The organism is Pseudarthrobacter sp. lyk4-40-TYG-27, from assembly GCF_030209295.1.
Lineage (GTDB): Bacteria > Actinomycetota > Actinomycetes > Actinomycetales > Micrococcaceae > Arthrobacter.
On the sequence record NZ_JARVSH010000002.1, the window covers coordinates 171,873 to 223,278 of the forward strand.

The window sequence follows — 51,406 nt, forward strand, 5'->3', positions numbered from 1 at the left end:
TGGAATGCGCGACGGCGGCGTCAAAGTCTTCGTAGGGCTTGGCGGCAACTTCGTGGGCGCCATTTCAGACACCGAGGCCGCCGAAGCGGCCATGGAGAACACTGAACTTTCCGTCCAAATCTCCACCAAGCTCAACCACTCCCACGCCGTGACCGGGGCCGAGGCCCTGATCCTGCCTACCCTGGGCCGGACCGAGATCGACCGGCAGGACTCCGGCCCACAATTCGTCTCGGTGGAGGACACTGTCTGCGCCGTCCATGCCAGCCATGGCGTCGTGGAGCCGGTGGCCCCCCGGCTGCTCTCCGAAGTTGCCATCGTGTGCCGGCTTGCCGCCGCCACGGTGGGGGACCGGACGTCCGCGGACTGGGCCGGGTTCGAAAAGAACTACGACCTCATCCGGGACCACATCGCCCGCGTGGTGGTTGGCTGTGAGGACTACAACACCAAAGTCAGGCAAAAGGGCGGGTTCGTGCTGCCCAACGGTCCGCGGGATTCCCGTACCTTCAACACCCCAACCGGGAAGGCCATGCTCACCGTCAACGAACTCGAACACGTTGACCGGCCGGCCGGGACGCTCATCCTGCAGACCATGCGCTCGCACGACCAGTTCAACACCACCATCTACGGCAACAACGACCGCTACCGGGGCATCAAGAAAGGCCGCGAGGTAGTGTTCGTCAACCCCGTGGACCTTGCCGAACTGGGCCTCGCCGACGGGCAACACGTGGACATCCACGGCGTCTACAAGGACAACGTGGCACGGGTCCTGCGCAACTACCGGGTGGTGTCCTACCCGTCTGCCAAGGGCTGCGCCGCAGCGTATTACCCCGAGGCCAACGTCCTGGTCCCGTTGGAGAGCGTCGCGGAGGGAAGCCAGACCCCGGCGTCCAAAGCCGTCATCGTCCGCCTTGAGCCTGTGAAAGTCCTTGAAGAGGAGCCCGCCGCCGCAGGCTGACAGGTTGTGGGCCTGTCGAAACCCAGCTGACCGTGCCCCGGCGGCACGCGAACGAGCGACTCCCCGCCGTTTGGACTTTTCCCTGCGTCGCGCGAAGGGGATGTGTCCACATGGCGGGGAGTCTGCAGGCCGTTGCCGGTTACTGTCCCGTGTCCGCCCAGCCGCGGCCGGCGGGCCCGCCGTGCGCGCCGTCGTCGACCAGGCCCAGGGCGACCCGGGCCGCCTTGGCCACGGCAGCCGACGCCGCCTCACGGTTCCCGGCGCTGCCCGTCCCCGCGTCCAGCGCCGCTGCGTACCCCACCAGGAACGTGGTGATGGGCGCGGCCGCATGGATCACGTTGTCGGCGGATTTGCGGGCGAGGTCCAGCAACAGCTCCTGGTCCACGTCGAGGTCCAGGATCTGCAGTGCCTGCGCCAGCCGGTGGGTCCACTGGTCCAGCACCTGGGCTTCGTCGTCGTTGACTGTCATGGTTTCTCCTTTGCTGACACCGGATGTCTCAGGTGTCGATAGTGGACATGTTCGGGTAGCGGGCGCCCGCTGTCGACCCTGCGGGGGCCAATTCGTCCAGCAGCCGCAGCTCATCGGCGCTGAGCTCCACTTCCACCGCGCCCAGGTTCTCGCGCAGCCGGTCGCGCTTCTTGGTGCCTGGGATCGGGACAATATGTTCACCCTGTGCCAGCAGCCAGGCGAGTGCCAGCTGGCCGGGAGTGCACTGCTTGTGGTCGGCCAGTTCCTTCACCCGGTCCACGAGCTCAAGGTTCCGGGTGAAGTTCTCGCCCTGGAACCGTGGCGAATGCCGGCGGAAGTCGTCGTCGGCGAAGTCGTCCACGCTGCGGATCTGACCCGTCAGGAACCCGCGGCCCAGCGGACTGTACGGCACGAACCCGATTCCCAGCTCGTCGAGCACGGGAAACACCTTGGTTTCCGGCTCCCGCTCCCACAGCGAATATTCCGTCTGCAGCGCCGTGATCGGGTGCACCGCATGCGCCCGGCGGATGGTGTCCGCCGACGCCTCGGACAAACCGAGGTGCCGGACCTTTCCGGCCTGGACCAGTTCCGCCATGGCGCCCACCGTGTCCTCGATAGGAACCGTCTTGTCCACCCTGTGCTGGAAGTAGAGGTCGATGTGGTCCACGCCCAGCCGCCGGAGGCTGGCGTCGCAGGCCGACTTGACGTACTCGGGGCGGCCGTTGATGCCCACCCAGGAACCATCCTCGCGGCGTTCGTTGCCGAACTTGGTGGCGAGCACCACGTCATCGCGCCGGCCCGCTATTGCGCGGCCCACCAACTGTTCGTTGGTGAAGGGCCCGTACATGTCCGCCGTGTCCAGCAGCGACCCGCCGGCGTCCAGGAACTCGTGGATCGTGGCAATCGATTCCTGCTCGTCGCCGTCGCCGTAGAACTCGCTCATGCCCATGCAGCCAAGGCCCAGGGCGGAAACAGTCAATTGTCCAATAGTGCGTGTTTTCATGCCGTTCTCCTCAACGGTAGAACTTGCCTTAGGGGCAGCCGGCCCGCCTGTTTGCGCTGAAGCCGGTGGGTGTCGCGTACGCCACTATAGGCGCTTCCCCTTGGGGACGCGTCGATAGACAGTTGCACCGGCAAACAGGGGGCACCTACCCCTAGACCGCTCCCGGGGGCCTGCCTAGACTGGGCGGACCCCACGCCGGGAACCTGCCCCTGATATTCATCAGGAATCGCCAGTGGAGCAGGGCGGGTCCCATGTCCGGGGTTTTTCAACCTACCCAGATCACTGCCGTCCCACCGGACGGACCTGACTACAGGAGCGATAGATGACAGGGAACAAAGCCGTTGCCTACAAGGAAGCCGGCAAGGTCGAAGTAATTGATATTGACTACCCTACGTTCGAACTCAAGGACGGGCCCGGGGTCAACCCCGCCAACGTGGGGCGCCCCGTCCACCACGGGGTCATCCTCAAGACAGTCGCCACCAATATTTGTGGTTCTGACCAGCACATGGTCCGCGGCCGCACCACGGCTCCGCCGAACCTGGTCCTGGGCCACGAGATTACCGGCGAAGTGGTGGAGGTAGGCCGCGACGTCGAATTCATCAAGGTGGGCGATCTCTGCTCGGTGCCGTTCAACATCGCCTGCGGCCGTTGCCGGAACTGCAAGGAGCGCAAGACCGGCATCTGCCTGAACGTGAACCCGGACCGTCCCGGCAGCGCCTACGGTTACGTGGACATGGGCGGCTGGGTAGGGGGCCAGGCGAACTACGTGCTGGTGCCGTACGCCGACTGGAACCTGTTGAAGTTCCCGGACAAGGACAAGGCCATGGAGAAGATCCTGGACCTGGCCATGCTTTCGGATATCTTCCCCACCGGGTTCCACGGCGCGGTCACGGCGGGGGTGGGTGTTGGATCCACGGTGTATGTTGCGGGTGCCGGCCCGGTGGGCCTCGCCGCCGCCACCAGCGCGCACCTGCTGGGTGCCGCCGTCGTCATTGTGGGCGATATGAACGAGGGCAGGCTGTCCCAGGCGCGCAGCTTCGGCTGTGAGACGGTGGACCTGTCCAAGGGTGATCCGAAGGACCAGATCGAGCAGATCCTCGGCATCCCCGAGGTGGACTGCGGTGTGGACGCCGTCGGCTTCGAGGCGAAGGGGCACGGCCATGACGCCAAGGAGGCACCGGCGACGGTCCTGAACTCCCTGATGGAGCTCACGGCGGCCGGCGGGGCCCTGGGCATCCCCGGCCTGTACGTCACCGGCGACCCGGGCGGCATCGACGAGGCCGCCAAGAAGGGTGCCTTGTCGCTGAGCCTGGGCACCGGCTGGGCCAAATCCTTGAGCTTCACCACGGGCCAGTGCCCGGTCATGAAGTACAACCGGCAGTTGATGATGGCCATCCTGAACGACCGGGTGCACATCGCCAAGAACGTCAACGCCAAGGCGATTCCGTTGGAAGACGCGCCCAAGGGCTATGCCGAGTTCGACGCCGGCGCGGCCACCAAGTACGTCCTGAATCCGAACGGCTACCTCAGCTGAGCCGTGGGCGGACGGTGATGCCACGAGGGACTCCTCTCAGGCGGAAATAAGTGCTGCCCGGGCCGGGTTAGGCTTTGCACGGGCAGCACGACCGCAACGAAGGAGTTTCCCTTGAGTGATATCACCGTCCGCCACAACGCCGAGCGCAGCCGTTTCGAGATCCTCGACCGCGGGAACGTGATCGGCAAGGCCGCCTACCAGGATTACGACGGCGGCGCGTCACCACAGCGGATTTTCTACCACACGGTGATCAACGAGGAATACGGCGGGCAGGGCCTGGCCGGGAAGCTCGCCGCGGCTGCCTTGGACGCGACGGTGGAGGCCGGGACGGGCATTGTCCCGGTCTGCCCGTTCATCAAGAAGTTCGTGGTCAAGCACCCGGAGTACTCGGACAGTGTGGTGGCCGTGGCTCCGGCGCACCTGGAATTCCTCGAAACCGCCCTTTCGGCCAGGGCCCGGGCGTAGCCCCGGGCGCCGCAAACGTTGATTGTGGGCCGGCCGGGCGGTCCGGTGGAACACACCGCAAGTCTTCAGGAAGCTCCCAAACTCCGGTGATTTAATCGCATCTGTCAGCGCGGCTCAACGCCGCGCTGACGTTGTTTGTCATTGCCGAGGCGGGACAGGAGCCCTTGTATGTCCGAGCACCCCCAGGTGCCCACACCAGGCCGCGCCGCTCCGCCGCCACCGCCCGCCCAGCCGGCCCCCGGGAGGGGCCGGGGCATCCGTACGCTGGTCATCCTGGCCCTTGCCGTCATACTGGTCATCGCGGGAACCATCGCCCTTGCCGTAGCCCGGTCCGGGCCGCCGACCGGTTCCGTTGCCCCCACCCAGCCTGTGGCGGCGCCGGCACCCGTTGCGGCAGCCCCGGAGTCCCTGCAGGACAGCGTGGACACCATCCTCAGCGAGGCGGACCAGTACCGGATCGGGCTGGCGCTCGCGGACGTGTCCGGCGGCGCGGAACGCACGTTCGGCGATGCGGACGCCTTCACCGCGGCCAGCACGGCGAAGATCCTGACAGCTGCTGCCTACTATCACTTGGTGGAAAAGGGGGAGGCGGCCCTGGATGAGCCCATGGGCGACTACGACGCCGCTTTCCAGCTCAAAGCCATGGTCAACGACAGCAACAACGACTCCTGGCAGCTGCTGATGGACGCCGTCGGGTACCCCCAGTTGATTGCCTACGCGGCCTCCATCGGTGTTACCTACGACCCCGAAAAGAACCTGTTGACCGCGGCGGACATGGCCCTGATCCTGAAAAAGCTGTACGCGGGGGAGCTGCTCAACGCCGACAACACCGCCCAACTGCTCAGCTACATGCAGGACACCAACAACGAAGACCTCATTCCCGCCGGCTCCAGGGCAGGCATCGACGTCCACCACAAATACGGTGAGCTATCCGGCGAACTGCATGACGCCGCACTGCTGAGCTACCGCGGCTCGACCTTCGCCCTGGTGATCTACACGGAAAACCGGGACGGCGTGGCCGATGACGGGCAGGCCGAGGTGATCCGGGACCTGACCCGGGCCGTTGAGGATGCATTGTTCCCGGTTGGGGTGGCGGGCAGGTAGCCAACGCCACGCCCGCGCCGTGGTCCGCCGACTCGCCCTCAGTGAGCGCTTTGGGCCAGACTGTTACCGTGAGCAACAACCCACGGACTGCCTTGGCCGTCGCAGGCCTCAGCCTGGGCACGGCACTGAACCCGCTCAACTCCTCCATGATCGCCGTGGCCCTGGTGGTGCTGCGCGCCGATTTCGGGCTCGACGTTGCGGCCGTCACCTGGGTGGTCACATCCTTCTACCTTACTTCTGCGGCCGGCCAGCCGGTGATGGGCAGGTTGGCGGACCGGTTTGGGCCACGACGGATGTTCATGCTGGGCATGGGGCTGGTGGCCGTTACCTGCGCCCTGGCACCGCTGGCCCCGAACTTTGCCTTGCTCTGCGTGGCCCGGGCGGTCATGGCACTGGGCACGGCCACCGCGTACCCCAGCGCCGTGGTGATGGTGGGGGCGATTGCGCACCGGGCCAAGGTGGACTCGGCCCGGCCGCTGGGCCGGCTCCAAATGGCGAACACGTCGGCAGCTGCCGTGGGGCCCGTCGTCGGCGGTTTGCTCGTGGGCTTCGTGGGCTGGCAGTCGCTGTTCCTGATTAATGTTCCGCTGGCGGTGGCGGCGCTGCTGATCGTGCGGCAGGCCGCACCTGCGGACCAGGTCCGCGAGCGCGGCAGCGTGGCCCAGCTGGTGCGGGACTCGGATGTTCCGGGCATCGCAGGCTTTATCGGTGCCCTGCTGTTGGTCATGATGGCGGCGCTGAATGTGGCGCCTGACTACCGCTGGTGGATGCTGGCCGCCGGCACGGTTGTGGCAGCCCTCTTCGCCTGGCGGGAGCTGCGGTTCGCCAAGCCGTTCCTGGACCTGCGGCTGCTGGGCCGGAACAGGCCCCTCATGCTCGTTTACCTGGCGTTCGCGGTGTTCAGCAGCGTCTACTACTTCGTCTTTTTCGGCCTGCCGCAGCTCTTGCAGGAGGCGGGCGGCTATGATCCCGGCGTCGTGGGCCTCTTGATGCTGCCCCTTGCCGGGATGTCGGTGGTGGCCACCCCGTGGGCGGTCTCCGCGATGGGAAGGTTCGGTGTGCGCCGGGTGCTGCTCGCCGGCGTCGTCCTCCTGACGCTTGTGGCGGCACTGATGTGGCTGCTGACCGGCACACTGGCCATCCCCTTCGTGGCGGTCTTGACCGCGCTGATGGGGATTCCCTACGGAACTGTCAGCATCGCCACCAACCAGGGCATGTTCGTCTCCACCCGGCCGCAGGACCGCGGCGTCGCGGCAGGGATCTACCAGACGTGCCGCTACGTTGGCGCGATCACCGCTACCGTGATGATCGGTGTGTTCGCGTCCGGTGGCGTGCACCAGGACAGCTGGATGCGGATGGTCCTGGCCATGCTGGTGCTCTGCGCCGTGACGCTCGGGATCTCTGTTTTCTGGCGGCAGCGGAAGGCGTAGCCGCCTTACCCGCCGGCACCCGACGGCGGCGTCACCGGGGTGACCCGGACCCGTGCAATCCGCAGCTTGTCCATGCTGAGGACCGTCAGCACGTACCCCGGGACCTGCACCCGGTCACCGGCCTGCGCCAGCCGCCCCAAGCGGGACATCATGAAGCCTGCCACCGTCTCATAGCGTCCCTCGGGCAATTCGATTCCGGAGGCTGACGTGAACTCCTGCAGGATCAGGCCGCCGTCCACCTCGATGGACCCGTTGGCAACGGTGACACGGTCCTCGTGTTCGGCGCCGGTGTCGTACTCGTCATAGATCTCGCCCACGAGTTCTTCCACGAGGTCTTCGAGCGTGACCACACCGTCGGTGCCGCCGTATTCGTCCACCACCAAGACAATGTGCTGGTTGGTCTTGCGCATCCGGGACAGCGACGGAAGGACCCTGTTGGTTCCCGGCATGGCCAGGATGGTCCGGGCAATATCCCTCACCGGCGCCTGGTCCTGCGCCTCGCCCCGGGGCATCAGGTCGCGGATATGGACGAAGCCCAGGACGTCGTCGGGGGTCCGGCCAATCACCGGAAACCGGGAGTAGGGGCCGTCCCTGACCATTTCGCGGGCGGCAGCGACCGTTGTGGTCCCGTTGATGAAGGTCACTTCCGTGCGGGGACGCATGACCTCCTGCAGGGTCCGGTCGCCGGCGCCGAACACATCGGCCAGGATGTGGCGGTTGCTTTCCTCAAGGGCCTCGCTTTCCGCCACCATGTCCCACAGCTCCTCCGACGTGATGCTTGCCCGTTTGGCATGCGGGTCGCCGCCGAACAGCCGTACCACCGCATCGGTGGAGACGGACAGCAGCCAGATGACCGGCCGCATAACCCTGGAAAGGGTGATCAGCGGCGGAGCCAGGATCCTGGTCAGGGCGACGGGGTTTTGCAGGGCCAGCCTCTTGGGTGCCAGCTCGCCCAGGACCAAGGACAGGTAGGCCACCAGCAGCGTCATGCCAACGAACGACGCCGGCCCGGCGGCGGCCCCGAGCCCAAGGGCTTCCAGGAGGGGCACGACGACGGGCGCGATCGCCGAGGCGCCGTACGCTGCCGAGAAGAACCCGGCCAGGGTCACCCCGATTTGGACCGTGGAGAGAAACCGGTTGGGATTCCGCGCCAGGGCGGCGGTCCGGACCCCTGACTCGCCGGACTTTTCGATGCGGCGGATCTGGCCCTCGTGCAGGGACACCAGGGCCATTTCCGCTGCGGCAAAGACTCCGCCCAGCAGAACGAAACTGAGAACCAGAGCGATGTTGACCAGGGTGCCGCTGTCCATGAGTTGACCTTAGACCCGCGGGTGGCCGCGTGGACGCGGAGCTCCAGTGCGGGCTGCCGGGCGGTTGTCGTCGCTAGGTGTACATCAGCGAACCGGGGGTGGTGAGCTTCTCACCGGTTTCCAGCCAGGTCTTCAGGCCGGAGAGGATCATCGGCCAGCCGCCGTAGAGCTGTTCGTTGGCCCCTTCGCGCAGGTCGCTGTGCGTAACGGTGAGGTGGCAGGAGTCGTCGCCTACCGGTTCGATCTCCCAGGTGATTTTAGACGTGCCCTCGGCCTTGACGTCCTCGCCCCAGAGCGCCCGCATGGCCTGGACCAGGCGGCGCGGCGGATCCACCTCCAGGTTCTCGCCCTCGCCCAGGGCCTCCCCGGCCTTGGGGTTGCCCATCACGAACTTGCCACCGGGTGTCCAGTCGGACTCCATGGTGTTTCCGAATTGGTACTTGCTGCGGATGTCACTGTCGGTGATGGCTTCCCAGAGCCGTTCCGGCGTGGTCTTGATGTAAATCTCGAAGATCTTTTCCATGGGAGTTTCCAATCTGGATTTGAGGTCGCTGAGGGCAGCGGCCCATGGTTCTGCGTATTTGCTGACCCAGCGGTCGTGGACCAGGCGGATGGGCACCGGGTTGAGGAAGTGCAGCTTTTCCCGGCCCCGACGGCGGGTGGCCACCAGGCCTGCATCCTCCAGGATGCGCAGATGCTTGGCGATGCCGAAGCGGGTCATGCTGAACCGCGCCTCAAGCGCACTCAGGGTCTGGCCGTCCTCGCGGAACAGCTCATCAAGCAGGTCCCGGCGGGTGGGGTCGGAGAGTGCTTTGAACACGTCGTCCATACCGCCAATGATAGGTGACTAAATAGTCACCTATCAAGGGTTTTACGCAGTTGGCTCGAGCCGGGAGCCGCGTGGCGGGTTCCTCGCCGTCAGCCGCGCGTGCGGAACCCCGGCGGCCGGGTCGCCTAGGGCCCCAGGGGGAGGAAGAGCAAGGTGAGCAGGGCGGGAAGGGTGGCGGCAAGGGTCCCCGGGACGCTCTCCCACCGCTTCGGGTAGTGGCCCTGCAGGTCGGCCAGCAGCATGGTGGGGGCGGTGAGGACCATGTTCAGGCAGCAATACACAACCAACGTGTACCCCACCACGGTTTCGCCGATGTTGACCGCCACCAGCCCGGCCGCCAGGCCCAGCGCGACCACCAGGTTCTTGTACCCGGTGGGGATGGCCCACATCATCACCGCGGGCACGTTCTCCGGCGGCGTGCTGAGGAACTTCTGCGCCCACCTGCTGCGCAAGAGCAGGAAACTCTCCACCGGGAAGACGCCCACGTAGATGGCCACGGCCATCACCGCAAAGACCTGGGACATGATGTTCATGCCGGAAGGGTAGGGCCGCGGCACTGTAGCGCACCATCCCCGGATTGGGGGATTCCACGGGAACCCGGGGAGCCGGATACTGAACCTATGTGGGAGGAACGCGCTGAGCGCGCCCGGCGGGAGATCGCCGCGCTGGCCACAGACGGACTGGACTTGTCCGCCCTCTATGCCGCCGCCCTGGCACTGGTGCGGCAGTCGGTGCCGTTCGACCAGGCCTGCTGGGCCGGCGTGGACCCCGACACGATGGTGATGAATTCGGTCACCAACTGGCGGCCCTGGCCCGTCACCGACGAGTACGCCGTCCGGTTCGCCCAATCCGAGTATCAAGGGAACGAGCCGAATACCTTTGCCCAGTTGATGGGGCGTCCGCGCCCGGTGGCTCGGATTTCGGATGCGCCTGGCCCCGCGGTGGCCGGCAGCATCCGGATCAATGACCTCTTGCGCCCGCTGGGACTGGTGCATGAACTGCGCGGCGCGTTCCGCGTGGACCAGTCGTGCTGGGGAGTGGGCAGCCTGTTCCGTAATGGGGCGGTCGACTTCAGCGACCGGGAGATGGAATTCCTGGCAGCGGTTACTGGCACGCTCGCCGCCGCAACCCGCATCGCCACCCGCGCCCACCACGCGGTCTGGCACCAGCATGGGGGCCCGATCATCGTCCTCGCCGGCGATCGTGGTGAGTTGCGGGCCGCCACCCCGGCCGCCACCACGTGGCTCCAGGCACTCGAAGACGCGGCTCCGGGCCGGTTCAGCATGGTGCTGTACGCCGTGGTGGAACAGGCAAAGGCGTCACGCACCGGGACGGCGCGGACCCGGATGCGGGACCTCGACGCCGGTTGGGTGGTCCTTCAGGCCAGCCGGCTCCTCACCGGGGACGATCCCGGACAGATGGTGGTCACGGTGGAGCCGGCCACCACCGGCCAGTTGCTGACCCTCCTCCTGGCTGCCTACGGCTTCACCCCGAGGGAACAGGAAGTCTGCCTGGAACTCATCGCAGGCAGCCCGGACGCTGATATCTCCCGGCATCTGTTCATCTCGCCGCACACCGTCCACGACCACCTCAAATCCATCTTCGACAAAGTGGGGGTGGGCAGCCGCGGGGAACTGGTCGCCAGGCTGACGGCAACTGGGTAGCCTTGGGCGCATGCAGAAGATATCGGTCGACGCCTTGGCGCGCCAGCAGCTTGAGGCAGCGCTCGCATCCCCCAACGGTCGTGCCGCCGATACCGTTTACGGCGGCCACGAGAAAATCCTCCGGCAATCCGTGATGGCGATGGCGGCCGGAACCCGGTTGAGCGAACACAAGAACCCCGGCGACGCCACGGTGTTCGTGATCCGCGGCTGCATCCGGCTGACCGCGGGTGGAGACTCCTGGCAGGGCAAGGCGGGGGACCTGCTGATCGTCCCGCCCGGCCTGCACAGCCTGACGGCCGAAGAAGACTCCACCTTCCTGTTCACCGTGGCCAAGCACCGCGACTGACCCATCGACTGCTCCGCCGTTGTCGTTCCGGGCGCTGAAAACGACTGGTACGGAGCACTCGAAGCAGGTTTGTCAGGAACGGTCGGTGACGCTTTCCTTCACCGGCCGTGGCTCCAGCCAGATCCGCTCCCGCGGGCCCGGCGGATAGGCGTACCTCTTCCCGGCAAAGGTGATCAGCAACGCGGCAACCACCGGGATCGCCGCCGCGGCGGGGACCAGCAGCGCGCCGCCCACCACCAGGGCGGCCGAACCGTACAGGGCACCAACGGTGATGCCCAGCTGGATGGTCAGCACGGTCAGCCCGTTGGCGGCCTCGCTGTATTCACCGCCGGCCCGGAGGATCGCCGACTGGTTGTAGATGCCGATTGCCCCGAGGCCGGCCCCCCAGACCGTCATCAGCACCAGGGTGACGGGGAGGTTTCCTACCGCCAGGGGGAGTAAAAACATCGACGCGGCGATGGCCGCCGTCGTCACGATCAGGGACCGGCGCGGGCGCGAATCCACGGTCAGCCCGGCAATCCAGATGCCCAGCAGGCCAGAGCCGCCCAGCACGGTCAGGGAGAGGCTGGTGGCGTAGTCCGGCAGGTGCGCCTCGCGGATGAAGGGTGCGATGTAGGTAAAGAGAGCGAAGTGGGCCAACACGAGCAGCGGCCAGGCGACGGCCACGGACTTTACTCCGGGCTGGCCAATAGCCTTCCGAAGCGAGGGCCGGGCCGCGTCGGTAATGCGGCGGACCCGGGGGAGCAGCCAGAACGCGAGGACGGTGAGGACCAGCCCAAAGCCGGCCAGCACCAGGAACGCTGCCCGCCATCCCAGGAACCCGCCTAGGGCGGTGCCCACCGGAGCCCCGATGGCCAACCCCAGGCTGTTGCCGCTGAACACGATGGCCAAGGCCTTGCCCACCTTGTCCGCCGGGACCACCCGGGCCACGAACGGCGCCATGGTGGTCCAGAGCAGTCCGTGCGCCAGTCCACCCACCAACCTGGCGATCATCGCCGAGGTGAAGTCCGGCGCCATCCCCACCATGGCGTTGCTCAGCGCGAACGTCAGGACCAACGCGACGAGCAGCGCATGCCGTGGAATTTTCCCCAGGAGCCGCGCCGCCGGAACCACGGTGACAACAATGACGGCGGCGTACGCGGCGGCGAGGTAGCCGGCCACGGGCTCGGACACGCCGAGGCCGGAGCTGATCTGCGGAAGGAGCCCTGACGGCAGCAGCTCCGTGGTGATGGCAGTGAAGGCTATGGTGGCCAGCACCGCCATGGCGGCATAGGGAAAACGGGCAGGGGACGGCGCGGAAATCGCGGAAGGCATGGGGGTGCGTCCATTCAAGGGGTGGGGTTGGAAAGCGGCTCGCTGGCCGGACAAATTCCTCCCTTAAATTTACAGGATCGAACCCCCTGCTCCGCGCCGGTTACGGCGTGTTCAGGCGTGCGTCCAGCAAGCCGGCCGCGACCGCTGGAGCCAGTCCGGGCGCCAGCGGGAGGCGCGGGACTACGAGGCAGTGCCACAGGTGGTAGATATCCGCCTTGCCGGACCACACCGTCGAGGTGACATTGCCGTTCTCGTCGAGTTCCTGCTTCCAGGAACCGTGCTCGTAGTCGATGAACCAGTCGCGGGCGTGGTCCCAGATCCGCTCATACCAGTCCGCGTACTGTTGCTCGCCCGTGGCAATGTACAGGGCGGCCGCACCGCCGATCGCTTCCGCTGGTACCCACCGGATGCGGGTGGTGACAACGGGTTTGCCTTCCCAGTCGACTGTGTAGACAAAGCCCGGATGGCCGTCCGGTTGCCAGGCGTCACGGATGGCGGCATCGAACAAGCCCCGTGCATCCTCGAGGAGCCACTCCGGGACGTCCAGGCCGCGGGCCTCAAGCCCGGCACGGAGGTGGAGGAGCAGCCGCGCCCACTCCACCCAGTGGCCAGGGGTTCCACCGTAGGCGCGGAACTGGCTGGCGCGGTCATCGGTGTTGTACTCGGGCATGGGGTTCCAGTCCGGGTCGAAGTGCTCGAACACCCGGTAATTGTTGTTGCGCGCAAACCGGTGGATGAGCACCTCGGCGATGTGCAGGGCCCGTTCGAGCCACCTGTTCTCCCCGGTCACATCAGCCACGATGAGGTAGGCCTCCACCGAGTGCATGCTGGCGTTGCCGCCGCGGTATGCCTCGGTTTCCGTGAAGTCCCGGTTCCACGAGTCGAAGCACATGTTGGCCTCGTGGTCCCAGAACTTCGTGTCGGCGACCTGCAGCGCTTCATCCAGCAGCTCCCGCGCTCCGGGTCGACCGGCCGCGACGGCGCTTGCCGCGGCCAGGAGCACGAAGGAGTGCTGGTAGCCGGACTTGGTGTCGTCCACCGGACCGTCCTGGTCCACCTCCGCGTACCAACCGCCAAACTCGTCGTCGTGGAGGACGCCGTTGAGGGCGGCAATTCCGTGGTCCACGAGCGTGGCCGCTCCCGGCCGTCCCATCAGGGCGGCGACGGCGAAACTGTGCGTCATCCGCGCGGTGATCCACAGGTGGGTTGGCTTGTCGGCGAATACCTTGCCGTAGTTGTCGAGCCAGCCGAATCCGGTGGCGACCTTGGAGGCCTCGGCGAAACGGACCAACCGGTCGGTTTCCGCCTCAAGCCATCGTGCGTGGGCGGCGCTGTTCAGCCACGTCATGTCATGTCCTCTCAGTTCTCTCAGTTGCGTGGTAGGTAGAAAATATTGCGTCAGCCGGCGGCTTCAAGAACGCCGCGGACAATCGTGGCAGCCGCTCCCAGATAGGCCAGGACCACCAGGAGTTTCTGTGCTGCCCGGGCCGGAACAAATTTCGAGGCGACGTCGCCGAGCACCAGCCCGGCCAGGCAGGAGACGGCAACGGCACCCCACATGCCCAATGGCATCACGGGGAAGGTCGCGGGGGCAGTGATGGCCTTGGAGATGAGTGAGAACGTACCGATCGTGAAGAAGTACGGCTGCATGGTGGCAGCGAACGACTTATGCTGCCAATTGGTGGCGATCGAGTACATGCTGACGGCGGGCCCGCCCACCCCGGCGGCAGTGTTCATGAATCCGCTGAGGCCGCCGGCGGCCAGCAGGTAGCGCCGGCGCGACGGCAGCGTGGCGGACTTCAGTGCCAGCAGAACAGTCAGCCCGGCCGCGAGGAGCACCCCGATGGAGATCTCCAGCACCGGCGCTGGAATCAGGCGGATCAGGAAGGCCGCCGGAATGATGCCGAGCAGGGCAGAGGCAGCAAGAAACACGTAGCGCTTCCAGTCGATGTCGCGCAGCACCCGGAAGATAATGGCTCCTGCCGTCACCGCACCGCACACATTCACCAGCACCACGCCTTCCACCGGGCCCAGGAGCAGGACCAGGAACGGGGCCGCCACCAGCGCGAAGCCCATCCCGGTGATCCGCTGCATCCCGGCACCCATGACGACGGCCCCGAGGACCAGCCCGGTGGTCAGCATTTACGGTCTCCAGGCCACGTACTGGACCTCTTCGAACTCTTCGAGGCCCAAGCTCGATCCTTCCCGTCCCAGCCCTGACTGTTTGGCGCCGCCCATCGGGGCGAAGGCAACGGACGGCAGGGGGTCGTTCACGCCGACGATGCCGGCCTCAAGCTGCTCCGGGATCTCCCAGCCGCGCTTCGGGCTGCCGCTCCACACGTAAGCGGCCAGGCCCATCTCGGTGGCGTTCGCCTTCCGGATGGCGTCCTCCTCCGAGGAGAAGGTGACGACGCCGGCGGCCGGGCCGAACACCTCTTCGGTCACCAACAGTGCGTCGTCCGGAACATCGGCAAGCAGGGTGGGCGCCATGAACGCACCCCCGCCAGGGACCGCCGTGCGCTGGGTGACGCGGCGGGCGCCCCGGCCCAGGGCGTCGTCCACCAGCGCCTGTACGGCGGACACCCTGTCGGCATCGATGACCGGGCCCAGGTCCGGGACCTGCGCGCCGCCGTCGGGAACGCCATGACCGATGGTCATCGCGTCAAAGCGGGCGCCCAGCTTCCTTGCGAACTCGTCGGCGACGCTGTCCTGGACCAGGAACCTGTTGGCGGCCACGCAGGACTGGCCGGTGTTGCGGAGCCTGCCCAGGACGGCGCCGTCAACGGCCGCGTCAAGGTCCGCGTCCTCGAAGACGATGAACGGTGCGTTGCCGCCGAGTTCCAGCAGGGGCCGGACCACGCGCTCGGAGGCCGACGCCATGACCTGCCGGCCCACGCCCGTGGAACCGGTGAAACTTACGGCACGGACCGCCGGGTGGGCCATCAGCGCCGCGGTGATTTCGCGGGAAGGGCCATGGACCAGATTCACCACGCCGGCGGGAAAACCGGCGTCATTCAGGACTTCGAACAGGCCGGTCGCAGCCAACGGGGCCTTCTCGGACACCCTGCCCACCACGGTGCACCCGGCGGCGAGCATCGCGGCGAGCTTGCGGGCCTGGATGGAGACGGGGAAGTTCCACGGGGTGAGGCTGAGGGCCACACCGACGGGCTTGCGGTTGCTGAGGTGGCGGCGCCCCCGGAGTTCAGGTGGGCTGATGGTGCCGGTGGCGCGGCGGACCTCCTCGGCGAACCAGCGGAAGTACTCCACCGAGAAGTCCACCTCGCCCTGCGCTTCGGGAAGCCTCTTGCCTGCCTCGAGTGCCAGCGTGTGCGCGATTTCGTCGCGGCGTTCCGCCAACAGCCCCGCCGCGTTGCGGAGCAGGTCTGCCCGGTGGCGGGCGGTGGTGCGGGACCAGCTGCCGAAGGCCTCGGCGGCGGCGTCGGCGGCCTTGGTGGCGTCCCCGGCCGAGCCCCAGGCGACCTCGCCCACGGTGCTGCCGTTGCCCGGATCAGTCACGTCCCTTGCGGTTCCGGCAGTGTGCCAGGTGCCGTTGACAAGGTGCCGGGCTGATGTGAGGTTCATGGAAGGAGCCTTTCGTTGGGCCGTGAGGGCACCGCCGGTGCCGCGCGTCGTCGTTGTACTCATCCCTTGCTTGCCCCTGCCGTGATGCCGGCAACGAAGTAGCGCTGCAGGAAGACGTAGGCCACCACCACCGGCAGGGAAGCCAGGATCACGCCGGCGAACAGCAGCGGGTAATTGGTCTGGAACTCACCTTGGAAGCTGAGCAATGCCAGTGGCAGGGTCCGGTTGCCGGGGGACTGGATGAACAACAGCGGGTAGAGGAGCTCGTTCCAGTGGATGACGAACAGGAAGATGGCGGCCGCGGCGATCGACGGTGCGGAGAGCGGCAGGGCGATGGATGCGTAGGTCTTCCACGGCCCGCTGCCGTCGATGGAGGAAGCTTCATAGAGTTCCTTGGGCAAGGTCCGCATAAACCCGCCCAGGATGAAGACGGCAATGGGCAACGTGGACACGACGTTGGCCAGGATCAGGCCGGCCAGGTTGTCCAGCAAGCCCAGCCTGCCAAAGAGGACGTAGAGCGGCACCATGTTGGCCTGTGCCGGGATGGCCATGCCCAGGACCAGGAATCCGAAGATGGCCCAGGACATGAACCCCTTCAACCGGGACACTGCGTAGCCGGCCAGGCTGGCCACGAACAAGGTCAACGGCACCGAAACGCCGGTAACGATCACGCTGTTCATGAAGGACGAACCCAGGTTCTGGCCGCCCACCACCTCGACGAAGTTATCCGGGGCGAGTGAATGCGGAAGGCTGAACGGGCCGGCGAACAGTTCCTGGGTGGACTTGAAACTGCCGAACGCCACCACTGTCAGCGGAATGATGATGATGACCGCGTAGATGGCCAGGATGGCGCGGCGGCTTAGTGTTGCGAGCATGCTGCTAGTCCCCCTTCGGGGTGAGCCGGAGCAACCGGCGCTGCAGCCAGGTGACCAGGGCGATCATCGCCATGAAGATAATCGACTGGGCGGCGGCGTAGCCGAACTCCGAGTTGGCAAAGGTGCTGTATATGCGGGTGGAAAGGATATCCAGGGCTGCCTTGGGCGGGTTGCCGGCGATGCCAAGAATCAGGTCGAAGGCCTTGAAGGACTGCACGGTGGTGTAAGCCACCACGATGGAGGTGGCCGGGGCCACGAACGGCCAGGTGATGGATTTGAACTGCTGCCATTTGCTGGCGCCGTCCATCTCCGCCGCTTCGTAGAGTTCCTTGGGGATGGCCTGCAGCCCGGCGATGTAGACCACCATCATCTGGCCCGAATGGAACCAGACCTGGGTGACGGCCACCCAGTACAAAGCCTGGGCGTCGTTGCCGAGGTAGGCTCCACCCTCCACCCCGACGGTTCGGAGGACGGAGTTGGCCAGGCCGAAGTTGGGGTCGTAGATGAACTTCCAGATGAAGGCCACCGAGACGGAGGACAGGATGGTGGGGAAGAAGAACAGTGCCCGCAGCAGGATGCTGCCCCGCGAGTTCTTGGTCAGCAGCAGGGCCAGGACCAGCGAGAACGCTGTCTGGGCGATCACCACCAGCAGCACGAACTTCAGGTTGTTCGTCAGCGCGTTCGTAAACAGCGAGTCCTTGGTGAACGCCCGGACGAAGTTGTCCACGCCCACATAATTGAACGCCGCGGAGAATCCGTTCCAGTCCGTGATGGCGTACTGGAACGCCTGCAGCGTCGGCATCACCAGGAAGAAAGCGACGACGGCGACTGCGGGCAGCGGGAAAAGGTACAGGGCCGGATTCACCCGTGTGGGAGAGCGGCGGCGCACCTTGGCAGGGTTGTCGGGGGTGTGGTTGTCCGGGGCCTTCCGCCGGGCAGCCGTTCCCGGATGGATGCTCATAGCCGTTCGTCAACAATCTTCTGGGCGGCAGCGGCTGCCTGCTCCGGGCTGGTGCCGGAAATGACGGCCGTGGCGCTGGCCTCCACCGCGTTGCGGACATCGAGGTTATTGAACTGGAAGCGGGCGGCGAGTGCCGTCTTCTTCTGCAGCCAGGGACTGAGGCGCTTCAGGTCCGGGTTGGTGTACTCCACCTTGTCCACGGAGACGTGCTGGGCAGTCTGGTTGGCGTAGTATCCGGCGTTCTCGGGCTCGGAGAGGAAATCGATCCATGCCGCCGCGGCCGCCTGGTTCTTGCTGGCGGAGTTGACGCCCAGGATGAAGGTGGCGTTGTAGGCGCCCTCGTATTTGCCGTTGCCGTCGGAGGTGGTGTTGGGGAACACCAGGTCGATCGGGAACTTGGCACCGAGTCCGCGGACCGCGGCGAGGTGGTAGGAGCCGGTGGCGAGCATGGCGGCCTTGCCCTGGGAGAACAGGTTCTGGGCCGGTTCAACGGCGGTGCCGGTGGCGTTGGGCTGCACGAAGGGCTTCAGGTCCTTGTACTGGCCCAGCATCTTGAGGAACCAGTCGTCCGTGCACTTGAGCTTGCCCTGCTCGATCTGGGCGCACATGTCGTCCACGGGGGCGTTGTTGGCGATCATGCAGTTGAACAGCTGGCCGCCGTTTCCGACGTCGCCGCCCGGCCAGGAGATGGGAATGACCCCGGAGGCGGCGAGTTTTTCGCACATGCCCAGGAAGGCGTCCCAGTTCTTGGGCGAGGTTTCTGCACCGGCCTTGTCGAAGAGGTCCAGGTTGGCCATGGGCATGGGGAAGACCACCTGGTAGGGCAGGCCGAGCTGGTTGTCGCCGCTCTGCCCGGCGGACAGGAGTCCCTTTTGGTAGTTGCCTACGGCTTTGCTGCCCTTGAGGTCGGTGTACACCCCGGCCTCGGTGAAGTTCTTAAACTGGGAGCCGCGGAAGGTGGCGAACGCGTCGCCGATGGAGCCGCCGCGAAGCTTCTGCAGTGCCTGGGCGTTGTAGTCGTTGGAGGTCGAGATGTCCTGGGCAATTTCCACGCCGTCGTGTTGTGCCACGAAGCGCTTGATGAGTTCGTCGAATACGGCCTTGTCCTCGCCGCGCCAGTGGGCGAAGGACACCTTGCCGGTGACGGCTCCGGTGGCGGGTGCCGACGGACCGGTTGCCCCTCCCGGCTTTGTGGAACCGCCGGGCCCGGCGCACGCTGCCGCGGCGGCGCCGAAGCCCAGGGCCCCGAGAAGGGCGACTGCCTGCCGGCGTGAAATCTGACTCACAATAATCTCCTCGTTGAGTGTTTGCTGTGCCTTGTTTGCTTGCTGCTGAGAGGGGCCGGGCCCCGTGACGGTGCTTGTGGTGCGGGAGAACTGCCTAGGCGTTGGTCCTCTGGGCGGACACGACGTCGTCCACCACGGCGCAAAGGCGCTGCAGCCTGCGGACGGCGTCGGTGGAGAGGGATTCGACGACGTCGGGAGCGCCGATGCAGGAAGCCCAGACTGCGCGTCCGGAGAGGAAGCCGCTGGCACCTTCGAGGCAGGCCCACCGGACGGCGTCCGGGAAGACGTCTTCGGGAACACCGGAGGAGAGGACCACCCACGGGCCGTCGATGGCTTTGGTGAGCTCGGCGCAGGCATCGCGGACGTCAGCTTCCGAAGCCTGGCCGTGGAACGGGACCTCGGCCTTGTACAAGTCGGCACCCAGGCTGCCCAGTTCCTTGGCAGCGGCCAGGATGCCCGCGTTCCAGTCAAAGTCGCCGCCGGCCAGGGGCTTGCGGGAGACGGGTTCGATGATGCTGATCAGCCCCGCGGACCGGCAGCTGTCCACGAACTCGCGGACCATGGCCACGCGGCCCTCGGCGGGTTCGTCCGGGCGGTAGAGCACCAGCAGCTTCAGGGCCTTGACGCCGAGGGCGGCGTATTTGTGCGGATCCACCAGGCGGTCGATGGTCACTTCGCCCACCAGTTCGCCGTGGGCGGGTTCAAAGTGGTCGGCGGAGGCGATCAGCCCGCAGCCGGGGTCCACCACGCCTGCCTCGATGGCCTGGTCCAGGGCGAACTGGCGGTCGATGAGGACGCCGGAGGCATAAGGGGTCAGGATGCGGGCCGCCTCGAGCTTGAAGTCCCGGAGGTCCTGGTCCGTGACGGGCTGGTCGGTGTGCTCTGCGAACATGTTGCGCATGGCTTCGCGCTGGTCAACGGCGAGCATCGCAAAGGCGCCTGAGGGCCGTTGGAGCGGGGAGAGGTCTGCATGGTTCATGGGCTGGCTACTTTCAGCTGGGCGGGTTGGGTCAGGAATGGTGGTTGGAGGCGAATTCGGTGGTGATGGCCTGGCGGGGGATGGCAGAGCGGCCGTCCAGCCCGGCACAGGATGCTGCGGCGGTGCGGCCGGCGAATGCGGCGGCGTCCACCAACGGCAGGCCTGCGGCAACGGCTGCGAGGAGCGCGCCGTGGTAGACATCGCCGGCGCCGAGGGTGGAAACGATGTCCGCCGGCGTGGCCGGTACGTGGACGGGATCCCCTCCGTGTTCCAGGACCCAGGCGCCGTCTGAGCCGGCGGTGGCCACGACGGCCGCGGCGCCGTCGTCGAGCGCTTTGCGCAGGAGGGCTCCGGGGGAGTGCCCGGCGCCGTACTCTGCCTGGAGCCTTTCCACGGTAGGTACGTAGAGTGCGATGCCGCGGGGGCTAAAGGATGGGATGGGATTGCCGGCGTCCACGCTGATGTTCAGCGATCCGGAGCGGGCACCTGCGACGGCATTCCATCCCAAGTGGTCGGCATGGACCCAGGCGGCGGATGCCAGCAGGTCGAAGAAGCGGCTGCCCGCAGGGAACCTGACCGGCGGCACGGGCCTGGTGACGATGGCCCGGCTCTCGGTTGCCTTGCTGACGATGATCACGCTGGCGCCGGTCTTGACGCCGCGATCGCGGATCACGGCGGAGGTGTCCACGCCTTCGGCTTTCAGCCCGGAAATGATGCGGTCGCCTTCTTCGTCGGTGCCGAGGACGCCGGCGAAGGCGGTATCCGCCCCCGCCCGTGCTGCTGCGACGGCTGCCGTGGCTGCAGGGCCGCCGCCCGCCGTCGCGAAATCCGTGGCCACGGTCCGGCTGTCCGCAGCGGGGTAATCCTGCACCAGGGCAATGGAGTCAAGAGTGGCGCAGCCTACGAAGAGCAGGGGTCCAGTTGACGGTTGGGGCACGTTCCACCTCGTTGTAGTTCCGGCTGGTATTGAAGAAATATACACACGCTATGTTGGAAAAACAACACTTTCTGTATAGTTGTGTTTGGGATGCAACGCCGCACCCCCCACTCAACGTAGAGAAACGGAGCAGCTCATGTCATTGCCTACTGCGGAATCTGTCCGGACCATCCGGTACGGACTCATCGGGGCAGGCCACATGGCCCGCGAACATGTCAGGAACCTCGCCTTGATCCCCGGGAGCCGGATCACCGCAGTGTCAGACCCCACGCCGTCATCCCTCGACGAGACTGCCAAGGAAATCGGCTACGACGTGCAACTCTTCACCTCCCACCAGGAACTGCTGGCCTCGGGAATGGTTGACGCGCTGGTGATTGCCAGCCCCAACGACACCCACTTGGGCATCCTGAAGGACATCTTCGCCAGCGGCACCAACCTCCCGGTCCTGGTCGAAAAGCCCGTATGCACCAGCGCAGAACAGGCGGACCAGCTCGAAGTCCTCGCCGCGGGCTACCCGGCACCGGTGTGGGTTGCCATGGAGTACCGGTACATGCCGCCGGTCCAGGAGGTTATCCAGGCGGCACACACCGGAAAGCTTGGGAACATCTACATGCTTTCCATCGTGGAACACCGCTTCCCGTTCCTGCACAAGGTGGATTCCTGGAACCGCTTCGCCGAGCGGACGGGCGGCACCCTGGTGGAGAAGTGCTGCCACTTCTTCGACCTGATGCGCCTGATCCTCCAGGACGAGCCCGTCCGGATTTACGCCAGCGGCGGCCACGACGTCAACCATATGGACGAGGTGTACGACGGCAAGGTCCCGGACATGGTGGACAACGCCTACGTCATCGTCGATTTCAAGGGAGGCCGGCGGGCCATGCTGGAGCTGTCCATGTTCGCCGAAGGGTCAAAGTTCCAGGAGCGGATCTCCATCGTGGGCGACGCCGCCAAGATCGAAACCCTCATCCCGGTGGCGGCCAACCACTGGATCCCCGGCGACGAAGCCGAGGCGACCGTGGAATTCAGCCCCCGGTCCCCGCTGGGCCCCCTGAAGCATGACGTGCCGGTGGATGAGGCGGTCCTCGCCGCCGGCGCCCACCACGGCTCCACGTACTACGAGCACCTTCAATACCGGAAGGCAATCCTGGGCGAAGGCCCCGTAGAGGTGACTGTTGCCGACGGCCTGCAGTCCGTGCGGATGGGCCTGGCAGCGGAACGTTCTATTACGGAAGGACGCCCCGTGGAGCTCGCGAATGCGGCTTCCGGGGTACGTTCATAAGAAGATTTGTGTTGGAAGTCCAACACGCCGCCAGGCTCTGCCCGGCGCATTGGGGAGGGATAAGCAGCTTATGAGCACAGCACATGGAGAGGCGCCGCTGACGCCGCGCCAGCGCACCATCCTCGATGAGTTGGGACGGAAAGGCTTCATTTCCACGAACGACCTCGCGGGGACGTTCGCAGTCTCCGACATGACCGTGCGGCGGGACACCCGGGTGCTGGCCAAGCGGGGCCTGGCCCGGGTGGTCCACGGCGGGGTCAGTGCCGTGGACGGGCACGGCCAGAACGCCGACTTCGCCGCCCGGGTCCGGGAGGACGCAGACGCCAAGCTCCGGGTCGCACGGGCCTGTGTGTCGATGATCAGCGAACGGGACGCCATCATCCTTGACGCCGGTACCACCACGTACCAGATCGCCCAGGAACTGCCCACGTCCTTCAGGGGGACCATCATCACCCACTCGGCCCCGGCCATCCAGCGCTGCCTGCAGCTGACCGAGGCGCGCACCATCTGCCTCGGCGGGGAACTGTTGCTGGACAGCCAGGCGTTCAACGGTCCCATGACCGTGAGCGCGGCTGCAGGTTTGCGCGCCAAGACGGCGTTCATCGGGGTGACCGGTATCCACGATGAGGCCTTCTACATCGAACGCGACGTGGAGCGCGCCACTAAGATCGCCCTTATGAATTCGGCGGAACAGGTAGTGGTGGTGGCAACGCACCAGAAGATGCTCAGGTATGCGCTGGCGCGGCTGGCAGCATTTGATGCGGTGGACATCCTGGTGACGGATGCCCCGCCGCCGCAGGAAATCGAGGATGCCCTGGGCGCCGCCAACGTCAAGCTGATGGTCGCCGCATGAGCGCCCGCCTGCGCGTCTGCCTGCCCGCCCAAGACCTGCTGGACGCACTCGCCCCGGTGGACGGCGTCGAGTTTGTGCTCTGGGACCTCGCGGGCCCCGCCCCCGAGGGCCGGCTGGACCTCCTGGTGCCGCCCTACATGGGCAAGCCGTCCGCGCTCGCCGCGCTGGCAGGCGTGGACGTAGGCCTGGTGCAGAGCCAGTCCATCGGGTACGACGGCGTAGCGGGCATCCTGCCCGGCGGTGTCACCTTTGCCAACGCGGCCGGAGTCCATGAGACCTCGACGGCGGAGCTCGCCGTGGGCATGATGATCGCGTCCCAGCGAGGCATCCCGGACTTTGTCCGGAACCAGGACAACAGCACATGGGACAACAGCCAGCGCCCCAGCCTGGCGGACCGGCGCGTCCTGCTGGTGGGTTACGGGGGAGTCGGCAAGGCCATCGAGGCCCGGCTCCTCCCGTTCGAAGCCGAGGTCACCCGGATGGCCAGCCGTTCACGCGAGGACGGTGGCGGAACCATCCACGGGATCGACTCTCTCTACGAACAGCTGCCGCTGCACGAGATCGTAGTGGTCAGTGTTCCCCTCAACGGGCAAACAGAGCACCTTGTGGACGCCAAGTTCCTCGCCGCCATGCCGGACGGCGCCCTGCTGGTGAACGTGGCCCGCGGCCCTGTGGCCAACACCGACGCGCTGCTGGCCGAGACTGCAACCGGCAGGCTCCGCGCCGCCCTGGACGTCACGGATCCGGAACCGCTGCCCGCCGGCCACCCGCTGTGGACCACCCCCGGAGTGCTCATCACTCCGCACGTGGGCGGCGCCAGCTCGGCCATGTTCCCCCGCATGGTTCGCCTGGTCAGGAAGCAGATCGGACTGCTGCTCGAGGGCCGCGAACCCGTCAACGTGGTCCTCCCTTAACGCCGGCGGCCTGCGGCCCTATGCTTGGCCCATGTCTACTTTCGAAGTCCGCCGCAGCGCGGTCATCCCTGCCTCTGCCGAGGAGATCTTTCCGCTGGTGAACAACTTCCACGAATGGACCGCCTGGTCCCCCTGGGAGGCGGTCGATCCGGGCATGAGCCGCCGCTACTTCGGCAGCGAATCAGGGGCCGGCGCAGGCTATGAGTGGAACGGGAACCGCAAGGCCGGCAGCGGAACCATGGAGATCGTGGAGTCGGTGCCTCCGAGCCGCATAGGGATCCGGCTGCAATTCACCAAGCCGTTCAAGGCCCTGAACCCCACGACGTTCACGTTCAGCCCGGCTCCTGGCGGCACCGAGGTGACGTGGCTGATGACCGGGGAGAACAAAGGGCTCGGTAAGGTCTTTGCCCTGTTCATGAACATGGACAAGCTGGTGGGCGGCGACTTTGAGCGCGGCCTCGCGGCGCTCGCAGCCACGGTCGCCGCCCGGAAGGGCTGATCGCTCCATGGGCGTCGTGGATGATGCCCTGGCCGCGACGGATGAACCGGGCCGCGGCTGCCTCCGGCATGTGGTGGAGATTGCCCGGTCCGTGGCCCCGGACGCCACCGAGGGCTTGAGCTACGGGATGCCGGCCCTCAAGGTCGACGGCAAGCCGCTGGTGGCTGCCGTGGCCGCGGCCAAGCACCTTTCGATCTTTCCATTCTCCTCGGCCGTGGTGGAGGCGGTGGCCGGACGCCTGGAGGGCTACTCGCTGTCCAAGGGAACCATCCGCTTCAGCGCAGCCAGGCCGGTGCCGGACGACGTCGTAGCGGACATCGTCAGGCTGCGGCTGGCGGAAATCCGGAAGTGAAACCCTGCAGTTAAGGACGTCGGTTGGTTCCGCAACGGGAGGGTCTCTGCGAAAATTATCCAGTGACTTTACTTAAGCGGACAACCTCTTTGCCGGCTGATGGACCTCCGCGGTTTGTTGATCCCCGCCGTACGGGAGCCCTGCTTGGCCTTGGGGGTGCATGCCTCTTCGTGTTCTCCTACACGCCCGGGTTTGCGGACCTATTGTCCGGCGCCGCGCGCGTCCTGGTCCTCGGGGCTGTGGGCGCCAGCCTGTGGTTCCTCTTCGCCAGGCCACGTTTCCTGGGACCCTTCGTGCCACCCCGCGGCAGACACATCGCGGTCTATGTCCTGTGCGTGGTGGTTGAATTCGCGCTGATAGCGGCCGGTAGTTCATTGCTTGACGCCCGAGGCGCGCTGGCGCTGCGTCCGGCGCTGATCGCACTGGTGGTCGGCCTCCATTTCCTGCCGTTCGCGTGGGCCTTCAAGGAGCCCATGTTCTACCTTCTGGGCGGACTGCTCGCAGCGATTGGCGGTATAGGCCTGCTGAGCGGGACGGAACCGGGCGCGGCGTCGGCGGCGGCGACCGCCGGAGTGGCCATGGCGCTGGTCCTGCTTGCCTACAGCCTCGGAGCCTTCTCCAAGCTTCGGCGGGCAGGAACGCCTGCGAAGCGGTGAGGAACGCTGTGGCAGGACCAAAGGACCTGCCGGCCCGTCCACAGCGGCGCCTATCCTGAACCCATGCCTGGCACCTTCGCGTCCCTGGTGGACACCTTCAAGAACATGGGCGTGGCCCGCGCCTACGGCACGACGGTCACCCTCGGCGGGGAGGAGATCGTGCCCGTGGCGCTGGTCTCCTTCGGCTTCGGTGGAGGCATGGAATCGGAGAAAGGTGCATCAGGTGGAGGCGGCGGCGGGTTCGTCCTGCCCTTGGGGGTGTACCGGACAGTCAATGGCAGGGCGGCGTTCCGCCCCAACACCATCGCCGTCCTGGCATGCCTGGTTCCCCTGGTGGCCGTGGCAGGCAGGGCGGCCCGCAGGGCCATCTCGGCGGCCCGGAAATAGCTGCACTGCCGCTGCCCCACCCGCAATAAAACCCCTATTCCATGCGGGGACGAACAGTTCCATAATGGCCTCGTAGACTTCGGGAACCCCGTGCCGATGGCTTCTGCCACCGCGGATCAGGGAGCTCCAGGTGGCCGCCCCGGCATTCGGCGGGAAGGACGGCCACGAGGCCCGGCGGGGGACGGCCGGGCCGATTCGGGGGAGAGCATCGCCATCAGGAAAAGTGGCAAGGAGAGTTGTTGTCATGCTCAAAGATCTGGAAGTCATGGCTGTATTGCCGGCAAAGGACATTGACCGGGCACGGGAGTTCTACCGGGACAAGCTGGGTTTGGAGCCCGAGCGGACCATGAGTGACGGCGGGCTCGTGTACCGGTGCGGGAAGGGTACCGCGTTCCTGATTTACCAAACGGACAACGCAGGCTCGGCCAAGAACACGCAGATAGGGTGGGGAACCGATGACGTACGGCGCGACGTCGAGGAACTGCGCGGCCGGGGCGTCGTTTTCGAGGAGTACGACATGCCCGGACTGAAGACAGAGAACGGCATCGCCTCGATGGAGGGAATGGGCGACGCCGCCTGGTTCCTGGACAGTGAGGGCAACATTCTGAACATTTCATCGCTGCCCCGTTGAACGCCGTGGCCCGCTGTCGCAGGCCCGGCACATTAAGGACGACGCCGGCACCCGCCGCCGGAAGCACCTGCACCCGGGTGCCCCGGCAGGGGCAGGGCCGGCGCCGCCGCAGATTGAGGTTGTGGGAAGGGGCGCGATGAGCGTCGAGGAGGTGGCACCGAAGACCGCTGGCGTCTCGGTGGAGTTGCTGGCTGCGGTCGACCTTGCCGGCGAGATCGACGGGATGGAAGGGCGCCAGTTGCGGATGCGGATGGTGACCATCGAGCCCGGTGGAGTGTTCGGCCCCCTCCATGACCATGCAGGCCGGCCTGGCACTGTCTATGTCCTCTCGGGGATCATCACCGACCACCGGGACGGGGTTGCCACGGAGTACGGGCCGGGCGTGGGCTGGCCGGAGGACCGGAACACCCTGCACTGGCTGGAGAACCGGGGAGTGGTGCCGGCGGTCGAAATCTCGGTGGATATCATCGGCGCGCCCATGCCGTAAAGCTTGTCCGGGCTTTGCCGCAGGTGCCGGGATCGGCCGTACCCGCCCACCCGACTCTCAGACGGCCGGTTCCCGCCTGCCCAGCGCCATCCGGAGCGCGCCGCGGAAAGTAATCCGGTTCCGCCTGCTCACCGCCACCACCGCCGCGATTCCGGCCAGGAGCACCACGATGCCGCCGGAGGCGACCGACCAGCGTGCACCGTACTGGCTGCCTATCCACCCCACCAGGGGCGAACCCAGCGCGGTGCCGCCTTGCAGCACTGCCAGGTACAGCGCCAGGACGCGGCCACGGAACGGGGCTTCCACGGAGAGCTGGATGCTGGTGTTGCAGCTGTTCAGGAAAGTGATGGACGCCAGGCCCACCGGAACCAGGATGGCTGCGTACGTCCAGAACGATGGCGCCAGGCTGCCGAGGATCGTGAAGAAGCCCAGCCCCAACGCGCCGCCCAGGAGGAAGCGCAGCCGGGGGCCGGACCGGCGCGCGGCCAGGAGGGCGCCGGCGAGCGTACCTACCGCCATGATCGAGCCGAGGAGCCCGAATTCACTGGGCCCCATGCTGAACTCGGTGGTGGCCATCAGCGAGTTGATGACCGGGAAGTTCATGCCGAACGCGCCCAGGATACCCACCAGGACCATGATCAACATCAGATCCGGACGGCGGCGCACATACCGGACGCCCTCCACCACCTGGTGCTTGTTGCGTTGGCCTGCCACGGGGGCCGGCTGGGTGATGCGGATCCGGAACAGCGAGACCAGGACGGCGGCGAAGCTGGCAGCGTTGAGCAGGAACACCGGGCCGGTGCCCACCCACGCGATGAGGACGCCGGCGATTGCGGGGCCGGTAAGCCGGGCGGTATTGAAGGACGCCGAGTTCAAGGCCACTGCATTGGAGATGTTGTCCTGGCCAACCAGTTCGGACACGAAGGCCTGGCGGGCGGGGGCATCCACGGCGCTGGCAACTCCCAGGCAGAACGCAGCCACGTAGGCGTGCCACAACTGGGCGGTGCCGGTGACCACGAGCAGGCCGATGGCCAAGCCGGTGAAGCCCATGGCCAGCTGCGTCCACATCAGGATGATGCGCTTGCGGTACCGGTCCGCCAGCACTCCGCCGTACGGGCCGAACAGCAGCATGGGCAGGAACTGCAGGCCGGTGGTGAGGCCCACCGCGGCACCGGAGTGGTCCGTAAGGACGGTCAGGACCAGCCAGTCCTGTGCCACCCGCTGCATCCAGGTGCCGATGTTGGACACGATCGCGCCGCCGGCCCAGATGCGGTAGTTGGGGTTTTCGAGGGCCCGGAACATGGCACTCATTTGGCGCTCATTTCCTGCATGATGCGGGCCGCGCGGCTCAGTGTGAGCCGGTCGTCCTCGCTGAGCCCTGCCACGCGCCGGGCCAGCCAGGCGGTCCGCTGCCGGCGTGCTTCCTCGAGGACCGTCCTGCCGGAGTCGGTGATGTCCACGCGAACCTGGCGGCCGTCGTCGGGATGGGCGGACCGGGTGACGAATCCTTGGTCGGCGAGGGCGTTGACGATCCTGGTCATGGACGGGGCCTGGACGTGTTCGCTCTCTGCCAGTGCGCGCAGCGTGCTGGGACCGCTGCCGTTGAGCAGGGCCAGGACGGTGTACTGGCCAGGGGTGATGATGTCGCCGGTTGCTTCGACGCGGAGCCGGCGGGACGTGCGCATCACGGCGGTGCGCAGGTCGATGGCGAGGGTGTCCGGGGCGGTGGGGTCTGCTGTGGCCTGGGGCTTGGTGTGGGCGGGTGACATGTAAGCGGGTGCGCCTCCTGCTGCGGTTATTTAGCACTGCTAATTAGTTCTGCTAACTATTATGCCGCTCATGGTTGCCCATGGCAACGGTCCAGTGTGTGGTTTTGCTGACAGGCTCGGGCAGAATGGGAGCCGTGACCGGGCGCAGAACCGACAAGAACCGCAAGCCCGCGCGGCCGTGGAAGATAAGGCTGAACCTGGCGGTCACCGTCCTGGTCCTTTGCCTGGGGCCCATCATGATCGGTGCGGGCAGCTTCATGATCAACGCGGACGAAGAACTCGCGCGCACTGGAGCGCGGGCAACCGGAACGATCGTCCACTTTGACGATGTCACCAAGGCATCCCAGCGCAGGATCCGGGTTGACTTCACGACGCCGGACGGATCGGCCCACCGGACGTTCGCGGCCGTGGACCACGACCAGCACCCTGTGGTGGGAACCGATGTTCCTGTGATCTATGCCGAAGATGATCCTGGCCGGGCGATCGTTCCGGGCTATGAAAGTGGCGGAGAGTGGTTCCGTGGTGCCGGCGTGGTCCTGACAGCGCTCTTCGGTGGAATTGGAACCCTGGCCGTCGTCCTGATGGGAGTGGGGGCCCTGCGCGGCTTCCTTCGGAGGCGCGCCACACGGCGCGTGGGGTGAGCCGGGGCGCAGGTCTGGCCGCCCAGGCGCCACGGGCGTAGGCTCTGACGCACCATGACTGAACAGCAGCCCTATGAACTGATCCGCCGGTATCCACATTTCGAGCTCCGTTGGTATCCGGCTTACGTCGTGGCTGAGGTCAAGGTCAGGGCGGACTTCGACCGGGCCGGAAACGCGGCGTTCCGTTACCTGTTCAATTACATCAGCGGCAACAACTCCGCCCGCCGCAAGCTGGCCATGACTGCGCCCGTCATCCAGGAGCCTGGTTCCCCGCAAAAGCTGGCCATGACGGCTCCCGTGCTGCAGCAGGGGCCGTTGCCGGGAGCCCGTGGGCCGGCGGAGTTCGTGGTGGGATTCGTGCTCCCGGCCGGCGTCACGGCCGACACGGCCCCGGCTCCCGCCGACCCCAGGGTGACGGTGCGCGCCGTTCCGGCCTCCCTTTCCGCTGCCCTCAGCTTCACGGGCGGCGGCTCCGCTTCTTCCTTCGAGCGGCATACCGCGGGGCTCCAAGCGGCACTGAAAGTTGCCGGGCTGACGCCGGTCGGCGCTCCGCGATACGCGCGCTTCGACCCGCCCTTCAAGCCCTGGTTCCTGCGACGCAATGAAGTGCTGCAGGACATCAAAGAGCCAGGATAGCGGGCGCCGGACCACTGCCTGCCGCTGGCGGAGGAGGGCGTCCGCGCCCACCGGGGGTGGCCGGCCTGGATCGTGCGGTCCCAGGCTGGCTGTTGATACTGGCATTGGCGCTGCGAAACCTGCCACGCCGGTCGTACAAGCAGCTCCGATAGTTTCTTCCAACCCTGGAAAATACGGAACCTGGCCTGCGCCTGGACCGACGTTTTCCGGACGGGGGCCTCCTGCATGCATCCATGTTAGCGTTCGCATCCGCGGCAATGCGGAGAAATGAGTGCGCTCCTACTTTCACGTACCTGTTGTTATTGCTGAAAGTTTACGATAGTTTCTCTGTGTGATGCAGGTCGCACTGGTGGGGAGCCCGCGGCCAACATGCCAACCAAAGGACAATGATGACCAGCGAGCAACGCACCCATACCCCCGAACACCGGCTTAAGCGCCTGCATGACCGGCTTGGCGGCATCGCCTACGGAGGGGATTACAACCCCGAGCAGTGGCCGCGCGAGGTGTGGGACGAGGACGTCCGCCTCATGAAGGAAGCAGGGGTCAACCTGGTTACCCTGGCCGTTTTCTCCTGGAGCAGGCTCGAAACGGCAGACGGCATCTACGACTTCAGCTGGCTGGACGAGATCATGGACCTGCTGCACGCCAACGGCATCGGCGTGGACCTGGCCACTCCGGACGCTGTCCCGCCGGCCTGGCTGATCGCCCGGCACCCAGACATCCTTCCGGTCCTGGCTGATGGCAGCACCTTCGGCTTCGGCTCCCGCCAGCACTTCGACGTCTCCCACCCCGCCTACCGGGCAAAGTCCCTGGCGATGGCGGAAAAGATGGGGGAGCGGTACGCCGCCCACCCCGCCCTGTGCATGTGGCACGTCAACAACGAGTACGGCCCCGTCTCCTACGGCCCGCACGCCGACCGCGCCTTCCGGGAATGGCTCCAAGACAAGTACGGCAGCCTGGAGGAATTGAACCGGGCCTGGAGCACCGACGTGTGGGGCCAGGTCTACTCCGACTGGGCCCAGGTCAATGCACCTGCCCAGCCCCGCACCTGGTCCAACCCGTCCCGCCGGCTCGATTACCACCGGTTCACCTCGGACAGCATGCTGGCGCACTACAAGGCCGAACGGGACATCCTGCGCCGCCATACGCCGGAACTGCCCGTTGTTACCAACTTCATGCGCTTCTACAAGAACAACGACTACTGGGCCTGGGCCGCCGAGGAAGATGCCGCCGCACTGGACATCTATCCGGACCCTCGCGAATCCGACGCGCACGTTGCCGCCGCCCTCAACTTCGACCTCATGCGCTCACTGCGGAAGGGCCAGCCCTGGCTGGTCATGGAACAAGCCACCGCAGCCGTCAGCCAATGGTCCGTCAACGTCTCCAAACTGCCCGGCAAAATGCGTTTAGGCTCCTACCAGGCGATCGCCCAGGGAGCCGATTCCATCCTCTTCTTCCAGTGGCGCCAGGCCAGGGGAGGCACCGAACGCTTCCACTCCGGCATGGTCAACCATGCCGGCCCCAACACGCGGGTGTTCCGGGAGGTCTGCGAACTGGGCCGGGAGCTCAAGCACCTCTCCGGAATCACCGGCACCCGCTCCACCGCCAAGGTGGCGCTGGTCTTTGACTGGGACTGCTGGTGGGCCCTGGAACTGGGCAACTCGCCCCGCTCGGACCTGAGCTACGCGCAGGAAGTCCTCCGCCTTTACCGGCCCTTCTTTGACGCCAACATCACCGTGGACTTCGTGGACACCACCAGCGACCTTCACCAGTACAGCCTGGTGGTCCTTCCCGCCACCTACCTGCTTACCGACGACGCCGCACAGCGCTACGAGGACTACGTCGCCGGCGGCGGCCGGCTGGTGGCCAGCTACCTCTCCGGCATTGTGGACCAGGACAACACGATCCGGCTCGGCGGCTACCCTGGCGCCCTCCGCAACGTCCTGGGCGCGTGGAGCGAGGAGATGCACCCGCTGGCCGGGGAGGGCGAGGCCGTCAAGCTTTCAACGGCCGACGGCGGCACGGCCTCAGCGGATTACTGGACCGAACACCTGCACGCCACCTCGGCGGAGGTGCTGGCCCGCTACGCCTCGGGCAGGCTGGCCGGGTCGCCGGCCGTCACCCGCAACAGTTTCGGCTGCGGCACCGCCGTCTACCTCTCGGCGAGGGTGGACGGCACCTACCTGGAGGAACTGCTCGACGCCGAACGGACCGCTGCGGGGATCCGCCCCGAACTGGACGCGCCGCTGGGAGTGCAGGTCCGCCGTCGTGCCGGCAACGGACGCAGCTACCTGCTGGTCCTCAACCACAACGACGCACCGGCCCGGGTGGATGTTGGGGCGGGCGGCACGGACGTGCTCACCGGCACCCGAATCACGGGTGCAGTGGAACTGGCCGCCAACGGGGTCCTGGTCCTGGAAGAGGCAGCTGGCGAACACGCCCGCACATACGCAGAAGCCGGCCGGTAGGAGGCAACATGGCCACGCAATTGGAAGTACCTCCCGGAGCGGTCACCACACAGCCGCCCGGCCGCAAGGACAAACCACGGAACAAGCCCGGCGGCTGGAAGCTCGCCATCAAGCGCGACTGGCGGCTCTACACGCTGGTGCTGCTGCCGCTGGCCTACTTCGCCATCTTCCGCTACCTGCCCATGGCCGGCAACGTCATCGCGTTCCGGCAATTCCAGCCCGGCGGCAGCATCTTCGGCGAGAAATGGGTGGGACTGAAGTACGTCACCCTGTTCATCAACGATCCCAGTTTCTGGCAGGCCTTCCAGAACACCATCATCCTGGGCGTGCTGACACTCCTGTTCTGCTTCCCAATGCCCATCATCTTCGCGCTGATGCTGAACGAGCTGCGCTCGCAGAAGTTCAAGAAATTCGTCCAGACGGTGGCGTACCTGCCGCACTTCATGTCAGTGGTGATCATCGCCGGCATGATCCTGCAGAACTTCTCCATGACCGGTACGGTGAACCAGATCGCCAGCACGGTCTTCGGAAGCACGGTGAACTTCACCCAGGACGCCGCCTGGTTCCGGCCCATGTACATCAGCTCCGAGGTGTGGCAGACCATGGGCTGGGGCGCCATCCTGTACCTGGCCGCCCTCACCAGGGTCGACGAGTCGCTGTATGAGGCCGCCCGGATCGACGGCGCCAACCGGTGGCAACAGACCTGGCATGTGACCCTCCCGGCCATCCGGCCCACCATCATCACGCTGCTGATCCTGAACATCGGCACGTTCATGGCCGTGGGCTTCGAGAAGATCCTGCTGATTTACAACCCGCTCAACTACCAGACCTCGGACGTCATCTCCACCTACCTGTACCGGGTGGGCCTGGAATCGTCCAACTTCAGCTACGCGGCCGCGATCGGCATGTTCGAATCCGTCATCGGCCTCACGCTGATCCTCTCCGCGAACGCCATCTCCAAACGGCTCGCCGGAACGAGCCTGTGGTGAAAGGGGCCACCGTGAAAGAGACAACCGTGAAGGAAACCGCAGTGCAAAAGCCCACGGCGGACACCGGTGTGCTGGTCAAGGACATGAAGGTCTCCCGCAGCATGCGGGTGTTCCGCGTGGCCAACCTGGTGTTCCTGCTGGTGGTGGTCTTCCTGACCATGTACCCGTTCCTGAACATCCTGGCGCAGAGCTTCTCCAGCGAAGGGTTCATCAACGCCGGGCAGGTCAACCTTTTCCCGCTGGGGTTCAACACCCAGACCTACCAGCTGATCCTGGCGGATTCGGTGTTTTGGCGGAATTACGGCAACACCGTCCTGTACACGGTGGTGGCCACCGCAATCTCGATGGTCCTGACCACCAGTTTCGCGTACGCCATCGCTAAGAAGGACCTCAAGGGACGCAGCGTGTTCATCGGCATCGCCGTGTTCACCATGTTCTTCAACGGCGGCCTGATCCCCAACTACGTGCTCATCACCTCGCTGGGCATGCGGGACACCCTGTGGGCGGTGGTGCTGCCCAACGCCATCAGCGTCTTCAACCTGCTGATCATGAAGTCGTTCTTCGAGAACATGCCGCGGGAACTGGAGGAGGCGGCCGCCATCGACGGGCTCACCCAGTACGGGGTCCTGTTCAAGGTGGTGCTGCCGCTGAGCAAGGCCATCGTGGCCACCATGGTCCTGTTCTACGCCGTGGCCAACTGGAACTCCTGGTTCCAGGCGTTCCTCTACCTGGACAACCCGGATCTGTTCCCGGTGACCATCTACCTCCGCAACATGATTGCCGGCGTCACCACCGCGGGTTCGGCCGGCGGCACGGCAGAGAACGTGGGCCAGATCGCCGCCAACATCCAGTCGGTGACCATCGTGCTCACCATCATCCCCATCCTGTGCGTCTACCCGTTCGTCCAGAAGTACTTCTTTTCGGGCGTCATGCTCGGCTCCGTCAAGGAATAACCCGTTATGAAAGGAAAACCCATGATCCGCAGACGAGACTTCCTCGGCCTGTCCGCGCTCGCAGCCTTCGGCCTGGTGATGGCCGGGTGCGACTCAGATTCCGGCAGCAAGGTGGACACCTCAAAGGCCCGCAACGGTGCGATGGACAGCTTCGGGGTGGGGGACACGTTCAAGGCGACGACGCCGCTGAGCTTCACGTTCCTCTTCAGCGACCAGCCCACTTACCCGTACAAGAAGGACTGGCTGCTGTTCACCAAGATGGCCAGCGACAACAACGTCACGCTGCAGCCCACCATCGTCCCCAGCAGCGACTACGAGCAGAAGCGCAGCCTCCTGATCAGCTCCGGGAGTGCCCCCGAGATCATCGCCAAGACCTACCCCGGCCAGGAGAGCGCGTATGTGTCCTCCGGTGCGGTCCTCCCGGTCAGCGACTACGTGGACCTCATGCCCCACTACCAGGACAAAATCAAGAAATGGAAGCTGGAACCTGAAATCGCAGGACTCACCCAGGAGGACGGGAAGTACTACGTCCTGCCTGGCCTGCACGAGGAGCTCTGGCCGGACTACACGCTGGCGTTCCGCACCGACGTGCTGGAGAAGGAAGGCATTGCCGAGCCCAAGAGCTGGGACGAGTTCCGCGAGGTGCTCCGCAAGCTCAAGAAGTCCCATCCCGACGTCGTGCCCTTCTCCGACCGGTTCAATGGCAACAGCGTGCTGAACATTGCCGGCACCGCGTTCGGAACCGTGGCAGGCTGGGGCCTGGTGGACGGCTTGACGTTCGACGACGGCAAGAAGCAATTCGCCTTCGGCTCGGCCAGCAGCCAGTTCAAGGACCTGGTTACCTACTTCAACTCGCTGGTGTCCGAGGGCCTGATGGACCCGGAAAGCTTCACCCAGACCGACGATTCCGCCATCCAGAAGTTCACGTCCGGCAAGTCGTTCGTGATCAGCGCCAACTCGCAGAACATCATCACCTACCGCACGTCCATGGAGCAGTCACTGGGCAAGGGCAACTTCGCGGTCCGCAAGATCACCGTCCCCGGCGGCCCGGCCGGTGACCTGATCGGTGGTTCGCGGCTGGAGAACGGCATCATGCTGAACTCATCGGTGAAGGACAAAGACAGCTTCGTGGCGCTGATGCAGTACATCGACTGGCTGTTCTACAGCGACGCCGGCCAGGAATTCTCCAAGTGGGGCGTCCAGGGCACCACCTACACCAAGGAAGGCAGCAAGCGCGTCCTGGCCAAGGACATCAACTTCCAGGGCCTGAACCCGGCAGGCACCAAGGACCTGCGCGTGGACTACGGCTTCTCCGGTGGCAATTTCTCCTATGGCGGCACCACGGACTTGCTGCAGTCCACCTTCAACGACGAGGAGCTGGCGTTCCAAAAGGCCATGAAGAGCAAGACGCCCAAGCCAGTGGCGCCGCCCGTGCCGTTCAGCGACACGGACCGCGAACAGGCCACGCTGGTGCTCACGCCGCTCAAGGACCACGTCAAGCAGAACACCCTGAAGTTCATTACCGGCCAGCGGCCCCTCTCCGAGTTCGACGCCTACGTCAAGGAGCTGGACAGCAAGGGCATGGGCAAGTATGTAGATTTGGCCAACAAGGCGTACAAGGCCTACGCGGACAAGAAGTAGGCGGACGACGGCGGCAGCCTGCCTGCCGCGGCAACCGAAAGGCAGTTGGTGGTTCAGAAGAAAGCGGAGTACGGTGCCGGCCCCCTCTTCAGGGCGGCCGGCACCGTGGCGGGCGTGATGACGGGCTCGGCCCTGCTGGTGCTGGCCAACGTACTGCTGCCGGCGGCACTGGTGGCGGCCCCGTTCGCAGGGGCCTGGCTGGTCCTGCCGGCGCTCATTCCGGCCGGTCCGGCGCTGGTGGCGTGCATCTATGCGTTCAACCGGATGCTCACGGGGCATGAGGGACAGGTGTACCAGGACTTCATCCGCGGCTACCGGATGAATGCCGGCCAGGCCCTGCAGGTGTGGCTGCCGTACCTGCTGGTCCTGGCCGTCATCGCGGTGAACCTCGCCGGACTGCCGTCGCTCGGACCCGCAGCACCGGCGCTCCGGCCGGCGTTGCTGGTCCTCGCGCTGCTCGTGGCCACAGCGGGCTTGAACGCGCTGCTGCTGTTGTCCCGGTTCTCGTTCCGGACCCGGGACGTGTACCGGCTCTCCCTGTACAGCTTCAGCGCCCGGAAGCGGGTCTCCTTGGGCAACGCCGGCATCCTGTTCGTCACCGCCACCCTCCTGCTGATGACCACCACCTACCTGCTGCCGCTGCTCGCCGGGACCGTGGTGTTCCTGGTGTGCCTGAACTCCCGCCCGCTGCTGGCGCTGGTTGAGGAGGAATTCACTCTCGCCTGACCTCGTCAGTTTGTGCGGGACGCGGCTGACCCAATGGCTTTGGCGAGGTCGCGGGGACGGCTCCACATGGGCCAGTGCCCCGTTGGGAGGTCGATGACGTCGAGGTGTTCGACGCGCGCGACTTCTGCAAACATGGCATGCCCGGCGCGGGCGAGCTCCAGCACCTGCGCGCTCGGGATCGAACAGCACACCAGGGTGGTCCGGACCTTGTGGCGGGCATCGTTCCTGAGCTCGACGGCCTGACGAAGCACAGGCCCGGGTTCAGGGACGGCCCGGGCCCGAAAACGCTCGAGGACGTCCGGGCTCAGGCCCTCGAGGCTCGCCTGCTGTCCGAGGACATCGAAGGGCGGCAGCGGAAGCTCCGCCAACTCTTCCGGGATGCCCGCGCCGAAGGCGCTTCCAGGTGCCACAGGGCCGGAGTCGACCCACACCACTCGATGGACAAGTTCGGGGTGTCGGTCAAGGACGAGGCTGACGGGGGCGTTTGCCCCGCTGTGGGCGACGAGGATGGCGGGCTGGTCCGCAGAGGCCCCGAGCCGGCTGATGACGTCCAGGACCGCTGCGGCCTGGTCGTCGAGGGTTTTTGCCGCACGGCCGGGATCGTCCACGTCGAGGCCGGGCAGCGTCATCGCGACTGCGCGGGAGTGGTCGGTTGCCAGGTGTTCCAGCACTTCGTCCCACGCCCAGGCGCCCAGCCAGTGGCCGGCGATGAGAACGATGGGACGGCTTGAAGTAGTTGTCATGCCAATACCCTCGCAGGCGTACCGGACAAGGGTGTGTCACTATTTATGTCATGAATTTGCCAGGGGCTGAACGGTGAAGCGGGTCGAACGGCTCCATGCCCTCTCCGAGATGTTGCGCCGCAGCGGCAGGCGGGGGCTTTCCGCCGAACGGCTGGCTGCAGCGTTTGAGGTATCCGTTCGCACCATCAAGCGGGACCTCGATGCGTTGGAGAACAGCGGGGCGCCAGTATGGTCCCGGCCGGGTCCGGGCGGTGGCTACGGTTTGGCTGGAGGTGCGTCCCTGCCACCCGTCAGCCTGTCACCGGCCCAGGCCGTGGCGCTCATGGCAGCGGTGTCCGCCGCGCCTGATGCCCCCTACGCCGATCTGGCAGCAGCAGGTGTCCGAAAGATCATGGATGTCCTCGATCCCAAAACCCGGGCACAAGCGGACGAGCTGGCCCACCGCGTCTGGGTCAACGCGCTTCCCGCCTCGTCCCGCGCCATCAAATCCGCACTGGAGGAGGCGATGGCCGAGCAGCGCGTGATCCGCCTCCGCTACACGGCGGGGGACGGGACCGCCACCACCCGCGACGTCGAGCCGGTGCTGTTCGCCGCCACCAACGGCCAGTGGTACCTGGTTGGGTGGTGCCGGCTGCGCGACGCAATGCGGTGGTTCACCGTCTCGCGCATCGAGCGGGCCGTCGTCACCAAGACGGCCTGCAGCGGCCATGGCATCCATGAGGTTGGGGAACCCCCGGCTAACGCCAGGCCGGTGCACGGCCGGGGATGACATGTCCGGTCGGCACGGCTAAAGCGGGGTTACCGTTACCGGTGTCAGCATCTCCCGGTCAAAGCCCACCTCGCGGCGGCCGCCGTGCAGGATGAGTTCGTGGGTGTGGAGGTCCCGGCTGCTGGAGGTCGAAACATGCAGCTTCACCAGGCCGGGGGTCACCACCCTCTTCAGGTCGACCCCGGTAAAGGAGGTCCGGTCCGCGTGCACCGTGAACTCCACCCGGGCCGCGGCGCCGGCCGCAAGGTCAACCCGGGCGTAGCCAATCAGTTCACGGACAGGCCGCACCACTTCGCCCACCGGGTCCTCGAGGTACAGCTGCACCACTTCCGCCCCGTCAACCGGGCCGGTATTGGCCACCGAGCATCCCACGGTGACGGAGCCCGCCGTCGTCATCGTGGGCCCGCTGGCCGTGTGGCAGGAAAAGTCGAAGGTCGTGTAGGACAGGCCGTGCCCGAAACCGAACAGCGGTGAGGGGTCCAGTGCGCTGACGCCGGACGGCCCGGCCAGGCGGCTGTGCAGGTAGGTGCCCGGTTGTCCGCCGGAGGTCCGCGGCACGGAAACCGGCAGCTTGCCGGACGGAGTCACGGCTCCGGTCAGGACGTCCCACAGCGCCTCGGCGCCCTCCTCGCCCGGGAAGAACCCCTGCACGATCGCTCCGGCCCTGGCCGCGAAGTCGCCCAGCGCGTAAGGCCGGCCGCTGAGGACCACCACGACGGTGCGGGTGCCGGCGGCCTCGGCAGCCGTGAGGACCTGGTCCAGCATGCGGTGCTGGTCACCGGGGAGCCGCAGGTCGGCAGCGTCGTTGCCTTCGCCGGAGGTGCCCCGGCCAAAGAGGCCCGCATTGTCACCCACTACGATCACGCAGGTGTCTACCGCTGAGGCAATCCGGCAGGCTTCCAGGACCTGCGTGTCGCTGATGGCCTCGCACGTTCCGGTGGCGGCGGTCCGGATCCGGCCAAACCGCTCGGCGGCTGCACCGGCCACAGTCGGAACCCGGATGCCCATGGGCACCTCGGGATGCGATGCGCCGACGTGGGCGTCAAAGGAATAGCAGCCCAGCATGGCGAACGGGTCCTGCGCCAGCGGCCCCACGACGCCCACCGACGCCAAAGCCGCCGCCGGCAGCGGCAGGCTTGGCCCGTCGTCGTGCGCCCTGTTGGTCAGCAGCACCAGGGACTGCGTGGCGATCTCCCGGGCCAGCGCCCGGTGGGCCGCAGGGTCAAGGTCGATGGCGCCGGCAGCCAGGGCCGGGGGAGCTGGGTCGAAGTCCGGCGAGAGCAGCCCGGCTTCCTGCTTTTGCCGGAGCACCCGCAGGAGTGCGGTGTCCACCAGGGATTCGGGGACCTCCCCGGAGCGCACGCGCTCAAGCAGGGGCAGGCCGTAGCAGTTCACCGTTGGCAGTTCCACGTCCACGCCCGCTGCCAACGCCAGGGCTGCAGCCTCTCCGGAATCGGCGGCGATGCCATGCGTGGCGTTGAGGAAGGCGATGCCGAAGTAGTCCGCCACCACGGTCCCGGCGAAGCCCCACTCGTCCCGGAGCAGGGAGGTCAGCAGGGCACGGTTTGCCGCGGCGGGAATACCGTCGGTGTCCGTGTAGGCGTGCATCACGGAACGGGCGCCGCCGTCCTTGATGGCCAGTTCGAACGGCGGCAGCATGACGTCCGCGAGTTCCCGGGGGCCCATGGAGACGGGCGCGTGGTTCCGTCCGGCGCGTGAGGCGGAGTAGCCCACGAAGTGCTTGAGGGTGGCAATGATCCCTTCGGCTTCCAGCCCTTTGACGTAGGAGCTTGCCACGGTGCCCACGAGGTAGGGGTCCTCGCCAATGGTTTCTTCCACCCTGCCCCAGCGGAGGTCCCGCACCACATCCAGTACCGGCGCGAGGCCCTGGTGGACGCCCAGTTGCCGCATCTGGCCGCCGATCAAGCCGGCCATCCGGCGCACCAGCGCCGGGTTGAAGGTGGCGCCCCAGGCCAGCGGTACAGGGAAGGCGGTCGCTTTCCAGGCGGCCAGCCCGGCCAGGCATTCCTCGTGCACCTGCGCGGGGATCCGGAACCGTGAGGCGGCCATGATCTGCTCCTGCGCAGCGGCCAGCCGGCGCGCCCCCTCAAGTGGTTCCAGCGGAACCGTGCCGTACATCCGGGTGATCTGGCCGAGGCCCGCAGAAATCACGTCGTCCCAGGAACGGGCGTCGCCTGCCATTTCGTTCTGCAACGGGGCAACAGAGTCGCCTTCAGTGGAAGCATTTACCCACACGCCCACCAGCTGGGCCAGTTTTTCCTCAAGGGTCATCTGCCGCACCAGCTCCTCGAGGGACAGGTGTCCGACGGCGGAAGGCGGCTCGACGCCCGCCGCGGGTGAGGGGAGGGCTTGCTTTTCGGCGGCACCGCTGGTCACGGACGTCTCCTAGGATCGGACGATGTTTCTAAGAAAGTATCAGAAACTTATGTTTAGTTTCTAGATCGAAACCCCTTGACTCTGGAATCAAAATCTTCCTACGGTTGAAAACAAAGCCTTGGACACGTAGCTGCAGCGAGCATCCGAAACTTCGAAGAGAGCATAGAAAGTTTCTTGAGGAGCATCGGCGATGCAGGGTCACCCGGCCGGTGCAATGCCGGGTGGTCCGGCATCATCACGGCAACCGCTTCGGGGCACGCTTCTGGGCAACGACTTCACTGCAACGACTTCACTGCAACGACGGAGAGAACATGCGCACGTACAAAGTGGCCATTGTGGGCACCGGCGGGATCGCCGCGGTCCACGCGGACAACCTGGCACGGACAGGCGGGCGCGCCGAGCTCGTCGCAGCCTGCGACGTGGACCAGGGCCGGCTGGACTCCTTTGCGGAGAAGCATGGCATTCCCGGCACATACCTCACGGTGGCCGAACTGCTCGCGGGGGCCCAGCCGGACATCGTGCACCTGTGCACCCCGCCCATGCTGCACATCGACCAAGCCATCGAATGCCTTGAAGCCGGGGTGCATGTGCTCTCGGAGAAGCCCCCGGCACTGAGCCTGGCGGACTTCGACCGGCTGGAGAAAGCCCAGGCCAAAGGCGGCGCCCAGTTCTCCTGCGTGTTCCAGCACCGGTTTGGGGATGCCGCCGCGGCCGCCCGGGAACTGATCGGGGGCGCCGGGTTCGGCCGCCCGCTGGTGGCCCGCTGCGATACCCTCTGGTACCGGCCGGACAGCTACTGGGACCTGCCCTGGCGCGGCACGTGGAACGCCGAGGGTGGCGGCCCCACCATGGGCCACGGCATCCACCAATTCGATCTCCTCCTGCACCTGCTGGGACCGTGGGAGGAAGTCACCGCGATAGCAGGCCGGCAGGCACGTGCCACGTCCACCGAAGACCTGTCCGCCGCGCTGGTCCGGTTCCGCAACGGCGCCGTGGCCACCATCGTCAACTCGTTGCTCTCGCCCCGGGAGACCTCGGACATCCGGATCGACTGCGAGTTCGCCACCGTGGAACTGAGCCACCTTTACGGCTACGCCACGGACAACTGGACCGTTACCGGCGCACCAGGCCACGAAGACGGGGTCCGCACCGAGTGGCGCAGCCGGCCGCTGGAACGCGGCAGCGGACACTCCGCCCAGTTCCTGGCCATGTACCAAGCGCTCGACGCCGGGCTTCCGCTGCCCGCCGGCGCAGACTCCGCCCGGCAGACCCTTGAGCTCGCTGCCGCGATCTACGCCTCCGCCTTTACCGGCAGGGCCGTCCGCCGCGGCGAGATCGTCCCCGGCCACCCCTTCTACGGCGGGATGGACGGAGACGGGCTGGGCACCGCCGCCCTAGATGCCACGGCCCTCAACGAAACAGCTTTCGACGCCGCCCGCGCCTGACACCCCACACCCCACACCCCAAGGAGCCTCCCGCCATGACCACCGCCCCTGCAGCCGTCCACACAGCCCGGCTGGATGTCACCGACGACGGAGCAGCCCTCACGTTTACCGCCGACGGCAAGCCCATCGCCACCTATACCTACCGGCCCACCGACCCCCAATACGAGAGCCCCCGCCCGTTCTTCCATCCGCTGACCACCCTGGGCGGAGACGACGTGACCATTTCCCGGCCCTGGGACCACGTCTGGCACAAGGGGCTCTCCTGGGCGCTCCCGAACGTGGGCAGCCACAACTTCTGGGGCGGCGCCACCTACACGCGCGCCACCGAGTACGCCAACCTGGACAACAACGGCGCCATGACCCACGCCGCCTTCACCGGGATCGAGCACTCCGGCGCAGGGATCACCGCATCGGAATCCCTCACCTGGACCTCGCAGGACGGTGGCCCGGTCATTGCGGAGGACCGCCGGTTCAGCGTCCAGTTGCTGGCGGACGGCGGTGCCGGCGACGAAACCGGAGGTGCCTACGCCATCCTCTTCGAAACCCGGATGGACAACATCTCCGGGGCAGAGATCAGGATCGGCAGCCCCACCACGGAAGGCCGCCACAACGCTGGCTACGGCGGTCTCTTCTGGCGCGGCCCACGGTCCTTTACCGGCGGCGAATTCCGCAACCAGGAGGGCGCCGGTACCGACGAATTCATGGGCACCCGATCGCCGTGGATCGCCTTTACCGGCAAGCACGACGTCAGTTGCCGGTCCTCCACCGTTGCCTTCGTGGAAGACGGTTCGAACCCCGGCGCACCGAACCAGTGGTTCGCGCGGTCCTCCATGTTCGCCTGCCTGGGTTCAGCACCCTTCTTCAGCGCCGAGGTCCCGCTCCGGGCAGGTGAGCCGCTGACGTACCGCTATGCGGTGGTGATCGCCGACGGCGGCGTGGACCAGGGCCGGGCCGCGGCGCTGGCGGCGGCCGCGCAAACCGCCCTTGGCAATTGGGCCTGAGTATGGGCTCAACGTTCCCGGGTGCTACCGGCCTGTCCGAGATCAGCATTTACGACTGGCCGGGGGCGGATGGCGCCGCCGGCGGATCGCCGCACGTGCACACCGCCTCCACCGAGGCGTATGTGGTGCTGGCGGGAGCGGGCCGGCTGGAGACCCTTGATTCACGAGGGTTCACCACCACTGCGCTGGAGCCCGGCGTGGTTCTCTGGTTCACCCCCGGTACAGTCCACCGCGCCATCAACGATTCGGGGGACCTGAAGATCCTGGTGGTCATGCAAAACGCAGGGCTGCCCGAACACGGGGACGCCGTGATGACCTTCCCGCCGGAGCACCTCACCGGCCCGGCAGCGTACCGCCGCGCCGCGGTCCTGGAGCAGACTGATGCCGACACGGGACTGGCCGCAGCCGAGGAAGCCGCGCGCCGTCGTCGTGACCTGGCGCTGGAAGGCTACCTGGCGCTCAAGGACGCTGTCCTCGAATCCGGGCCGGCGGCGTTGGCGGGATTCCACGCCGCGGCCGCCCGGCTGGCGTCCGCCAGGGCCGGAGCCTGGGCCGGGCTTCTGGCAGCCGGCGCAGCCCGGCAGGCCGAGGTCACCCGGCGGCAACTGGTTTCTCTGGACACGGCGGAAAGTATCTATCTGGCGAACGCGCGAACTACGATGGGAAAACGGGAAAACCGCAGGATTTACGGCATGTGCGGCCGGATTCAGGCGTGGGAACTTTCCGATAACTAGCCCCGGGCGCGTGACCCGGGTGAAAGGGTGGTTTCCGTGGTGAGCAAACAGGACACCGGGCGCGCGACAATCAGCGAGATTGCCCGCGAGGCCGGCGTATCCGTTCCCACCGTGTCCAAGGTGCTGAACGGGCATGCGCACGTCGCCGCGGAGACCCGGGCGCGGGTGGAGGAAATCATCGCCCGCCGCGATTACGCGCGCCGCCCGGCCAAGCGCCGGCAGAAGGCCGGCCTTGTGGACCTCGTGTTTCCCGGCCTGGGCTCGGAATGGGCCTTGGAGATCATCGAGGGCGTGGAGCGGGTGGCGCAGGACGCCGGATACGGAACCGTGGTGAGCAGCCTGAGCCTGGACGGGTCCCGAATCCGGCCCTGGTTGGCAAACCTCGCGGAGCGTAAATCCGACGGCCTGCTGATGGCCGTGTACCAGCTGGACGCCAAACAGATCCAGCGGGTGAAATCGCTGGGGATCCCGGTGGTCCTGATCGACCCCGTGGGCCAGCCCGGACCGGACCTGATGACGGTGGGCGCGGCCAACTGGGAGGGCGGCTACTCGGCCACGGAACACCTGCTCAAGCTGGGGCACAAACGGATCGCCATGATTGGCGGACGCGAAGACCTGCAATGCAGCAGCGCCCGCGAGGACGGCTACATCTCCGCGCTGCGCCGGGCCGGCATTGCGCTGGACCCGGCCCTGATGGTGCCGGGCAACTTTTCCATCGAGGCCGGCGAGGCGGCCACGCGCAAGCTACTGGAACTGCCGGACAGGCCGACGGCGATCTTCACCGGCAACGACGACCAGGCACTGGGCGCCTACCGTGCGGCGCGCTCTGCCGGGCTGCGCATCCCGGAAGACCTGTCCATCATTGGTTTCGACGACATCCCCGCCGCCGAATGGGTTGAGCCGGGCCTCACCACCATCCGGCAGCCGGTGGTGCAGATGGCGGAAACCGCCATGCGTGCCCTGCTGCGGCACCTGGACGGCGACGAGGAACTGCCGCAACGGATCGAGCTGGGCACCGAACTGGTGGTCCGCGGATCCACGGCGGCCCCGCCAACACATTGATCCGGTGCCGCCCTTATTAGGCTGGAGCGATGGATTATGTACTTCGACGGGCCACTCCGGAGGATGCCGAGGCCATCGTGTTGATGCATACGGCCGCGCACGAAGAAAGCTACGGACACCTGCTTTCGCCCGGATTCTTTGCTGAGCGGCGGCGCTCAATCCCGGAACGCGTGGCCCGGCGTCGGCCGTATCTTGAGGCTCCCCACCCGCGGATCGTCGCCGAGGACGCCAACGGCGAGATTGTAGGCCTTGCCGACGCCGGCCCGCCGCGCCAGGAAGACAGCCCGTTCGCGCTGGAGCTGTACTCGATTTTCGTACTGAAGCGCGCACAGGGGAGCGGGCTGGGGAAGGCCCTGCTGGAGGCCGCCCTGGGCGGTTCGCCCGCCTACTTGTGGGTTCTTGAGGAGAACGTCAAGGCGCAGTCCTTCTACCGCCGCCAAGGCTTTAGGTTCGACGGCGGTCGCGGCAACCTGCCGCCGGAGTGGGAAAGCGTGCCGGAACTGCGGATGGTCCGGGACCGGCCCGCGGGCTAGCCGGCTTTGTGGGCGTCGCGGACGGCGGGCGGGGTTTGTCCCTGCATGACCCAGCGGTTGCCGTCTGGGTCGCTGAAGTAGGCGAACAGGACGCCGCCCAGGTCCTGGATTTCGCTGATCTCGGCCCCGCGCTGCACTAGTTCATCGCGGACGGCCGGGAGGTCCGGAACCACCAGTTGAAGACCTTCCAGGCTGCCCGGAGCCATGGCGGTCATGCCGGTTCCGATCACTACCGAGGCGGCAGAACCTGGCGGCGTCAGCTGGACAACGCGCATGCCGGGGATGTGCTCCACGTCATGGTCCAGCACAAAGCCCAGCTGTTCGGTGTAAAAAGCTTTTGATTTCTCGACATCGGAAACCGGGACCTGGACCACTTCGAGGCGCATCTGCATGCGGGCAACTCTACCTTTGCCCATGCCAGCGGGGGAACGGTCGTCCGGCGCAGGTCCATTCGCCCTCCGGCCGTATTGTGACGCGCGGGAAGCCCGCTTCCTCAAGGTTCCCTCAAGACTGGCTGAATGTTGGCCGAGTATTCACGGCGGCGGCAAATCCGCACGTCATGGGGCCGTAGGCTCAGCGGCATCGAGCTTTGCAGGGCTTAGCAGAAGGCCCGGCAGAAAAGGGGTGCCGACTTGCTCGGCGTCCTCATCATTGGGGAAGAATGTCCGACTACGAGACCCTCTTGGGGGCTGCTCAATCGGCGCCGGCGCCGAAGCCGCCGCGGAATCCACGCGCTTCGACGTTTGCCATCGGAGCAATTACCGCCATCTTCACGCTGTTGGGCGCACTCAGCGGCGGTGTTGGAGGCGCCCTGATTTTCCTCGGCATCTCCGGTGCGCTGACTGGTCTTTATGTCGTGCTCACTGGAAGGCGCTCCTGGGCCTGGCTGCCGGCGAAACGCAAGGCCGGCGCCGTCGCCATAGCCGCGTCCTTCGCCCTTCTCATCGGTGGTGCCGTAGCGCTGCCCCGTGTCGCAGGCGCGGACCTTGAGGCCGCCTCCGCGGAAAGCAGGGCTACGGCGAGGGCAGCGACAGCGAGCGTCACTGCGCCGGCCGTGGCGGCGCCGTCGTCCATGCCCACTCCTACGCCCACGACTGGGGACACCGGCGAGCCGCTGGACCCGGACACCCCCAACGCCGTAGCGGCGGGCGTCTCCGCGGCAGCGCCCAACCCGCAGCCCGCCTACGAAACCAAGGCGATCGACCTGCTTGCAACGCTTGCCATCAAGGGCCGCGCGCCGAAGACGGGCTATGACCGGGCGCAATTCGGGCAGGCATGGGCGGACGTGGACCGGAACGGTTGCGATACGCGCAATGACATCCTCCAGCGGGACCTCACCGGCATCACGTTCACGAACAATGTGCCCTGCAAGGTGCAGTCCGGCACCCTCGCCGATCCGTATACCGGCACCACCATCGGTTTCGTACGCGGATCCGCGACGAGCACCGCCGTGCAGATCGACCACGTGGTGGCGTTGAGCGACGCCTGGCAGAAGGGGGCCCAGCAGTTGACCGCCGGGCAGCGGACGGCATTCGCGAATGACCCGCTGAACCTGCAGGCGACTGACGGGCCTGCCAACCAGCAAAAGGGCGACGGTGACGCCGCCACCTGGCTGCCGCCCAACAAGGGGTACCGGTGCGAGTACGTCGCCCGGCAAATTTCCGTGAAGGCCACGTACGGGTTGTGGGTGACCCAGGCGGAGCACGACGCGATGGCACGGATCCTGGGCGACTGCACCGGGCAGCTGGCACCGACCAACCAGCAGGCGCCGCCGCCCGTCGCTGCCGAGCCGGCACCTTCCGCCGTTGCGCCTGCTCCTGCAGCTCCCGTGCCGGCTCCGGTTGCGCCGGCGCTGGCTCCGGTTGCCCCCGCTCCTGCTCCGGTTGCCCCTGCTCCTGCTCCTGCTGCGCCCGCCCCCGCGGCGGCTGTGTACTACGCCAACTGCACTGCGGCGAGGGCCGCAGGAGCGGCGCCGATCTACGCGGGCCAGGCCGGATACCGGCCGGCGCTGGACCGCGACTCCGACGGCGTCGCCTGCGAGTAGGGCTCTTGCCCGGGATTCGCCGGGCTCTCTTTCCACCATCACCATCACGCATTCCTAGGGGAATCATGAAAGAAAACATCGGGCCTGCCGCCGGCAGGTTGAAGAAGACGCTGGCCTTGGCTGTGTTGACCGGACTTATGTTGACCGGCTGCGGCGGCGGCAAGCAGGCTGCGGTGGAGCCGGCCTCCGCGGCATCGGCGACTGCCACGGTGGAAGCCTCCGTCACCGTCCCGGGAGTTGTAGGGCTGACCCTGGACACGGCGACGGACCAACTGGAGAAGCTTGGCTTCAAGGTTGACGCGGTTGACTCTGTTGACGGCAAATCGATCATCGTGAAGAAGAACTGGCAGGTGCTGACCCAGGACCCTTCCAACGGAGCCCAGGCAGCAAAGGGCTCCACGGTGCACCTTGGCGTTAAGTCCCTGGAAAAGATCGCCGCTGAAAAGGCTGCGGCCGAGAAGGCTGCAGCTGACAAGGCAGCTGCAGACGCGGCCGCGAAGGCCGCCGCCGCGAAGGCCGCTGCCGACAAAGTCGCGGCGGACAAAGCGGCATCGGACAAGGCTGCGGCTGATCAAGCTGCTGCTGCCAAAGCGGCAGCAGACCAAGCTGCCGCCGCCGCGGCTCAGCAGGGGGCGCAGGCGCCTGCTCCCGCGGCCGTTCCTGCTGCGCCGGCGCCGGCGGCATACTTCGCAAACTGCACAGCCGCTAAAGCGGCCGGGGCGGCCCCGCTGTACAGGGGGCAGCCAGGTTACCGGTCGGCTCTGGACCGCGACGGTGACGGAGTTGCCTGCGAGCGTTAGAACCGCGAGCCGTGGAAGCCTTCCTTCTCGCGAAGGTTTCCACGGCATTCCTGTATTCGGTCAGAGTCGGATCACCGGCCACGCCGGATACCCCAAGCCTCGGATGCCTTTGAGTCCCTGCGTTTAGGTTGCGCGACCGGGCACCCACGTCCATCCGGATTAGGACCCGTGCGCTGCCTTGGCGGCGGGCGGGCGCCGGGAAACGAGCACTGGACCCTTGGCATGGTGGAGGACGGCATGGGCCGTCGAACCGATGCTTCCCTTGATCAGTCCGTGGCCTTTCGTCCCGACGACGGTGAGGCGTGCGCCTTGGGCTGCGTGCAGGATGGCGCGGGGTACAGAGGTGTCGGTCAGGAGCTGCTGTTCGACCATAAGCCCGGGCGCCAACTCCTGCGCCTTGGCAACAGCCGAGTCCAGCAGAGCCTCGGCCGCGGCACCGGGGTCAACAGGGTCCCGGACAAGCCGGTAGCCGGCCGGAACCGTCCGGACGTGGATGATGACCAGCCGGGCTCCCGACGAGGCGGCCGCGGTGCAAGCATCCTCAAGTGCCGCGGAGGACTCCGGGTCCTCAACGGCGACCACCACGGGGCCGTCAGGGTCTTCGCCGGGCTTGATCACAGCCACGGGACACGATGCGGTGGCTGCCATCTCAAGGCTGACGGAGCCGATGAGCAGGCCCATGAATCCGCCGAGTCCGCGACTCCCGAGGACCAGCATGTCCTGGCCAGCGGAGAGCCTGGGCAGATTGACGTTGGGGCTCCCGGACAACAGACTGGTCCGGACTTCCACATCCGGGGCGGACTGGCGCGCGTGGGCGGCGCCCTCCTGCAGTGTTTTTTCCGCCGCGTGCTGGAGCCCGCTGTCCTTGATGCCGGGGACTGGCCCCAGGTTCTTCGTCAGCAGTGGCCACAAGGTGCAATGCACCAGATGGAGGGGAACCTTGCGCCGGGACGCCTCCCTCGCAGCCCACCGGACAGCCAGTGCAGCCGGCTCCGAACCGTCATAGCCCACGACAATGGTTTTGGATTCCACAATGCCCCATCCTCGGTCCCGGCAACCACGGCGTCGTGGAATGCCCGGGTCTATTTTCTATTGCCGAGCCTGTGGCGGGCCAGGGGCCAATGTCCCTCGACGGACAGCATTGTTTGCGCTGACAGCCCTGCACCCGACCCCCAACTGCCGGCGGCGAAGTGCGGGGAAAAGCTTTTGATGCGTACCGCCGGCGTACGTTAGAATTGACGAATCAAGGGGAGTACTCCCGTCTGTGGTTGGCCCGTCAATACGGATGCAGCGAAGCATCCCGGGCCGTCAGCTCCGGATCAGTCCGGGCGGAGGAGACCTTGGCGTAATAGTCAACGCCGAACCCTTGGAGTACCCAAATGCAGGTAACACCACTGATCTGGATCATCACCCTTGCTGTGACAGTCCTCTTCTTCGTTTACGAGTTTTTCGCGCACGTGCGCAAACCCCATGAGCCTTCCATCGGTGAATCAGCGCGTTGGTCGGCCTTCTACATTGGGCTGGCCCTCCTGTTCGGAGTTGGCATCGGCCTGGTGTCCGGCTGGTCCTACGGCGGCGAGTATTTCGCCGGGTACCTCACCGAGAAGGCACTCTCGATCGACAACTTGTTCGTCTTCCTGATCGTGATGAGCGGGTTCGCTGTCCCGAAGAAGTACCAGCAGAAAGTGCTGATGATCGGCATCGTCATCGCGCTGATTCTTCGGGGCGGTTTCATCGCCATCGGCGCCGGCCTGATCGAGAACTTCTCCTGGATTTTCTACATCTTCGGTGCGCTGCTGCTCTTCCTCGCCTACAAGCAGGCTTTCGGCAGCCACGATTCCAACCCTGCTGACGGCAAGTTCATGCAACTGGTGCGCCGCGTCCTGCCGGTTGCCGACGAATACCACGGCGACAAGCTCACAGTGAAGCAAGGCGGCAAACGCTTCTATACCCCCATGATGCTGACCATCATTGCGATTGGCTTTGTGGACCTGATCTTTGCCGTTGACTCCATTCCGGCCATCTATGGGCTTACCAACGAGGCGTACATCGTTTTCACCGCCAACGCCTTCGCCCTCATGGGCCTGCGCCAGCTGTTCTTCCTGATCGGGGGACTGCTGGAACGCCTCGTCTACCTGGCCCAGGGCCTCGCCGTCATTCTCGCCTTCATCGGCGTGAAGCTTGTCTTCCACGCACTACACGTGAACGAACTGGCCTTCATCAACGGCGGCCAGCCGCTCCTGTGGGTCCCCGAGATCCCCATCTGGTTCTCGCTGCTGTTCATCGCTGCCACCATCGCCGTTGCCACGGTTGCCAGCCTCCTGAAGACCCGTGCCGACAACGGCGGGAGCGGCCGCCATTCTGTGGACGGCGGACCGGCTGCGGCATCCGCGGATGACCGGGAGGCGGATGGGCAGCCCGACGAAGACCCACGCCACACGGCTGGCGCACCCAAGTCATCACTGTGACTCAACGCATAAGACGGAGATCCGGCCGCTAAGACGGCCCTCAACTGCCGGAAACCGCGGAAATCCGCGGTTTCCGGCAGTGTGCGGAGCCCCCTGTTCCTGGATTTGCGGTGGGGTTGGTGGGCGTGTATTGTTTTCTGAGTCGCCGCCGCTGATGCGGAAAGATAGCGGCGAAAACCCCCTTCTGAACGGCCTGGAAAATGGTTCGCTTTGTGGCGAGCCTGGTGGGTTGGGGTGGTCTTCTTCCTGGTGTGGGTCCTGAGTGATGGATTTGTGTTGGGGTGGGGGATCGGGTAAGTTTGGAAAGTTGCTCCGGAGCGATCTGCGACTGGTTTTTGGTTGTGGTGGTGCCGGGTGTGTCTGTTGTTTGAGAACTCAATAGTGTGCCAAGTTTGTTGATACCAATTGTTTTATGGATTGGTTGAATTGATTGGATCCGCCACCCCGTGGTGTGGTCTGGTTTTTACAGCTGGTTTCAAATTTTGT

Annotated in this window: 52 protein-coding genes (1 of these 52 running past the window's edge); 32 read left to right on the forward strand and 20 right to left on the reverse strand. The window is 66.3% G+C overall.

Translation table 11 applies throughout. The annotated features are described in order from the left end of the window. On the forward strand, positions 1–955 hold the 3' end of the coding sequence (locus QRM96_RS04215; RefSeq protein ID WP_285318516.1) for an FdhF/YdeP family oxidoreductase. The gene continues 1,373 nt to the left of window position 1, outside the view; 955 of the gene's 2,328 nt are visible here — the last part of the coding sequence; its start codon lies off the left edge, out of view; its stop codon occupies positions 953–955. Positions 956–1,094: 139 nt separating this feature from the next. Here QRM96_RS04215 and QRM96_RS04220 read toward each other — a convergent pair whose 3' ends face one another. Both QRM96_RS04220 and QRM96_RS04225 read right to left on the reverse strand, forming a co-directional pair. Continuing rightward, a complete protein-coding gene (locus QRM96_RS04220; RefSeq protein WP_109863799.1) occupies positions 1,095–1,424 on the reverse strand; it encodes a DUF6457 domain-containing protein in 330 nt (109 codons plus the stop codon). Positions 1,425–1,452: 28 nt separating this feature from the next. Further along, a complete protein-coding gene (locus QRM96_RS04225; RefSeq protein ID WP_285318517.1) occupies positions 1,453–2,427 on the reverse strand; it encodes an aldo/keto reductase in 975 nt (324 codons plus the stop codon). Positions 2,428–2,749: 322 nt separating this feature from the next. Here QRM96_RS04225 and fdhA point away from each other — a divergent pair, with 322 nt between their 5' ends. The 4 genes from fdhA (at position 2,750) to QRM96_RS04245 (ending at position 6,960) form a co-directional block, all read left to right on the forward strand. Continuing rightward, positions 2,750–3,961: a formaldehyde dehydrogenase, glutathione-independent gene (gene fdhA, locus QRM96_RS04230; protein WP_018762250.1), complete on the forward strand. Its 1,212-nt coding sequence runs from the start codon at positions 2,750–2,752 to the stop codon at positions 3,959–3,961. A gap of 111 nt (positions 3,962–4,072) precedes the next feature. Then, a complete protein-coding gene (locus tag QRM96_RS04235) occupies positions 4,073–4,426 on the forward strand; it encodes a GNAT family N-acetyltransferase (RefSeq protein ID WP_285318520.1) in 354 nt (117 codons plus the stop codon). 168 nt (positions 4,427–4,594) lie between these two features. Then, positions 4,595–5,530 (forward strand): serine hydrolase, encoded by a 936-nt coding sequence (locus QRM96_RS04240; protein WP_018762252.1) that lies wholly within the window; start codon positions 4,595–4,597, stop codon positions 5,528–5,530. Positions 5,531–5,598: 68 nt separating this feature from the next. Beyond that, on the forward strand, positions 5,599–6,960 hold the full coding sequence (locus tag QRM96_RS04245; protein ID WP_285318522.1) for an MFS transporter: 1,362 nt from the start codon (positions 5,599–5,601) through the stop codon (positions 6,958–6,960). A 5-nt stretch (positions 6,961–6,965) separates the two neighbouring features. Here QRM96_RS04245 and QRM96_RS04250 read toward each other — a convergent pair whose 3' ends face one another. From QRM96_RS04250 to QRM96_RS04260, 3 genes are all read right to left on the reverse strand, one after another. Further along, entirely contained in the window at positions 6,966–8,270 is a 1,305-nt protein-coding gene (locus QRM96_RS04250) for a hemolysin family protein (protein ID WP_133832466.1), read from the reverse strand. Positions 8,271–8,343: 73 nt separating this feature from the next. Then, complete coding sequence (locus QRM96_RS04255; RefSeq protein WP_285318524.1) at positions 8,344–9,099, reverse strand: ArsR/SmtB family transcription factor; 756 nt, start codon at positions 9,097–9,099, stop codon at positions 8,344–8,346. Positions 9,100–9,224: 125 nt separating this feature from the next. Continuing rightward, positions 9,225–9,632 carry a DUF1304 family protein gene (locus tag QRM96_RS04260; protein WP_026264716.1) on the reverse strand — a complete coding sequence of 136 codons (408 nt, stop codon included), beginning with the start codon at positions 9,630–9,632 and terminating at the stop codon, positions 9,225–9,227. A gap of 87 nt (positions 9,633–9,719) precedes the next feature. Between QRM96_RS04260 and QRM96_RS04265 the strand changes: the two genes are divergently transcribed. Together QRM96_RS04265 and QRM96_RS04270 are read left to right on the forward strand one after the other, a co-directional pair. Next, entirely contained in the window at positions 9,720–10,763 is a 1,044-nt protein-coding gene (locus QRM96_RS04265) for a helix-turn-helix transcriptional regulator (protein ID WP_285318525.1), read from the forward strand. A 10-nt stretch (positions 10,764–10,773) separates the two neighbouring features. Beyond that, the gene (locus QRM96_RS04270; protein ID WP_018762258.1) at positions 10,774–11,109 is read left to right on the forward strand and encodes a cupin domain-containing protein; all 336 of its coding nucleotides are present in this window, start codon (positions 10,774–10,776) and stop codon (positions 11,107–11,109) included. Between the two features lie 72 nt (positions 11,110–11,181). Here QRM96_RS04270 and QRM96_RS04275 read toward each other — a convergent pair whose 3' ends face one another. From QRM96_RS04275 to QRM96_RS04315, 9 genes are all read right to left on the reverse strand, one after another. After that, on the reverse strand, positions 11,182–12,423 hold the full coding sequence (locus tag QRM96_RS04275; protein WP_018762259.1) for an MFS transporter: 1,242 nt from the start codon (positions 12,421–12,423) through the stop codon (positions 11,182–11,184). A 100-nt stretch (positions 12,424–12,523) separates the two neighbouring features. Then, the gene (locus QRM96_RS04280; protein WP_018762260.1) at positions 12,524–13,771 is read right to left on the reverse strand and encodes an AGE family epimerase/isomerase; all 1,248 of its coding nucleotides are present in this window, start codon (positions 13,769–13,771) and stop codon (positions 12,524–12,526) included. 50 nt (positions 13,772–13,821) lie between these two features. Continuing rightward, positions 13,822–14,565: a sulfite exporter TauE/SafE family protein gene (locus tag QRM96_RS04285; RefSeq protein ID WP_018762261.1), complete on the reverse strand. Its 744-nt coding sequence runs from the start codon at positions 14,563–14,565 to the stop codon at positions 13,822–13,824. Continuing rightward, entirely contained in the window at positions 14,566–16,005 is a 1,440-nt protein-coding gene (locus QRM96_RS04290; protein ID WP_018762262.1) for an NAD-dependent succinate-semialdehyde dehydrogenase, read from the reverse strand. A gap of 59 nt (positions 16,006–16,064) precedes the next feature. Beyond that, positions 16,065–16,880 carry a carbohydrate ABC transporter permease gene (locus QRM96_RS04295; RefSeq protein ID WP_018762263.1) on the reverse strand — a complete coding sequence of 272 codons (816 nt, stop codon included), beginning with the start codon at positions 16,878–16,880 and terminating at the stop codon, positions 16,065–16,067. Between the two features lie 4 nt (positions 16,881–16,884). Next, positions 16,885–17,841, reverse strand: coding sequence for a carbohydrate ABC transporter permease (locus QRM96_RS04300; protein ID WP_285318528.1), 957 nt, complete (start codon positions 17,839–17,841; stop codon positions 16,885–16,887). Further along, positions 17,838–19,127, reverse strand: coding sequence for an ABC transporter substrate-binding protein (locus tag QRM96_RS04305; protein ID WP_018762265.1), 1,290 nt, complete (start codon positions 19,125–19,127; stop codon positions 17,838–17,840). The genes QRM96_RS04300 and QRM96_RS04305 overlap by 4 nt, the downstream gene beginning before the upstream one ends. A 94-nt stretch (positions 19,128–19,221) precedes the next feature. Then, entirely contained in the window at positions 19,222–20,106 is an 885-nt protein-coding gene (locus tag QRM96_RS04310) for an aldolase (RefSeq protein ID WP_285318529.1), read from the reverse strand. A 31-nt stretch (positions 20,107–20,137) separates the two neighbouring features. Beyond that, positions 20,138–21,043: a PfkB family carbohydrate kinase gene (locus tag QRM96_RS04315; RefSeq protein WP_285318531.1), complete on the reverse strand. Its 906-nt coding sequence runs from the start codon at positions 21,041–21,043 to the stop codon at positions 20,138–20,140. 136 nt (positions 21,044–21,179) lie between these two features. On the opposite strand from QRM96_RS04315, the gene QRM96_RS04320 reads away from it, so the two are divergent. The 9 genes from QRM96_RS04320 to QRM96_RS04360 all read left to right on the forward strand — a co-directional run bounded on the left by QRM96_RS04320 (position 21,180) and on the right by QRM96_RS04360 (position 27,101). Next, entirely contained in the window at positions 21,180–22,322 is a 1,143-nt protein-coding gene (locus tag QRM96_RS04320; RefSeq protein WP_285318533.1) for a Gfo/Idh/MocA family protein, read from the forward strand. A gap of 70 nt (positions 22,323–22,392) precedes the next feature. Further along, complete coding sequence (locus tag QRM96_RS04325) at positions 22,393–23,175, forward strand: DeoR/GlpR family DNA-binding transcription regulator (RefSeq protein ID WP_109863974.1); 783 nt, start codon at positions 22,393–22,395, stop codon at positions 23,173–23,175. After that, positions 23,172–24,089 (forward strand): 2-hydroxyacid dehydrogenase, encoded by a 918-nt coding sequence (locus QRM96_RS04330; RefSeq protein ID WP_285318534.1) that lies wholly within the window; start codon positions 23,172–23,174, stop codon positions 24,087–24,089. Before QRM96_RS04325 ends, QRM96_RS04330 begins: the two co-directional genes overlap by 4 nt. Positions 24,090–24,120: 31 nt before the next feature. Then, positions 24,121–24,588, forward strand: a complete 468-nt coding sequence (locus QRM96_RS04335; protein WP_285318536.1) for an SRPBCC family protein — start codon at positions 24,121–24,123, stop codon at positions 24,586–24,588. 7 nt (positions 24,589–24,595) lie between these two features. Beyond that, entirely contained in the window at positions 24,596–24,940 is a 345-nt protein-coding gene (locus tag QRM96_RS04340) for an iron chaperone (RefSeq protein ID WP_285318538.1), read from the forward strand. 62 nt (positions 24,941–25,002) lie between these two features. Beyond that, positions 25,003–25,596 carry a DUF7010 family protein gene (locus tag QRM96_RS04345; RefSeq protein WP_285318540.1) on the forward strand — a complete coding sequence of 198 codons (594 nt, stop codon included), beginning with the start codon at positions 25,003–25,005 and terminating at the stop codon, positions 25,594–25,596. A 63-nt stretch (positions 25,597–25,659) separates the two neighbouring features. Beyond that, positions 25,660–25,983, forward strand: coding sequence for a hypothetical protein (locus QRM96_RS04350; RefSeq protein WP_285318542.1), 324 nt, complete (start codon positions 25,660–25,662; stop codon positions 25,981–25,983). Positions 25,984–26,227: 244 nt separating this feature from the next. Next, positions 26,228–26,614 (forward strand): VOC family protein, encoded by a 387-nt coding sequence (locus tag QRM96_RS04355; RefSeq protein WP_018762275.1) that lies wholly within the window; start codon positions 26,228–26,230, stop codon positions 26,612–26,614. Between the two features lie 136 nt (positions 26,615–26,750). Next, complete coding sequence (locus tag QRM96_RS04360) at positions 26,751–27,101, forward strand: cupin domain-containing protein (protein WP_285318545.1); 351 nt, start codon at positions 26,751–26,753, stop codon at positions 27,099–27,101. 57 nt (positions 27,102–27,158) lie between these two features. On the opposite strand, the gene QRM96_RS04365 is transcribed toward QRM96_RS04360, so the two are convergent. Together QRM96_RS04365 and QRM96_RS04370 are read right to left on the reverse strand one after the other, a co-directional pair. Then, positions 27,159–28,412 (reverse strand): MFS transporter, encoded by a 1,254-nt coding sequence (locus QRM96_RS04365; RefSeq protein ID WP_109863977.1) that lies wholly within the window; start codon positions 28,410–28,412, stop codon positions 27,159–27,161. Further along, positions 28,409–28,870: a MarR family winged helix-turn-helix transcriptional regulator gene (locus tag QRM96_RS04370; protein ID WP_285318548.1), complete on the reverse strand. Its 462-nt coding sequence runs from the start codon at positions 28,868–28,870 to the stop codon at positions 28,409–28,411. Before QRM96_RS04370 ends, QRM96_RS04365 begins: the two co-directional genes overlap by 4 nt. A gap of 125 nt (positions 28,871–28,995) precedes the next feature. Between QRM96_RS04370 and QRM96_RS04375 the strand changes: the two genes are divergently transcribed. From QRM96_RS04375 to QRM96_RS04405, 7 genes are all read left to right on the forward strand, one after another. Beyond that, positions 28,996–29,511 (forward strand): DUF3592 domain-containing protein, encoded by a 516-nt coding sequence (locus tag QRM96_RS04375; protein ID WP_155845149.1) that lies wholly within the window; start codon positions 28,996–28,998, stop codon positions 29,509–29,511. 54 nt (positions 29,512–29,565) lie between these two features. Beyond that, entirely contained in the window at positions 29,566–30,147 is a 582-nt protein-coding gene (locus tag QRM96_RS04380) for an SOUL family heme-binding protein (RefSeq protein ID WP_018762280.1), read from the forward strand. A gap of 389 nt (positions 30,148–30,536) precedes the next feature. Then, on the forward strand, positions 30,537–32,615 hold the full coding sequence (locus QRM96_RS04385; protein ID WP_109863979.1) for a beta-galactosidase: 2,079 nt from the start codon (positions 30,537–30,539) through the stop codon (positions 32,613–32,615). Positions 32,616–32,623: 8 nt separating this feature from the next. Then, positions 32,624–33,604 carry an ABC transporter permease gene (locus QRM96_RS04390; RefSeq protein WP_018762282.1) on the forward strand — a complete coding sequence of 327 codons (981 nt, stop codon included), beginning with the start codon at positions 32,624–32,626 and terminating at the stop codon, positions 33,602–33,604. An 83-nt stretch (positions 33,605–33,687) separates the two neighbouring features. Beyond that, positions 33,688–34,557: a carbohydrate ABC transporter permease gene (locus QRM96_RS04395; protein ID WP_026264722.1), complete on the forward strand. Its 870-nt coding sequence runs from the start codon at positions 33,688–33,690 to the stop codon at positions 34,555–34,557. Positions 34,558–34,563: 6 nt separating this feature from the next. Then, entirely contained in the window at positions 34,564–36,198 is a 1,635-nt protein-coding gene (locus QRM96_RS04400; RefSeq protein WP_018762284.1) for an ABC transporter substrate-binding protein, read from the forward strand. Positions 36,199–36,246: 48 nt separating this feature from the next. Beyond that, entirely contained in the window at positions 36,247–36,924 is a 678-nt protein-coding gene (locus QRM96_RS04405) for a DUF624 domain-containing protein (RefSeq protein ID WP_043424104.1), read from the forward strand. A 5-nt stretch (positions 36,925–36,929) separates the two neighbouring features. On the opposite strand, the gene QRM96_RS04410 is transcribed toward QRM96_RS04405, so the two are convergent. After that, the gene (locus tag QRM96_RS04410) at positions 36,930–37,667 is read right to left on the reverse strand and encodes an alpha/beta fold hydrolase (RefSeq protein ID WP_018762286.1); all 738 of its coding nucleotides are present in this window, start codon (positions 37,665–37,667) and stop codon (positions 36,930–36,932) included. Between the two features lie 73 nt (positions 37,668–37,740). Between QRM96_RS04410 and QRM96_RS04415 the strand changes: the two genes are divergently transcribed. Next, positions 37,741–38,436 (forward strand): helix-turn-helix transcriptional regulator, encoded by a 696-nt coding sequence (locus tag QRM96_RS04415; protein WP_285318553.1) that lies wholly within the window; start codon positions 37,741–37,743, stop codon positions 38,434–38,436. Positions 38,437–38,454: 18 nt separating this feature from the next. Here QRM96_RS04415 and QRM96_RS04420 read toward each other — a convergent pair whose 3' ends face one another. After that, on the reverse strand, positions 38,455–40,833 hold the full coding sequence (locus QRM96_RS04420; RefSeq protein ID WP_285318555.1) for a glycoside hydrolase family 3 N-terminal domain-containing protein: 2,379 nt from the start codon (positions 40,831–40,833) through the stop codon (positions 38,455–38,457). A 311-nt stretch (positions 40,834–41,144) separates the two neighbouring features. Here QRM96_RS04420 and QRM96_RS04425 point away from each other — a divergent pair, with 311 nt between their 5' ends. Genes QRM96_RS04425 through QRM96_RS04445 form a run of 5 tightly spaced genes read left to right on the forward strand, consistent with a single transcriptional unit; the run spans position 41,145 to position 45,608 of the window. Beyond that, positions 41,145–42,278, forward strand: coding sequence for a Gfo/Idh/MocA family protein (locus QRM96_RS04425; protein ID WP_109863985.1), 1,134 nt, complete (start codon positions 41,145–41,147; stop codon positions 42,276–42,278). Positions 42,279–42,313: 35 nt separating this feature from the next. Continuing rightward, positions 42,314–43,279, forward strand: a complete 966-nt coding sequence (locus QRM96_RS04430) for a DUF6807 domain-containing protein (protein ID WP_285318557.1) — start codon at positions 42,314–42,316, stop codon at positions 43,277–43,279. 2 nt (positions 43,280–43,281) lie between these two features. Further along, positions 43,282–44,013, forward strand: coding sequence for a cupin domain-containing protein (locus QRM96_RS04435; protein ID WP_285318559.1), 732 nt, complete (start codon positions 43,282–43,284; stop codon positions 44,011–44,013). Between the two features lie 36 nt (positions 44,014–44,049). Continuing rightward, entirely contained in the window at positions 44,050–45,075 is a 1,026-nt protein-coding gene (locus QRM96_RS04440) for a LacI family DNA-binding transcriptional regulator (RefSeq protein WP_109863988.1), read from the forward strand. A 29-nt stretch (positions 45,076–45,104) separates the two neighbouring features. Continuing rightward, complete coding sequence (locus tag QRM96_RS04445; protein WP_018762294.1) at positions 45,105–45,608, forward strand: GNAT family N-acetyltransferase; 504 nt, start codon at positions 45,105–45,107, stop codon at positions 45,606–45,608. Here QRM96_RS04445 and QRM96_RS04450 read toward each other — a convergent pair. After that, a complete protein-coding gene (locus QRM96_RS04450) occupies positions 45,605–46,000 on the reverse strand; it encodes a VOC family protein (protein WP_109863989.1) in 396 nt (131 codons plus the stop codon). The genes QRM96_RS04445 and QRM96_RS04450 overlap by 4 nt on opposite strands. 269 nt (positions 46,001–46,269) lie before the next feature. On the opposite strand from QRM96_RS04450, the gene QRM96_RS04455 reads away from it, so the two are divergent. Next, positions 46,270–47,652: a GmrSD restriction endonuclease domain-containing protein gene (locus QRM96_RS04455; protein WP_285318561.1), complete on the forward strand. Its 1,383-nt coding sequence runs from the start codon at positions 46,270–46,272 to the stop codon at positions 47,650–47,652. A 65-nt stretch (positions 47,653–47,717) separates the two neighbouring features. Then, positions 47,718–48,452 carry an excalibur calcium-binding domain-containing protein gene (locus tag QRM96_RS04460; RefSeq protein WP_285318562.1) on the forward strand — a complete coding sequence of 245 codons (735 nt, stop codon included), beginning with the start codon at positions 47,718–47,720 and terminating at the stop codon, positions 48,450–48,452. Positions 48,453–48,611: 159 nt separating this feature from the next. On the opposite strand, the gene QRM96_RS04465 is transcribed toward QRM96_RS04460, so the two are convergent. Beyond that, positions 48,612–49,484 carry a universal stress protein gene (locus QRM96_RS04465; RefSeq protein WP_350224057.1) on the reverse strand — a complete coding sequence of 291 codons (873 nt, stop codon included), beginning with the start codon at positions 49,482–49,484 and terminating at the stop codon, positions 48,612–48,614. Positions 49,485–49,831: 347 nt separating this feature from the next. On the opposite strand from QRM96_RS04465, the gene QRM96_RS04470 reads away from it, so the two are divergent. Next, positions 49,832–50,920: a TerC family protein gene (locus QRM96_RS04470; RefSeq protein WP_285318563.1), complete on the forward strand. Its 1,089-nt coding sequence runs from the start codon at positions 49,832–49,834 to the stop codon at positions 50,918–50,920. Positions 50,921–51,406: the final 486 nt, after the last annotated feature.

What these genes read in the sequence shown, in the direction of transcription:
- QRM96_RS04220 (WP_109863799.1), bottom strand. Translation starts at nt 1,424, where the DNA reads ATGACAGTCAACGACGACGAAGCCCAGGTGCTGGACCAGTGGACCCAC.
- QRM96_RS04225 (WP_285318517.1), bottom strand. Translation starts at nt 2,427, where the DNA reads ATGAAAACACGCACTATTGGACAATTGACTGTTTCCGCCCTGGGCCTT.
- fdhA (WP_018762250.1), top strand. Translation starts at nt 2,750, where the DNA reads ATGACAGGGAACAAAGCCGTTGCCTACAAGGAAGCCGGCAAGGTCGAA.
- QRM96_RS04240 (WP_018762252.1), top strand. Translation starts at nt 4,595, where the DNA reads ATGTCCGAGCACCCCCAGGTGCCCACACCAGGCCGCGCCGCTCCGCCG.
- QRM96_RS04250 (WP_133832466.1), bottom strand. Translation starts at nt 8,270, where the DNA reads ATGGACAGCGGCACCCTGGTCAACATCGCTCTGGTTCTCAGTTTCGTT.
- QRM96_RS04255 (WP_285318524.1), bottom strand. Translation starts at nt 9,099, where the DNA reads ATGGACGACGTGTTCAAAGCACTCTCCGACCCCACCCGCCGGGACCTG.
- QRM96_RS04260 (WP_026264716.1), bottom strand. Translation starts at nt 9,632, where the DNA reads ATGAACATCATGTCCCAGGTCTTTGCGGTGATGGCCGTGGCCATCTAC.
- QRM96_RS04265 (WP_285318525.1), top strand. Translation starts at nt 9,720, where the DNA reads ATGTGGGAGGAACGCGCTGAGCGCGCCCGGCGGGAGATCGCCGCGCTG.
- QRM96_RS04270 (WP_018762258.1), top strand. Translation starts at nt 10,774, where the DNA reads ATGCAGAAGATATCGGTCGACGCCTTGGCGCGCCAGCAGCTTGAGGCA.
- QRM96_RS04275 (WP_018762259.1), bottom strand. Translation starts at nt 12,423, where the DNA reads ATGCCTTCCGCGATTTCCGCGCCGTCCCCTGCCCGTTTTCCCTATGCC.
- QRM96_RS04280 (WP_018762260.1), bottom strand. Translation starts at nt 13,771, where the DNA reads ATGACGTGGCTGAACAGCGCCGCCCACGCACGATGGCTTGAGGCGGAA.
- QRM96_RS04285 (WP_018762261.1), bottom strand. Translation starts at nt 14,565, where the DNA reads ATGCTGACCACCGGGCTGGTCCTCGGGGCCGTCGTCATGGGTGCCGGG.
- QRM96_RS04290 (WP_018762262.1), bottom strand. Translation starts at nt 16,005, where the DNA reads ATGAACCTCACATCAGCCCGGCACCTTGTCAACGGCACCTGGCACACT.
- QRM96_RS04295 (WP_018762263.1), bottom strand. Translation starts at nt 16,880, where the DNA reads ATGCTCGCAACACTAAGCCGCCGCGCCATCCTGGCCATCTACGCGGTC.
- QRM96_RS04300 (WP_285318528.1), bottom strand. Translation starts at nt 17,841, where the DNA reads ATGAGCATCCATCCGGGAACGGCTGCCCGGCGGAAGGCCCCGGACAAC.
- QRM96_RS04310 (WP_285318529.1), bottom strand. Translation starts at nt 20,106, where the DNA reads ATGAACCATGCAGACCTCTCCCCGCTCCAACGGCCCTCAGGCGCCTTT.
- QRM96_RS04320 (WP_285318533.1), top strand. Translation starts at nt 21,180, where the DNA reads ATGTCATTGCCTACTGCGGAATCTGTCCGGACCATCCGGTACGGACTC.
- QRM96_RS04325 (WP_109863974.1), top strand. Translation starts at nt 22,393, where the DNA reads ATGAGCACAGCACATGGAGAGGCGCCGCTGACGCCGCGCCAGCGCACC.
- QRM96_RS04330 (WP_285318534.1), top strand. Translation starts at nt 23,172, where the DNA reads ATGAGCGCCCGCCTGCGCGTCTGCCTGCCCGCCCAAGACCTGCTGGAC.
- QRM96_RS04335 (WP_285318536.1), top strand. Translation starts at nt 24,121, where the DNA reads ATGTCTACTTTCGAAGTCCGCCGCAGCGCGGTCATCCCTGCCTCTGCC.
- QRM96_RS04340 (WP_285318538.1), top strand. Translation starts at nt 24,596, where the DNA reads ATGGGCGTCGTGGATGATGCCCTGGCCGCGACGGATGAACCGGGCCGC.
- QRM96_RS04350 (WP_285318542.1), top strand. Translation starts at nt 25,660, where the DNA reads ATGCCTGGCACCTTCGCGTCCCTGGTGGACACCTTCAAGAACATGGGC.
- QRM96_RS04355 (WP_018762275.1), top strand. Translation starts at nt 26,228, where the DNA reads ATGCTCAAAGATCTGGAAGTCATGGCTGTATTGCCGGCAAAGGACATT.
- QRM96_RS04360 (WP_285318545.1), top strand. Translation starts at nt 26,751, where the DNA reads ATGAGCGTCGAGGAGGTGGCACCGAAGACCGCTGGCGTCTCGGTGGAG.
- QRM96_RS04365 (WP_109863977.1), bottom strand. Translation starts at nt 28,412, where the DNA reads ATGAGTGCCATGTTCCGGGCCCTCGAAAACCCCAACTACCGCATCTGG.
- QRM96_RS04370 (WP_285318548.1), bottom strand. Translation starts at nt 28,870, where the DNA reads ATGTCACCCGCCCACACCAAGCCCCAGGCCACAGCAGACCCCACCGCC.
- QRM96_RS04375 (WP_155845149.1), top strand. Translation starts at nt 28,996, where the DNA reads ATGGGAGCCGTGACCGGGCGCAGAACCGACAAGAACCGCAAGCCCGCG.
- QRM96_RS04380 (WP_018762280.1), top strand. Translation starts at nt 29,566, where the DNA reads ATGACTGAACAGCAGCCCTATGAACTGATCCGCCGGTATCCACATTTC.
- QRM96_RS04385 (WP_109863979.1), top strand. Translation starts at nt 30,537, where the DNA reads ATGACCAGCGAGCAACGCACCCATACCCCCGAACACCGGCTTAAGCGC.
- QRM96_RS04390 (WP_018762282.1), top strand. Translation starts at nt 32,624, where the DNA reads ATGGCCACGCAATTGGAAGTACCTCCCGGAGCGGTCACCACACAGCCG.
- QRM96_RS04395 (WP_026264722.1), top strand. Translation starts at nt 33,688, where the DNA reads ATGAAGGTCTCCCGCAGCATGCGGGTGTTCCGCGTGGCCAACCTGGTG.
- QRM96_RS04400 (WP_018762284.1), top strand. Translation starts at nt 34,564, where the DNA reads ATGAAAGGAAAACCCATGATCCGCAGACGAGACTTCCTCGGCCTGTCC.
- QRM96_RS04410 (WP_018762286.1), bottom strand. Translation starts at nt 37,667, where the DNA reads ATGACAACTACTTCAAGCCGTCCCATCGTTCTCATCGCCGGCCACTGG.
- QRM96_RS04425 (WP_109863985.1), top strand. Translation starts at nt 41,145, where the DNA reads ATGCGCACGTACAAAGTGGCCATTGTGGGCACCGGCGGGATCGCCGCG.
- QRM96_RS04430 (WP_285318557.1), top strand. Translation starts at nt 42,314, where the DNA reads ATGACCACCGCCCCTGCAGCCGTCCACACAGCCCGGCTGGATGTCACC.
- QRM96_RS04435 (WP_285318559.1), top strand. Translation starts at nt 43,282, where the DNA reads ATGGGCTCAACGTTCCCGGGTGCTACCGGCCTGTCCGAGATCAGCATT.
- QRM96_RS04445 (WP_018762294.1), top strand. Translation starts at nt 45,105, where the DNA reads ATGGATTATGTACTTCGACGGGCCACTCCGGAGGATGCCGAGGCCATC.
- QRM96_RS04450 (WP_109863989.1), bottom strand. Translation starts at nt 46,000, where the DNA reads ATGCAGATGCGCCTCGAAGTGGTCCAGGTCCCGGTTTCCGATGTCGAG.
- QRM96_RS04455 (WP_285318561.1), top strand. Translation starts at nt 46,270, where the DNA reads ATGTCCGACTACGAGACCCTCTTGGGGGCTGCTCAATCGGCGCCGGCG.
- QRM96_RS04460 (WP_285318562.1), top strand. Translation starts at nt 47,718, where the DNA reads ATGAAAGAAAACATCGGGCCTGCCGCCGGCAGGTTGAAGAAGACGCTG.
- QRM96_RS04470 (WP_285318563.1), top strand. Translation starts at nt 49,832, where the DNA reads ATGCAGGTAACACCACTGATCTGGATCATCACCCTTGCTGTGACAGTC.